At 61.4% G+C, this 57,671-nt stretch carries 55 protein-coding genes (1 of these 55 running past the window's edge); 39 read left to right on the top strand and 16 right to left on the bottom strand.

Annotation, left to right across the window (positions count from 1 at the left end; genetic code table 11):
* Positions 1-208, bottom strand: partial view of a malic enzyme-like NAD(P)-binding protein gene (locus tag BUE38_RS20555; RefSeq protein WP_073437113.1) — the 5' portion only. Its footprint begins 1,067 nt before the window's first position; only the first 208 of its 1,275 coding nucleotides appear in the window; it begins with the start codon at positions 206-208; its stop codon lies beyond the left edge, outside the window.
* 329 nt (positions 209-537) lie between these two features.
* On the bottom strand, positions 538-750 hold the full coding sequence (rpmE, locus tag BUE38_RS20550; RefSeq protein ID WP_073437112.1) for a 50S ribosomal protein L31: 213 nt from the start codon (positions 748-750) through the stop codon (positions 538-540).
* A gap of 20 nt (positions 751-770) precedes the next feature.
* Here rpmE and BUE38_RS20545 point away from each other — a divergent pair, with 20 nt between their 5' ends.
* The 5 genes from BUE38_RS20545 to BUE38_RS20525 all read left to right on the top strand — a co-directional run bounded on the left by BUE38_RS20545 (position 771) and on the right by BUE38_RS20525 (position 6,876).
* Entirely contained in the window at positions 771-3,149 is a 2,379-nt protein-coding gene (locus tag BUE38_RS20545) for a primosomal protein N' (RefSeq protein ID WP_073437111.1), read from the top strand.
* Between the two features lie 161 nt (positions 3,150-3,310).
* Positions 3,311-4,996 (top strand): arginine--tRNA ligase, encoded by a 1,686-nt coding sequence (gene argS / locus BUE38_RS20540; protein WP_073437110.1) that lies wholly within the window; start codon positions 3,311-3,313, stop codon positions 4,994-4,996.
* 3 nt (positions 4,997-4,999) lie between these two features.
* Positions 5,000-5,752 (top strand): SPOR domain-containing protein, encoded by a 753-nt coding sequence (locus BUE38_RS20535; protein WP_073437109.1) that lies wholly within the window; start codon positions 5,000-5,002, stop codon positions 5,750-5,752.
* A 324-nt stretch (positions 5,753-6,076) separates the two neighbouring features.
* Positions 6,077-6,454, top strand: a complete 378-nt coding sequence (locus BUE38_RS20530) for a hypothetical protein (protein WP_234987129.1) — start codon at positions 6,077-6,079, stop codon at positions 6,452-6,454.
* 26 nt (positions 6,455-6,480) lie between these two features.
* Complete coding sequence (locus BUE38_RS20525) at positions 6,481-6,876, top strand: c-type cytochrome (protein WP_073437108.1); 396 nt, start codon at positions 6,481-6,483, stop codon at positions 6,874-6,876.
* A gap of 47 nt (positions 6,877-6,923) precedes the next feature.
* Here BUE38_RS20525 and BUE38_RS20520 read toward each other — a convergent pair whose 3' ends face one another.
* The 8 genes from BUE38_RS20520 to BUE38_RS20485 form a co-directional block, all read right to left on the bottom strand.
* Positions 6,924-7,730, bottom strand: a complete 807-nt coding sequence (locus BUE38_RS20520) for an ABC transporter permease (RefSeq protein ID WP_073437107.1) — start codon at positions 7,728-7,730, stop codon at positions 6,924-6,926.
* On the bottom strand, positions 7,727-8,527 hold the full coding sequence (locus BUE38_RS20515) for an ATP-binding cassette domain-containing protein (RefSeq protein ID WP_234987128.1): 801 nt from the start codon (positions 8,525-8,527) through the stop codon (positions 7,727-7,729). Before BUE38_RS20515 ends, BUE38_RS20520 begins: the two co-directional genes overlap by 4 nt.
* On the bottom strand, positions 8,524-9,492 hold the full coding sequence (locus BUE38_RS20510) for a PQQ-dependent catabolism-associated beta-propeller protein (protein ID WP_143166416.1): 969 nt from the start codon (positions 9,490-9,492) through the stop codon (positions 8,524-8,526). Before BUE38_RS20510 ends, BUE38_RS20515 begins: the two co-directional genes overlap by 4 nt.
* Positions 9,493-9,539: 47 nt before the next feature.
* Complete coding sequence (locus tag BUE38_RS20505) at positions 9,540-10,760, bottom strand: ABC transporter substrate-binding protein (protein ID WP_073437133.1); 1,221 nt, start codon at positions 10,758-10,760, stop codon at positions 9,540-9,542.
* Positions 10,761-10,879: 119 nt separating this feature from the next.
* The gene (locus BUE38_RS20500; protein ID WP_143166415.1) at positions 10,880-11,527 is read right to left on the bottom strand and encodes a hypothetical protein; all 648 of its coding nucleotides are present in this window, start codon (positions 11,525-11,527) and stop codon (positions 10,880-10,882) included.
* Positions 11,517-12,380 (bottom strand): quinoprotein dehydrogenase-associated putative ABC transporter substrate-binding protein, encoded by an 864-nt coding sequence (locus BUE38_RS20495; protein ID WP_073437104.1) that lies wholly within the window; start codon positions 12,378-12,380, stop codon positions 11,517-11,519. The genes BUE38_RS20500 and BUE38_RS20495 overlap by 11 nt, the downstream gene beginning before the upstream one ends.
* 51 nt (positions 12,381-12,431) lie before the next feature.
* Positions 12,432-12,998: a c-type cytochrome gene (locus BUE38_RS20490; protein ID WP_084542071.1), complete on the bottom strand. Its 567-nt coding sequence runs from the start codon at positions 12,996-12,998 to the stop codon at positions 12,432-12,434.
* A gap of 172 nt (positions 12,999-13,170) precedes the next feature.
* A complete protein-coding gene (locus BUE38_RS20485; RefSeq protein WP_304363407.1) occupies positions 13,171-14,949 on the bottom strand; it encodes a methanol/ethanol family PQQ-dependent dehydrogenase in 1,779 nt (592 codons plus the stop codon).
* Positions 14,950-15,400: 451 nt separating this feature from the next.
* Between BUE38_RS20485 and pqqA the strand changes: the two genes are divergently transcribed.
* The 17 genes from pqqA (at position 15,401) to tatC (ending at position 31,275) form a co-directional block, all read left to right on the top strand.
* Positions 15,401-15,472, top strand: coding sequence for a pyrroloquinoline quinone precursor peptide PqqA (gene pqqA / locus BUE38_RS20480; RefSeq protein ID WP_143166418.1), 72 nt, complete (start codon positions 15,401-15,403; stop codon positions 15,470-15,472).
* A 119-nt stretch (positions 15,473-15,591) separates the two neighbouring features.
* The gene (pqqB, locus tag BUE38_RS20475; protein WP_073437102.1) at positions 15,592-16,521 is read left to right on the top strand and encodes a pyrroloquinoline quinone biosynthesis protein PqqB; all 930 of its coding nucleotides are present in this window, start codon (positions 15,592-15,594) and stop codon (positions 16,519-16,521) included.
* A 276-nt stretch (positions 16,522-16,797) separates the two neighbouring features.
* Positions 16,798-17,598 (top strand): pyrroloquinoline-quinone synthase PqqC, encoded by an 801-nt coding sequence (gene pqqC, locus BUE38_RS20470; protein WP_073437101.1) that lies wholly within the window; start codon positions 16,798-16,800, stop codon positions 17,596-17,598.
* Positions 17,595-17,882 (top strand): pyrroloquinoline quinone biosynthesis peptide chaperone PqqD, encoded by a 288-nt coding sequence (gene pqqD, locus BUE38_RS20465; protein WP_073437100.1) that lies wholly within the window; start codon positions 17,595-17,597, stop codon positions 17,880-17,882. Before pqqC ends, pqqD begins: the two co-directional genes overlap by 4 nt.
* On the top strand, positions 17,875-19,023 hold the full coding sequence (pqqE, locus tag BUE38_RS20460) for a pyrroloquinoline quinone biosynthesis protein PqqE (protein WP_073437099.1): 1,149 nt from the start codon (positions 17,875-17,877) through the stop codon (positions 19,021-19,023). Before pqqD ends, pqqE begins: the two co-directional genes overlap by 8 nt.
* The gene (locus tag BUE38_RS20455; RefSeq protein ID WP_073437098.1) at positions 19,020-20,837 is read left to right on the top strand and encodes a prolyl oligopeptidase family serine peptidase; all 1,818 of its coding nucleotides are present in this window, start codon (positions 19,020-19,022) and stop codon (positions 20,835-20,837) included. Before pqqE ends, BUE38_RS20455 begins: the two co-directional genes overlap by 4 nt.
* Positions 20,834-23,359, top strand: coding sequence for an insulinase family protein (locus BUE38_RS20450; protein ID WP_073437097.1), 2,526 nt, complete (start codon positions 20,834-20,836; stop codon positions 23,357-23,359). Before BUE38_RS20455 ends, BUE38_RS20450 begins: the two co-directional genes overlap by 4 nt.
* Positions 23,360-23,601: 242 nt before the next feature.
* Entirely contained in the window at positions 23,602-24,120 is a 519-nt protein-coding gene (gene hslV / locus BUE38_RS20445; RefSeq protein ID WP_073437096.1) for an ATP-dependent protease subunit HslV, read from the top strand.
* Between the two features lie 2 nt (positions 24,121-24,122).
* Complete coding sequence (gene hslU, locus BUE38_RS20440; protein ID WP_073437095.1) at positions 24,123-25,445, top strand: ATP-dependent protease ATPase subunit HslU; 1,323 nt, start codon at positions 24,123-24,125, stop codon at positions 25,443-25,445.
* Positions 25,446-25,603: 158 nt separating this feature from the next.
* Entirely contained in the window at positions 25,604-25,987 is a 384-nt protein-coding gene (locus BUE38_RS20435) for a gamma-butyrobetaine hydroxylase family protein (protein WP_073437094.1), read from the top strand.
* Between the two features lie 274 nt (positions 25,988-26,261).
* Positions 26,262-27,008 (top strand): bifunctional demethylmenaquinone methyltransferase/2-methoxy-6-polyprenyl-1,4-benzoquinol methylase UbiE, encoded by a 747-nt coding sequence (gene ubiE, locus BUE38_RS20430; RefSeq protein WP_073437093.1) that lies wholly within the window; start codon positions 26,262-26,264, stop codon positions 27,006-27,008.
* Between the two features lie 7 nt (positions 27,009-27,015).
* Entirely contained in the window at positions 27,016-27,657 is a 642-nt protein-coding gene (locus tag BUE38_RS20425; protein ID WP_073437092.1) for a ubiquinone biosynthesis accessory factor UbiJ, read from the top strand.
* Entirely contained in the window at positions 27,657-29,279 is a 1,623-nt protein-coding gene (gene ubiB, locus BUE38_RS20420) for a ubiquinone biosynthesis regulatory protein kinase UbiB (RefSeq protein WP_073437091.1), read from the top strand. The genes BUE38_RS20425 and ubiB overlap by 1 nt, the downstream gene beginning before the upstream one ends.
* A 24-nt stretch (positions 29,280-29,303) precedes the next feature.
* Positions 29,304-29,648, top strand: coding sequence for a phosphoribosyl-ATP diphosphatase (locus tag BUE38_RS20415; protein WP_073437090.1), 345 nt, complete (start codon positions 29,304-29,306; stop codon positions 29,646-29,648).
* 110 nt (positions 29,649-29,758) lie between these two features.
* Positions 29,759-30,043, top strand: coding sequence for a Sec-independent protein translocase subunit TatA (tatA, locus tag BUE38_RS20410; protein ID WP_073437089.1), 285 nt, complete (start codon positions 29,759-29,761; stop codon positions 30,041-30,043).
* Positions 30,044-30,049: 6 nt separating this feature from the next.
* Complete coding sequence (gene tatB, locus BUE38_RS20405; protein WP_073437088.1) at positions 30,050-30,493, top strand: Sec-independent protein translocase protein TatB; 444 nt, start codon at positions 30,050-30,052, stop codon at positions 30,491-30,493.
* Positions 30,490-31,275, top strand: a complete 786-nt coding sequence (tatC, locus tag BUE38_RS20400; protein WP_073437087.1) for a twin-arginine translocase subunit TatC — start codon at positions 30,490-30,492, stop codon at positions 31,273-31,275. Before tatB ends, tatC begins: the two co-directional genes overlap by 4 nt.
* Before the next feature lie 90 nt (positions 31,276-31,365).
* On the opposite strand, the gene elbB is transcribed toward tatC, so the two are convergent.
* A complete protein-coding gene (gene elbB / locus BUE38_RS20395) occupies positions 31,366-32,031 on the bottom strand; it encodes an isoprenoid biosynthesis glyoxalase ElbB (RefSeq protein WP_073437086.1) in 666 nt (221 codons plus the stop codon).
* Between the two features lie 211 nt (positions 32,032-32,242).
* On the opposite strand from elbB, the gene hemB reads away from it, so the two are divergent.
* From hemB to BUE38_RS20380, 3 genes are all read left to right on the top strand, one after another.
* Complete coding sequence (gene hemB, locus BUE38_RS20390) at positions 32,243-33,244, top strand: porphobilinogen synthase (protein WP_371860440.1); 1,002 nt, start codon at positions 32,243-32,245, stop codon at positions 33,242-33,244.
* Positions 33,245-33,288: 44 nt separating this feature from the next.
* Positions 33,289-35,514, top strand: coding sequence for a polyphosphate kinase 1 (gene ppk1 / locus BUE38_RS20385; RefSeq protein WP_084542070.1), 2,226 nt, complete (start codon positions 33,289-33,291; stop codon positions 35,512-35,514).
* A 195-nt stretch (positions 35,515-35,709) separates the two neighbouring features.
* Positions 35,710-37,338 (top strand): BCCT family transporter, encoded by a 1,629-nt coding sequence (locus BUE38_RS20380; protein WP_073437085.1) that lies wholly within the window; start codon positions 35,710-35,712, stop codon positions 37,336-37,338.
* A gap of 97 nt (positions 37,339-37,435) precedes the next feature.
* Here the strand turns inward: BUE38_RS20380 and BUE38_RS20375 are convergent, their stop codons facing one another.
* Together BUE38_RS20375 and BUE38_RS20370 are read right to left on the bottom strand one after the other, a co-directional pair.
* Positions 37,436-39,559: a PhoX family protein gene (locus tag BUE38_RS20375; protein WP_073437084.1), complete on the bottom strand. Its 2,124-nt coding sequence runs from the start codon at positions 39,557-39,559 to the stop codon at positions 37,436-37,438.
* 231 nt (positions 39,560-39,790) lie between these two features.
* On the bottom strand, positions 39,791-41,929 hold the full coding sequence (locus tag BUE38_RS20370; protein ID WP_073437083.1) for a PhoX family protein: 2,139 nt from the start codon (positions 41,927-41,929) through the stop codon (positions 39,791-39,793).
* 354 nt (positions 41,930-42,283) lie between these two features.
* On the opposite strand from BUE38_RS20370, the gene BUE38_RS20365 reads away from it, so the two are divergent.
* From BUE38_RS20365 to BUE38_RS20300, 14 genes are all read left to right on the top strand, one after another.
* Positions 42,284-44,029: a bifunctional UDP-sugar hydrolase/5'-nucleotidase gene (locus BUE38_RS20365; protein WP_084542069.1), complete on the top strand. Its 1,746-nt coding sequence runs from the start codon at positions 42,284-42,286 to the stop codon at positions 44,027-44,029.
* Entirely contained in the window at positions 44,029-44,604 is a 576-nt protein-coding gene (locus BUE38_RS20360; protein ID WP_073437082.1) for a hypothetical protein, read from the top strand. Before BUE38_RS20365 ends, BUE38_RS20360 begins: the two co-directional genes overlap by 1 nt.
* Positions 44,601-46,694, top strand: coding sequence for a type II secretion system secretin GspD (gspD, locus tag BUE38_RS20355; RefSeq protein ID WP_073437081.1), 2,094 nt, complete (start codon positions 44,601-44,603; stop codon positions 46,692-46,694). The genes BUE38_RS20360 and gspD overlap by 4 nt, the downstream gene beginning before the upstream one ends.
* Positions 46,691-48,262, top strand: coding sequence for a GspE/PulE family protein (locus BUE38_RS20350; protein ID WP_084542068.1), 1,572 nt, complete (start codon positions 46,691-46,693; stop codon positions 48,260-48,262). Before gspD ends, BUE38_RS20350 begins: the two co-directional genes overlap by 4 nt.
* 9 nt (positions 48,263-48,271) lie before the next feature.
* Positions 48,272-49,474, top strand: coding sequence for a type II secretion system inner membrane protein GspF (gene gspF / locus BUE38_RS20345; protein ID WP_073437080.1), 1,203 nt, complete (start codon positions 48,272-48,274; stop codon positions 49,472-49,474).
* A gap of 34 nt (positions 49,475-49,508) precedes the next feature.
* On the top strand, positions 49,509-49,997 hold the full coding sequence (gspG, locus tag BUE38_RS20340; protein ID WP_073437079.1) for a type II secretion system major pseudopilin GspG: 489 nt from the start codon (positions 49,509-49,511) through the stop codon (positions 49,995-49,997).
* Positions 49,994-50,497, top strand: coding sequence for a prepilin-type N-terminal cleavage/methylation domain-containing protein (locus tag BUE38_RS20335; protein WP_073437078.1), 504 nt, complete (start codon positions 49,994-49,996; stop codon positions 50,495-50,497). Before gspG ends, BUE38_RS20335 begins: the two co-directional genes overlap by 4 nt.
* Positions 50,494-50,862: a type II secretion system protein gene (locus BUE38_RS20330; protein ID WP_073437077.1), complete on the top strand. Its 369-nt coding sequence runs from the start codon at positions 50,494-50,496 to the stop codon at positions 50,860-50,862. The genes BUE38_RS20335 and BUE38_RS20330 overlap by 4 nt, the downstream gene beginning before the upstream one ends.
* Positions 50,859-51,464 carry a prepilin-type N-terminal cleavage/methylation domain-containing protein gene (locus tag BUE38_RS20325; RefSeq protein WP_073437076.1) on the top strand — a complete coding sequence of 202 codons (606 nt, stop codon included), beginning with the start codon at positions 50,859-50,861 and terminating at the stop codon, positions 51,462-51,464. Before BUE38_RS20330 ends, BUE38_RS20325 begins: the two co-directional genes overlap by 4 nt.
* Complete coding sequence (gspK, locus tag BUE38_RS20320) at positions 51,461-52,489, top strand: type II secretion system minor pseudopilin GspK (RefSeq protein ID WP_073437075.1); 1,029 nt, start codon at positions 51,461-51,463, stop codon at positions 52,487-52,489. Before BUE38_RS20325 ends, gspK begins: the two co-directional genes overlap by 4 nt.
* On the top strand, positions 52,486-53,799 hold the full coding sequence (locus BUE38_RS20315) for a type II secretion system protein L (RefSeq protein ID WP_073437074.1): 1,314 nt from the start codon (positions 52,486-52,488) through the stop codon (positions 53,797-53,799). The genes gspK and BUE38_RS20315 overlap by 4 nt, the downstream gene beginning before the upstream one ends.
* Positions 53,796-54,242 (top strand): hypothetical protein, encoded by a 447-nt coding sequence (locus tag BUE38_RS20310; RefSeq protein WP_073437073.1) that lies wholly within the window; start codon positions 53,796-53,798, stop codon positions 54,240-54,242. The genes BUE38_RS20315 and BUE38_RS20310 overlap by 4 nt, the downstream gene beginning before the upstream one ends.
* Positions 54,239-54,979: a hypothetical protein gene (locus tag BUE38_RS20305; RefSeq protein ID WP_073437072.1), complete on the top strand. Its 741-nt coding sequence runs from the start codon at positions 54,239-54,241 to the stop codon at positions 54,977-54,979. The genes BUE38_RS20310 and BUE38_RS20305 overlap by 4 nt, the downstream gene beginning before the upstream one ends.
* 110 nt (positions 54,980-55,089) lie before the next feature.
* On the top strand, positions 55,090-55,752 hold the full coding sequence (locus tag BUE38_RS20300; protein WP_073437071.1) for a transglycosylase SLT domain-containing protein: 663 nt from the start codon (positions 55,090-55,092) through the stop codon (positions 55,750-55,752).
* Between the two features lie 127 nt (positions 55,753-55,879).
* Here the strand turns inward: BUE38_RS20300 and BUE38_RS20295 are convergent, their stop codons facing one another.
* The 3 genes from BUE38_RS20295 to BUE38_RS23385 all read right to left on the bottom strand — a co-directional run bounded on the left by BUE38_RS20295 (position 55,880) and on the right by BUE38_RS23385 (position 57,410).
* Entirely contained in the window at positions 55,880-56,947 is a 1,068-nt protein-coding gene (locus BUE38_RS20295) for a 3-deoxy-7-phosphoheptulonate synthase (protein ID WP_073437070.1), read from the bottom strand.
* A gap of 5 nt (positions 56,948-56,952) precedes the next feature.
* The gene (locus BUE38_RS23175) at positions 56,953-57,126 is read right to left on the bottom strand and encodes a hypothetical protein (protein WP_170234299.1); all 174 of its coding nucleotides are present in this window, start codon (positions 57,124-57,126) and stop codon (positions 56,953-56,955) included.
* A gap of 149 nt (positions 57,127-57,275) precedes the next feature.
* Positions 57,276-57,410 carry a hypothetical protein gene (locus BUE38_RS23385; protein WP_255320821.1) on the bottom strand — a complete coding sequence of 45 codons (135 nt, stop codon included), beginning with the start codon at positions 57,408-57,410 and terminating at the stop codon, positions 57,276-57,278.
* Positions 57,411-57,671 lie beyond the last annotated feature (261 nt).

The following is a 57,671-nucleotide window of genomic DNA, read 5'->3' as shown; positions in this document are numbered from 1 at the left end:
TCACCGCCACCAGGTTGCCCTTGCCGGTGTAGCGGTAGGCATTTTCCGGGTCCGCCGCGATCTCACGTACGGGCTCAGCCACTCCGGGGCTGTAGGCCAGGGACAGGTCCCTGGCTGTGGCAGTGGGCTTGGTCAGCTCGACCGAGAGCTTACCGGGAATCGGAAAGGCGTGATAATCCAGCGCGGCCTGCTTCTTGGCATCTGTCATGCTCAGTGTCCGGGTATCCTGTAGAAAGGCAGTAGATATGGTGAAGTCGAGATTATAGAAAAATTTTCCATTTCTCAACTTTATACCACTTGCCGCAGATTCATCGCCCTTTCTGCATGTTTTCTTCGACGATGCCGACAAGATTTGCTGCGACGCAGCATTCACTGCGACCGCAATACAACTTTACGTTGCTTGACGTTTCTGTACCAACGAATGGTCTCTGGAGCATAGCGCTCGGCAGTACTCCCTGCACTGGTGCAGTGCAGCACAGACCATAAACAACAAACCCGCCTCCAGGGGCGGGTTTGTTGAGCGAGAACGCAGTGCGATCAACGCTTGATGGCAGCGCCAAAACGCTTGTTGAAGCGCTCGACACGGCCACCGGTGGTCGCCTGCTTCTGCTTGCCGGTGTAGAACGGGTGGCACTGAGAGCAAACGTCCAGGCTCAGATCCTGACCAGAAGTCGAGCCGACTTCGAAAGTCGCGCCACAGGAACAACTCGCGCTGACCTTCTTGTAATCCGGATGGATACCTTGTTTCATCGTGAACCTCACTTGGCTGTATGCCGCCACCTGATCCGATGCCAGGCACCGCATACGGGGTAAAGACTGGAGCGTTCTCGCTCACAGCCGACCGGTATATCCGCCTCCGCAAGGAAGCGGGCCGGTATTCTAGCAGAACTCGCTGTGGAGGCCAATTGCAGAAATCCCTTTCCCCGCGCGCGCCACGCGTGCTGGGTATTGCCATTCCATCGCCATTGCGTCGCCTGTTCGACTATCGCCCGGCCGGCACACCGCCCTCCTGTGGCTGGGTTCCAGGCCTGCGCGTGCGAGTCAGTTTCGGTCGCCGCCAACTGGTTGGTGTCATTGTCGAGTGCCGCGATCACAGCGAGCTGGAGTTTTCCCGACTCAAGCCCATCGATGCCTGCCTCGACAGCGCTCCGTTGCCGGAGGACTGGCTATGGCTGTGTCGCTTCACTGCGCGCTATTACCAACACGCCCTGGGCGACACCCTGAGCCATGCCATGCCAGTGCTGCTGCGTCAGGGACGCCCCTTCGAGGCCCGCACTCGCGAACGTTGGCATGCCACTGACACTTGTAGCGAAGACAGCCCGGGCAAGCTGGCCCGAGCACCTCGCCAGGCCGCTCTGCTGGAGATGCTTCAACAGCACCCCCGCGGACTGACCAGCCAGGCGATTCTCGCCCAGTCCTTTACCCGTGAACAGTTGCGCGCCCTCGAGGCCAAGGGTCTGGTCCAGTGCCGCGAGGAAACCCTCACCCAGGCCGTTACCACGGAGGGCAAGGGCCTGCTGGCCAGTCCGTCGCTGACCCTGAATGCCGAGCAGAGTGCCGTATTGGCAGCACTGCACGAAGGGCTGGATCAGTTCCACCCAAGCCTATTGCAGGGAGTCACCGGTAGCGGCAAGACCGAGGTCTACCTGCAGTTGATCGAAGCCGTGGTGGGCCGGGGACGTCAGGCCCTGGTTCTGGTGCCCGAGATCGGCCTTACTCCCCAGACGCTGGGCCGCTTCGTGCAACGCTTTCGGGTGCCGGTGGTCGCACTGCATTCAGGCCTGACCGACCACGAGCGACTGGATGCCTGGCAAGCCGCGTCCAGTGGCCGCGCCTCGATCATCATCGGCACACGCTCGGCAATCTTCACGCCCCTGGCCAGTCCCGGGGTGATCATCATCGACGAGGAGCATGACAGCTCCTTCAAGCAACAGGATGGACTGCGCTACCACGCCCGTGACCTCGCCGTGATGCGCGCGCGCCATCATCAGATACCGGTGGTACTGGGCAGTGCCACCCCCTCGCTGGAAAGTCTGCTGCATGCCCAGCGGGGCAACTATCGCCACCTGCACATGCGCCAACGCGCCACTCGCCACCCTCCGGCAAGGCTCGAGCTGACAGACATCAAGGCACGCGTCCGCCGCGGCGGCCTGGTACCGCCGGTGATCGACACCATCGGTGCTACGTTGAAGGCCGGGCATCAGGTACTGGTGTTCATCAACCGACGCGGCTTCGCCCCGACGCTGGCCTGCCACAACTGTGGCTGGATGGCCGAGTGTGATCACTGCGATGCACGCATGACATTGCATCGACACCCCCCGATTCTGGCCTGCCACCACTGTGATCGACGGCGCCCGCTTCCGGATGCCTGCCCGGATTGTGGCAGTGGCGACCTGCGCCCGCTGGGCAGTGGCACCGAGCGCAGTGAAGAAACACTGGGCGAACTCTTCCCCGATATCCCGGTGTACCGCATCGATCGTGACAGTACTCGGGCGAAGGATGCCATGGACCGGATACTCGGCGAGATCCGCAAGGGCGAGCCGGCATTGCTCGTTGGCACCCAGATGCTGGCCAAGGGCCATCACCTGCCCCATGTCACCCTGGTGGTGGTGGTCAATGCCGACTCAGGTCTCTATGCCAGCGATTTCCGCGCCCTCGAACACAGTGCCCAGCTGCTCGAACAGGTTGCCGGTCGGGCCGGGCGCGCCGCACATCCCGGAAGAGTATTGGTACAGACCATGCACCCGGACGACCCCAACCTCAGGCTGCTGGCCGAACGTGGCTACGACGCGCTTGCCCGGACATTGCTCGAGGAACGCCGGGTTGCCGCGCTTCCCCCCTGGCGCTATATGGCGCTATTACGACTCGAGAGCCCCAACGAGTCCCAACTGAGCGCAGTGGCCAATCAGGCAGGCACGGCCATGCGCGGCTTCCTTCAGCACAGCAAGCGGGAAGTCGACTGCCTGGGCCCGGTTCCCGCGCCCATGGAACGCCGACAGAATCGTTACCATCTGCAATTGATGCTGACTGCAGAGAAGCGCAGCCTGCTGCATGAGGCCTCTGCCTGGTGGGTCGCATGGCTGGAAAACTCTGCCGAGGCCCGCCGCGTTCGCTGGTCACTGGACATTGACCCGCAGACGCTGAGCTGAGTTCAGGGCGTTCGGCCTTTAAAGGCTGGCCGCAATCACTGATAATGTTCAGCCAGATCTGCCCGCCGACGGGCACTGTTTTTCCCGGAACAGTTTTTTCCCGGAACAGTTTTCTCAGGACATCGGTTGCCCGTCACCGAGCTACAGGACACTCAAGCCCCATGAAAGACACCATTGTTTCGCTGCTCGAAGCCGCCCTCGACGAGCTCAAGCAGCAGCATATCGTGCCAGCCGACATCACTCCGGCCATCAAGGTCGACCCGACCCGCGACAAGGCCCATGGCGACTACGCCACCAACCTTGCGTTGATGCTGGCCAAACCGGCCGGGCAACCACCGCGCCAACTGGCTGACAAGTTGGTCGCCGCGCTGCCGGAAAGTGCCGCGGTCTCACGCGTGGACATCGCTGGCCCCGGTTTCATCAACTTCTTCGCCGCCACCGACGCTGCCGCCCAGGTCGTACGTCAGGTACTCGAGGCGGGAGATAGCTTCGGCCGTAGCCTGACCGGCCAGGGCAGAAAGGTGCAGGTCGAATTCGTCTCGGCCAACCCGACCGGCCCCCTGCATGTCGGCCATGGCCGTGGTGCGGCGGTGGGCGACTGCCTGAGCCGCCTGCTCGAGGCCACCGGCCATGATGTGACCCGCGAGTTCTACTACAACGATGCCGGCGCCCAGATCAACAACCTCGCGCTTTCGGTACAGGCCCGTGCCCGTGACCTTGGCCCGGAAGATGCCGACTGGCCCGAGGATGGTTACCGCGGCGACTACATCATTGATGTGGCGAAGGCATACCTGGCCGGTGAGTCAGTTCATGCCGATGACCGCCACGTCACCGCCGCCGGCGACGCCAACGACCTCGATGCGATTCGTGAATTCGCGGTTGCCTGGCTGCGTCGCGAGCAGGATCTCGACCTGCGCGCCTTCGGCGTCTCCTTCGACGTCTACTTCCTCGAATCCTCGCTGTACAAGGATGGCAAGGTCGAGGAGACCGCCCAGCGTCTGGTCGACAACGGCCACACCTATGAGCAGGATGGTGCTTTGTGGCTGCGTACCACCGACTTCGGTGATGACAAGGACCGGGTGATGCGCAAGAGCGATGGCAGCTACACCTACTTCCTGCCGGATGTCGCCTACCACCTCGACAAGTGGCAGCGCGGTTTCTCCACCGTGGTCAACGAGCAGGGTGCCGACCACCATTCCACCGTGACCCGGGTACGCGCAGGTCTCCAGGCGCTGGATACCGGTATTCCGCAGGGCTGGCCCGACTACGTGCTGCACCAGATGGTGTTGGTCACCCGCTCAGGTGTCGAGGTCAAGCTGTCCAAGCGCGCCGGCAGTTACGTCACGTTGCGTGATCTGATCGACGAGGTTGGCCGCGATGCGACCCGTTACTTCCTTGCCGCACGCCGCGCCGACTCACAGCTGACCTTCGATATTGACCTGGCCCGCTCACAGTCCAACGACAATCCGGTCTACTACGTGCAGTACGCCCACGCTCGCGTGTGCAGTGTGGTACGCAAGGCCGAGTCGGAAGGGCTCGCCTTTGACAATACGCTGGCCATGGCCAATCTCGGTCTGCTCGACGCCGATCAGGAAAAACTGCTGCTCAACCGCCTGGCTCGCTACCCGGAAGTGGTTTCCCATGCCGCCGAGTCCCGTGAACCTCAGCAGATCGCCCAGTACCTCCAGGACCTGGCTGCCGACTTCCATAGCTGCTACAACGCCTGCAAGGTGATGGTGGAAGACGAAGCGCTACGCAACGCCCGCCTGGCGCTGGGCATGGCGGCTCGTCAGGTATTGCGCAACGGCCTTGACCTGCTGGGCGTGAGTGCACCGGAGGAAATGTAACCCATGGCCACTCGCAAGACTCCGCCTCGCAAGCGCGGCGCGACGACCAGCCGCAAACGCAGCCAATCCTCTGCGCCACAGCGGCGGCTGCCTGGATGGTTGTGGGCCGCCGCCGGCCTGGCTGCCGGCTTTCTGTTGGCCCACCACCAGAACGGCACCGCGCCCTGGCAGGATGAGCGCTCGCCCATCGCTGCCGTGCTGCCCAAACCCAGTTCCAGTGGGCAGGGCAGTGGCGCGGAAGGCTCGGGCAAGGCTGACAGCGGCAGCGAAGAGGCCCCCATGCCGACCTTCGAGTTCTACACGCTGCTGCCGGATACCGAAGTCATCGCCTCGGACACCGAGATCCCTGCTTCCACCGCACAGCGCCCCGAGGCAGCCAAACCACCCGAGGACGACGAGGGCATCTCGGAGAATGATCCGATCGCTGCACTGATCTCGGCCAACGCCAGCCCCAGCTCCAGTAACAGCAACTCCGGCAACACCACCACGACTCCTGCGCAGGCCAGCAACGATAGCGGCAAGCGTTACATGCTACAGGCCGCGTCATTCCGCGAGATGGAAGACGCCAACAGCCTCGCCAGCCGCCTCCAGGGATTTGGACTACAGGCCAAGATCAGCGATGTGTCTGTCACCGGAGGAGCCACCTGGCACCGTGTCCAGGTTGGCCCCTATAACGATCGCCGGGAACTGGCACGGGCTCAGGACCTGATGAGCACCCAGGGCATCGAACCATTGTTGATACAGCTGCAGAACTAGCACCAACGGCAAGCGAGCCGCCCAGCACAGGATCTGCACCCAGGTCGATTCTGAAGCTGTCGCGAACAGGCTTGAGCATATGAGCGCTGCTCAGCTCAGTGCTTCCGGCGGTCCATCCGCGTCGCGCTGTCCACGATAGGCGTCAGTACCTTGTTCGAAAGTCGACAAGGTACTGACGCCTCCTTCCGAGCCAGGTCGTTTTCTCCGAGGCCGGCTCCTCTGGATACCAGCCCCAGGTGGAAAAAAACCGGCAAGTACCATAACTTGAAACCAGCAAAAGGCCTCCGTCTACCGGATTCCACATAAAGCGGCACCGAGGTACGCATGGACAACCACAAGACGTACTGCCCCGCCATCAACCTTCGTGGGCTGACAGCGATCATACTGAGCATGGCATGCCTGTTGCCGTCCATGACGCTGGCAGCAGACAACGACTATCCCACCGCAGCACGGGTGGACTATGTGATCGGTTGCATGGCGGCCAACGGCCAGGACTATCTCACCATGCAGCAATGTTCCTGCAGCATCGACGTGATTGCCGAACAGCTCTCCTATGACGACTATGAAGCAGTGGCAACGGTAATGGGAATGCAGGAACAGCGCGGCGAGATGGGGGTCCTGTTTCGTACCGAGCGCAGCATGCAGGACGATGTAGAACACTTTCGCAGCGTTCAGGCGGACGCCGACCTACGCTGCTTCTAAGGGCATCCTTCCCGGTGACTCACACCATGATCGCCAGAATACTGGGGGGCCTTCTGCTCACCCTTGCGGCAGACATCAGTGCCTCGTCCGGGACAGCGTCTGGTGCACTGACCCAAGCCATGGCCCAGGGCGAACGAGTGTTCCGCAACCAGTGCCAGGGCTGTCACTCGCTGGAGCCGGGCGTCCACATCGCCGGCCCCAGTCTGCATGGCGTGGTGGGACGCAATGCAGGGGCCGTTGCTGATTTCGAATACTCAGCCCCCCTGCAACAGGCCCAACTGGTCTGGACACCCGAGTCACTCGACCGCTTTCTCACCGCCCCGGATGACTTTCTTCCCGGCACCCGCATGGTGTTCTGGGGCCTGGACGAGGATTCCCGGCACCAGTTGATCGATTACCTGGAACAGGTCGGCGAACGCTAATGTGGCGGGCACATGCGCACAGCAACGTGACTCACTCTCCCCACTGCTCACTCGCCCCCACCCTTGCGTGCGGCCATCCCGCGCGCTGGATTATAGGCCAGGATCGCCAGCCCAAGCAGTACTGCAGTGGTCGCCAGGGCTACCAACGTAGCGCTGACATTGAGCTGCTCATACATTGTGAAGCGAATCATTTCCACTGCATGGGTAAAAGGGTTCAAGGCAGCCACCTGGTAGACCAGGTAACTCCCCTCACGAATCCGCCACAGGGGATAAAGCGCCGAGGAGAGGAAGAACATCGGAAAGATCACGAAATTCATGATGCCGGCGAAGTTCTCCAACTGGCGCACGAATGACGACAGCAACATGCCCAGCGCCCCCACCATGAAACCCGTCACGATCAACGCTGGCAGGATCAGTACATAGCCCATCAATGGGGCCTGCACCCCGTAGAGGTAGGCAATTGCAAGGAACACATAGACCTGAACGATGGCCACCATAGTCCCGGCCAGCAGTTTGCAGATCAACAGGTACCAGCGCGGAAAGGGGCTGACCAGCAGCACACGCATGCTGCCCATCTCTCGGTCGTAGACCATCGACAGCGAGCTCTGCATGCCGTTGAAGAGCTGGATCATACCCACCAGCCCCGGCACGATATAGACCTCGTAGAGGATATAGGTCTGATAGGGTTCGGTCATGGCCACGCCCAATGCCATGCGAAAACCCGCAGCGAAGACGAACAGCCAGACCAATGGCCTGACCAGCGCAGCCACGAAGCGCGAGCGCTGATGCACGAAGCGCAGCAATTCACGACCAACCACGCCGCGAAGGCAGTGAGCATAAGCCACCAGGCTCATGACACCTCTCCATCCGTCAGCCGGTTGAAGGCGTCACCGATCGACTCGGACCGAGTCTGGACCATGACATCAGCGACACTGCCATCAGCGCAAATCTGCCCATGATCCAGCACTATCACACGATCTTCGGGATAGACTTCATCGATCAGATGGGTAGCCCAGAGTACTGCCACGCCCTGCTCGCGGCTCAACCGGTGAACATGTTCCACCAGGGTACGGCGAGAAGTGATGTCGAGGCCCACTGTTGGCTCGTCCAGCAGGAGGAGACGCGGCTCGTGCAGCAGGCCCCGTGCAATCTCCACGCGCCGCCGTTGCCCGCCGGACAGATGCCGCACTCGCAGCCGCAAGCTGTCCTGCATGTCGAGGCGGGTGAGCTGCTGCGCGGCTCGCCGACGAGCCTCTCCCGGCGTCATACCGTGCAGGGCGCCATGATAGGCGAGGTTCTGAGCAACCGTGAGGTCCTGATCCAGAGTGGGCTGCTGGAACACCACGCCCATCTGTGCATGGGCCTGGACCGATTCACGACGCAGGTCATGACCACCGACGTGAATCGTTCCCTGGCGATGGTCGTAGAGCCGCGTAATCAAGGAAAACAACGTGCTCTTGCCCGCACCATTGGGGCCAAGCAGCACCGCACACTCCCCCGCCTTCAGCTCGAAGGACACCGACTCGAGTATCGGCCGACCACTGTAGCTGAAGCTCAGGTCCTGCACATCGAGAACGGCAGACTCTTGTCGCTCGCCGGCAGTCGGCACATCACTGGCAGTAGACGGCGTTTCGCTGTTCTCATGAATCACGGTTCGACAATCACTCCCCAGGGGAAGCGTCCAACGGGAATCGAACGGATTGCTTCGAAGCCGTCAACGTCGATCACGGTAACGTCGCCACTGACCCCATTGGTGGTGTACAAGCGACTTTCATCAGCATTGAGTGCCAGATGCCAGACCCGCTGGCCCACCAGAATGTAGTCGAGGACTTCATAGGTTTGCTGGTCGATCATCGCGACTCGATTCGAAGGCCCCAACGCCACGAAGCCATAGCGGCCGTCCGAGGTCAGCGCCACCCCCACCGCCTGCACCGTTTCGCGTGGCACGCCCGGCACATCGAAGCGAATGGTGTGCTTGACGTCGAAGGTATCCTGCATATCGATGATCGACACAGTGGCACCGATCTCCGCCGATACCCAGGCCTCATTGCCCTCCTGGTTGAACTCGACATGCCGCGGGCGAGCGCCCATCAGGCGGTGGTAGACCGCCTCCATTTCGTTGAGGTCAATGATATGCGCCATGTTGGAGGTTTCACTGGTCGCGATCAGCCACTTTCCATCGGGACTGATACCCAGCCCCTCGGGCTCGATACCGACGGGAATCTCCGTGACCCGGGTACGCTCCTCGTAATCCAGTACCGAAACGATATTGTCATCCTCGTTCGAGACATAGACATAAGGTCGATGAGGGTCGACACGGATCACCTCGGGATCCTCGCCCGATGATTGGCTGCGTACCACCTTCAATGTCTCGAGATCGATCATGTCGATCGCCTCGTCGTCGCCCACTGCCACGAACAGCTCACTGCCATCGCTACTGAACGCCATGGCTCGTGGACGACGACCGACCTTGATGGTTTCCACCACCTCCAGCGTCGCGCCATCGATCACCGATACCGTATTGTCCTTTTCATTGGAGACGAATACCCGTTCGGCCTGAGCCGCCAGTGGTGACAGCCACAATGCGACAAGGACGCAACCCTGCACGACGCTCATCGGCATTCTCCGTGGGTGTGTCACAGAAGACTGCCTTGGTGACCATGCTAGAAACGACATTGAGATTCCCCTTCATCGGCGCCCAGAGAGTCCAGTGGAGTTCGCGGATGCAGATAGCCCTCCTGAGGCGATACCGAAGCCACCATGCGCGGTCCGGTGATCAGAATGGGCTGACGTAACTGGTGGTTCCAGGTACGGAAACTCACCGGCAGGCCCAGATAGCCCGCCAGTTCGAACTCGTCACTGAGCATGTAGTTGAGCACCTCATCGCGGGCCACAGAATCGGTTCTGGCGGATGACTCGCCCAGCGAACGCACCGCCAGCCAGGCGGCAAAGTCCCGAGGCGTCATCCAGCGATCGGCCTGTTCCTCGAAGCGACGCTGTAACTGTACGCCTCCCCAGGATTCATGGGCACGATGCCAGGCCGTCGCCTTCAGGCCCTGAGTGCCGGCCACCGGGCGAGGCAGCCATGTCTGGTAGGGAAAGTACTCGCCGAAGTAGTCGTTCTCATCAGCGATGACCAGCACATCGTGATCAGCGAAATCCTGCACGAACACGGGGATCTCGCGCTGGATAGCATGGAAACCACCCTCGGCCCGCCGCGACATGGGGTCGTGGGGCCACATCTTCTCGCCAACGACCTCCTGGCCAAAACGCTGGGCGGCTTCGCCAAGGGCCTCTGCCAGTAGGCGATCCTCATCGGTATTGCCGAAAACCAGCGCCCAGCGATCCCACTGCTTGTACCCCAGAAACTGCGCCAGCGCATCGGCCAGCATGCGCCGACTGGGCGTGGTGTGGAAAAGATTCGGATGACACGCCTCTCCGCGCAGCACATTGTCTGGCGCAGCGGCATTGAACACGACCCGGTCTTCCAGCGCCGGGATTTCCATCAGCGCCTCGAGGCCCTCGCGGGGCAAACCGCTGACGATCCATTCGGCGCCCTGGTCGAGCAGTTCCTGCAGTCCCTCTTCTACATCGCCCTCCCGCGGCATGATGACCTCGACGAACACGAACTCCTGGCCCAGAAACTGGCCAGCAGCATTGTTATCGTCGATGGCCAGCCGTGCACCCTGAACCCCCTCATCGTCAATCACGGGATCAAGCACCGACAGGGGCTCCCACTCTTCATCTCTCTCCAGCCCCAGATAGCCCACGGTGATGGTGTCGCGCGGCTGATCGGATTGCTGCGCCCCGGCATCGCTCGCCAGACCGAGTGTTGCCAGTGCCCCCAGCAACAGCACCCCCGCTGTCTGTTTTACTGTGCTCATGCCCTGGAAATTCGAGCCCAGAGAGTTCGGGCCCGTATTGTTCTGGGCTCTGCCGTCCTGACGTTCATGATCGACCATCTGCACACTGCCCCCACGTCCATGAGTGATCCTGTCGTGGATCACATTTCTGCCCTGATCGCGCCCACCATCCGACTCAACTCTTCCTCGAGTAGATACGGCTTCTCACATAACGCGGGCAGGGTGTTCTGGCGCATCTCGAAGGTCCGCTGTTCCCAGTGCAACTCCTGCTGCAGACGCTCGATATCACTAGCGCTGGCCTCTTCCGATGCCCGCATAACCTCCAGGTCATCCACCATCTCGGAGACGCGCTCCAGGCGACTGAGCTGACCTCTAGAGGCACTACGGATACGCTCGATAATGCGGCTACGCTCACCATTGACTCGGTCGAACAGGCCGGCAAACAGCAGGGTCAGTCGCCGCTCGCGCGCGGCTTGCGGACCGTTCGCTATCTGTTCGACGAACTCGTGGACGCGCTTGATGGCGTCGTCTCGAGACGTTTCACGAGAGGTTGCGAAGCGCACCACACGCCCCACTTCCTCGTCTTCCCACCACTGCTGGTCAAGTTCCTCCGGGGATGGCCCGGCCCACATGGTGCCCCAGGCCAGCTCAGGAATCAGGCGCTGCACACAGGGCCAATCGGGCGGCCCGGTCGCAGCACGCTGTGCCCGGGCGTCCGACAGACCCACGCCAAGCAGCATCAGTGTCACGACAAATCCCGGCCCCCAGGCGCGCAGGTCAATCATCATCGCTTCCCCCAGGAGATGTAGCAGGAAGGATCAGTTGGCCATGCCGATCGAGCAGCGGCACGCTGTAATCGGCCAGGATGGCATTGATGTCATCCTGGCGACGATCGATGAAATCATTGATGGTGTCTTTCCAGTGCGGTTCGCCTTGCCTCACTCCCATGGTAATGCGATAGGTGAGACGAGCATCGGTGCTGTCATCGACCAGAGGAATCACCTTGAGTGGAGGGTCCTGACGCGCGGCGAAATACCCGGCAATCGGCCCCCATAGCACCGCACCTTCGGTCACGCCCGAAGCGACATCCTCCACGGCATTCCTCGCGGGCGTTCTGACCCGCGTGTCTGTCTGCAAGACGTACCCTTCAATGCGGGCTCCGGCACGCCGCAGTGCCACAAGGGGGGGAGTCTCGGACACCACACCGATATGTCGACCCTGCAGGGCCGCGTCGTCCAGAGAGGTCACCTCGAAAGGTGAGTCCTGAGGAACTACCAGCGAGTAGACCGAGCGGTAATAATCACTGGTGTTCTGCACGAAACCGTATCCGGCCACCACACCGATGATCACATCACAGACGCGTAGTTGCAGGGTGTTGCGCACGAAGCCCATGACCTGAGGCGCCCACACGTACCTCAGTTCCAGGTCCAGATCCTCGGCCATCAACTCGGCGATACGATTCTCGAAACCCTCACCCTGCTCGTTGGTAAACGGCAGGTTGTTGCCGTCGGCGCAGACACGCAATTGATTGCGCTCCGTCAGTTCCGGCACATCGGCACTGACCTTGCCGGAAAGGCCAACCAACCAGACGGCAAGGAAGCCCAACAGCAGGAAACCGCAACGCTGTGCATTACCCCACATGAACTTACTCCACCAAGGACACCAGGTGTTGTCACCCCTGTGGCGACACCATCACTCGTCATCGCTTCTGGATTCTCCCTCGGACGTCTCCTCCATGACCTCGGGGCGCCCTCGCTCGAGGTCCTCGGCGGCTCGCGCCTTTAGATAACTATAGATATTCTCGAGGTTATTCATCACATTTGGATCATCAGCGAATGCCGGCATGACCAGGCCGGGCTGTATCTCCATTCCTCCAGCAACCGTCCCTGCAAAGTCGGCGAACGTTCGACTCTTCACCCTTTCCTTCAGACTCGGAGCGAACGATGAACCCATTCCATCGGGGCCATGACAAGCCTGACAGACTCGGGAATAGGTAAGGTATCCATCGTAGGTGCCTTGATCGACCTTGCCGTCGACGATGGTATAGCCCCCTGCCTCGGAGCCCTCATTGGCAGCCTCCTTGTCACCTTCAGCCTCCTGTCCCTGTTCGTGCTTGCCACTGGAAGCGTCCTCAGCCTGCGCCATCGTTATCCCGCCTGCCGCAAACAGCATTCCCATGCCAGCTGCTCCCATAACACCTGCTCCAATAACACCAAGGGTCACGATAACCAGCCAACGCGAAATCACGGTCACAATCATTCCAGGCACCTTACTCGCTATGTCGAGCTCCCCGCCCTGGCACTTGCGCCGGGCTACGCTCGATGTTCGATATCAGGGTGATGGCCCAGGGCTGGGCCCGAGTCATGGCACAGGGCTATCTCCTGTGCCATGAGTGATGGTGCGGTAACGATGGATGTTGCCTGACGGGACATCAGGCGTCCGGCAATGCAAACACCGTCAGGATACCGCCCAGTTCGGTGTAGTCCTTGAGAGCGGCGAACGCACTGACTGCGCCCAGCCCCTCTTCAGGATCCTGTAGTCCGGCCGCCAGACCGATACCCGCCCAGCCGCCAACGCCGGACAGTACCGCAATGTACTGCTTGCCTTGATGCTGGAATGTATTGATGTTGCCGATGACTCCGGAGGGTGTCTTGAAGCGCCACAACTCCTCGCCAGTCTCGATATTCACCGCTTTCACATAACCTTCCAGTGTGCCGTAGAAAGCCAGGTCACCAGCCGTGGCCAGAGCACCACTCCACACCGCGAAGCGTTCATCGGTCTTCCAGACGACCTCACCGGCAGCCGGATCCCAGGCGATGAAGCTGCCCATACGGCCTTCCATGTCTCCTTCCTGGAGAGGAGCCGGCATCATGGTCAGAGTGGCGCCGACATAGGGCTGACCAGCAACGTATTCGGTCTCGAAGGGTTCATAGTTCATGCAGATGCGATTGATACCGGCATAGATCAGACCGGTTTCGGGGGAATAGGCGCTTGGCTGCATGTTCTTGGCGCCCATGGCGGTGGGGCAGATGTCGGTGGTATTGACATCGACCCCTTGTCGGAAGGTGCTGAACTCCTCGTTGACCACCGGGCGCCCGGTCTCCATATCGTAGCTGTCCGCCCAGTTGGTCTCCGGGGCGAACTTCTCGGCCACCAGCAACTCACCGCTCTCACGATCAAGCAGGAAGCCAAAGCCGGTGCGGTCGATGATCGCCAGGCCCTTGCGCTGCTCGCCCTCGAATTCGACATCAATCAACTGGTTCTCGTTGACGCCATCATAGTCCCATTCGTCGAAGGGCACTTTCTGATAGACCCATTTCACCTCGCCGGTATTGGGGTCTCGGGCGAATACCGTAATCGCCCACTTGTTGTCAGCAGGTTCACCGTCGATGGTGCGCTGCTCCGGATTCCAGGTGCCGGGGTTACCAGTACCGTAGTAGATCAGGTCCAGCTCCGGGTCGTAGGTAACCCAGCCCCAGGGGGCACCGCCACCGCGCTCCCACTCACCCTCTGGCCAGGTCGACACACCCAGGTCCGCTTCACCGATCGGCTCGCCCAGCATGGTGGTGGTCTCGGGGTCGATCAATACCTCTTCATCAGGACCATTGGAATAGCCACGCCACTCCATTTCACCGGTCTCGACGTTATAGGCTGTCATATGGCCGCGGACACCGAACTCGCCACCACTGATCCCCATGATCACCTTGTCATGAACCACCAGCGGCGACATGGTGTTGGACTCGCCCTTGGTGTGATCGCCGTTACTGACTTCCCACAGCTTTTCACCCGTTTCAGCGTCCAGCGCGACCAGGGTGTTGTCGGCCTGCCCCAGGAAGAGACGCCCATCCGCATAGGCGAGGCCACGATTGACGGTGTCGCAACACATCACCGGAATGACACGTGAGTCCTGGTCAGGCTCATAGCTCCAGACAACGCGACCATCGTCCTCCAGATCCAGGGCAAAGACCTTGTTGGGAAATGGAGTGTGGATATACAAACGACCGTCGCCAACATAAAGCGGACCACCTTCATGACCACGCAGCACGCCCGTGGAGAACTGCCACTGCGCGCGCAGGTCGGCCACGTTATCGCGATTGATCTGGTCCAGAAGGCTGTAGCGATTTCCTTGATAGTTGCCGAGCTGTGTAGCCCAGAGTTCTGGGTTTTCCTGCAACTCAAGCTGATTCTGATTGGCGTGGACTGCCGTCACGGTTAGAAGCCCTATCGCCGCTATTGTGCAACTTATCTCCCGTAGCATGGCATTGTCTCCAGTGTTCTGAATCACTTTTCAGTGCTCTGAATTACAGTGCCCCGTGCCCGGTTCACTGCTTGTAGTTATTTGACTTACTGCCAGTGCACTAGAAGGTCTAGCACAAGATGGGACCTTGCGTAGGAGTGGTTGGAGCGATTCAGACATATCCGGCAGACAAAAGACTATTGCTCCTGAGCAACAATGATCAGGGACTCATCCAGGCAATATGACAAGAATCTGTCAATGAATTCATTTCCAAGGTTTTTATCGAAAATTTCCGATGGATAACCTGTTGCCTTGACCTCCCCTGGACAAGGCACTAAGACTTAGGTTGAAAGGCAAGTCTGTTTCAGAGTGCTGTACTACTCAGAAGGATTGCCGAACCCGGCATGCCATGAGGAGAATGTCTATGTGGATCAAACCGGCTTATACCGACCTGCGTCTTGGCTTTGAGGTCACTCTCTACATTGCCAATCGCTGATTGTCAGTCGCCCGCAAGACGCTCCGAAACTCGGGGCGTCTTGCGTTGGTGATGAAGGAAAGGTGATGAAGGAAAGAGCAAGATGGATGGCAATGGATTTCCAACAAGGATGACAAGGCATGCATGTCCTGGTACTGGGGTCGGCAGCGGGAGGAGGTTTTCCACAATGGAACTGCAACTGCCATAACTGTCATGGTCTGCGCCATGGCGAGATAAAGGCGCGGGCACGCAGCCAGTCCTCGATCGCCATCAGCAGTGACGGCGAACGCTGGCTACTGTGTAATGCCTCACCGGATATCCGAGCCCAGATTGCGGCCAATCACGAGCTGCACCCCAGACACGGACCTCGCGACACGGGAATCGCAGGCGTCCTGCTGGTCGACGGCCAGATCGATCACGTTACAGGGCTGCTGTCTCTGCGCGAGGGTTGTCCGCTGGATGTCTGGTGTACCCCCAATGTGCATCAGGATCTGAGCACCGGCTTTCCACTCTTCCCCATGCTGGAGCACTGGCAAGGAGGGTTGCGCTGGCAGCCGATCGGCGTCGACGCTGACCACTCCACAGCGCGTTTTACAGTCCCCCCCTGTCCTGGTCTGGTGTTCACCGCCGTTGCCTTGACCAGCAATGCACCTCCCTATTCGCCACGCCGTGGTGCTCCCACCGCAGGCGACAATATCGGCCTGTATATCGAGGATACCGTGAAAGGTACCTCGCTCTTCTATGCACCGGGACTGGGAGAATTCGATGATCCGCTACGCGCCAGGTTGGCTGACGCCGACAGCGTGTTGGTTGACGGTACCCTGTGGCATGACGACGAACTTCCCCGCGCGGGGGTCGGACAAGCCACCGGCCGAGATATGGGGCACCTGGCGCTGTCAGCCCCCCAGGGACTGTTGAGTGAACTGGATGCCTTGCCTCGCTCGACGCGACGTATCCTAATTCATATCAACAACACCAATCCGATTCTCGACGAAGCGTCAGCCCAACGGGCCGAGCTGGAAGCCAAAGGAATCGACGTGGCCTATGACGGCATGCGTCTTGAGGTGTAATCACTGTCACAGGCCAGTCATCACTTCCCAGGGCTCACGCTGGTCCAATCACCCTGTTCCAGTTATTAATCCGGCATTCTTCCATGTTGGGTTAATGGCGGCACAGGGACGTGCCGCCATCGGCCATTAGGCCGATGCGAGACCGCACCACACCAGCAGATCCGCCCATCTGCGCCAGTGTGGTGCGGACGAAAATCAAATCGGTCAGGATGAGCTATTTGATTCCCATGTTAATAGTGACGGCAATCGCAGCGCTCAACTCGGGAGACCTTCACCATGCCCTCGCTTACACCTCCATTCACGACACCCTCCCCCTTCGATACCGGGAAAGAAGGTCAGACACTCGACCAGGCGGCATTCCGCGCCGCCTTGCTGGCCAAGGGCGACTATTACCATATCCACCATCCCTATCAGATCGACATGGCGGAAGGCCGCGCGACTCCCGAGCAGATCCGCGGCTGGGTGGCCAACCGCTTCTACTACCAGGTAATGATTCCGCAGAAGGACGCCGCGCTGCTGGCCAACTGCCCAGATACCGCCACCCGCCGTCGCTGGGTCCAGCGCCTACTCGACCATGACGGCCACGGTGACGACACGGGCGGTATCGAGGCCTGGCTTACACTGGGAGAAGCCGTGGGCCTGACGCGCGACGAACTGTGGTCTCAGGAGTACGTACTGCCGGGAGTCCGTTTCGCAGTGGATGCCTATATCAACTTCGTGCGACGGGCCGATTGGCGTGAGGCGGCGATATCCTCGCTCACCGAGCTGTTCGCTCCCCAGGCACATCAGAGTCGCCTGGCCACCTGGCCCGAACACTACCCATGGATCAATGAGGCAGGCTATACGTACTTCCGTAAACGGCTGGGCGAGGCACGTCGCGACGTCGAGCATGGCCTTGAACTGGCGCTGGCAATCTGCACTACCTGGTCCGCACAACAGCGAGCACTGGAGATTCTGCAGTTCAAGCTCGATGTACTGTGGAGCATGCTTGATGCCATGACCCTGGCCTATCAGCTCGATCGTCCGCCCTATCACACCGTTACCCAACAGCGCGTCTATCACCGGGGGTTGGCATGAGCGAGGCAATCGATAGATCGACCGTCTACCGACTACGTCCGGGTTGGCGCCTGCAATGGGAAGAAGCTCAACAATGTCACGTACTGCTCTATCCTGAAGGTATGGTGCAACTCAATGAAAGTGCTGGCGCCATTCTGACGTTGCTCGACGGCAAACGTGACGTCGCCGCACTGCTTGCCGAGCTTGAGCGCCGTTACCCTCAGGCACCCGTTCAGGAACTTGCCCAGGACGTGGAGGAGTTTCTGCACGATGCCTCCAACCAGGGGTGGATCCACCATGGCTGAACGTCCTGTCGCACAAGGTCCCGCCTCGCCAGGCCGCCCCCTATGGCTACTGGCCGAGCTGACCTATCGCTGTCCACTGCAGTGTTCGTATTGCTCCAACCCACTGGATTTCGCCGCTCAGCACAACGAGCTCAGCACCGACGAATGGATCGATGCGATGCGCCAGGCTCGTGCCATGGGGGCAGTGCAACTGGGCTTCTCCGGCGGAGAGCCATTGGTCCGCCAGGACCTCGAGACACTGGTCACAGAAGCCCGCAAACTGGGTTTCTACACCAACCTGATCACTTCGGCACTGGGTCTCAACGAGACACGTATCGGGGCCCTGCGCGAGGCTGGCCTCGACCATATCCAGATCAGCCTGCAGGCTGGTGACGCCGACGTCGCCGCGGCGGTGGCCGGCTCGCCCAAGGCCCATGCGAAGAAGCTGGCCATGGCCCGTGCGGTCAAGGCAGCCGGCTACCCGATGGTGCTCAACGTCGTTCTGCACCGCCACAACATCGACGACATCGATGCCATTATTGCGCTCTGCGATGACCTCGGTGCCGATGCCGTCGAACTCGCCAATTGTCAGCTCTATGGCTGGGCGCATCTCAACCGCACCGGCCTGCTGCCGAGTCGCGAACAGCTCGAGGCCGCCGAGGCCACCACTCAGCGCTGGCGTGAGGCACTAGCTGTCCGAGGTCGCGATATGCGCCTGCTGTTCGTGGTACCGGATTATTACGCTGAGCGACCCAAGGCCTGCATGGGGGGTTGGGGAGCCATCTTCATGACCGTCGCCCCGGATGGCACGGTTCTGCCGTGCCACAGCGCGCGGATCCTGCCGATGACATTTCCGTCAGTGCGGGAGCAGTCACTGGAGACGATCTGGTACGAAAGCTTCGCCTTCAACCGCTTCCGCGGCGACGCCTGGATGCCGTCGCCATGCCGCGATTGCGATGAGCGCCATCAGGACTTCGGCGGGTGCCGCTGCCAGGCATACCTGCTGACCGGGGACCCTACGGCCACTGACCCGGTCTGCGCGCTATCGCCCGATCACTCGCTGATCGAGGCTACCCGTGAAGAGGCCGCTGCTGACCGACGTTCGGCCCACGAGCTGACACCACGTAATACCCACGAATCGAAGGTGTTCTGCCGTGCATGAATGACTGCGAACTTCAGGATCTCGACGATGATCTGTGTCAGGCGGCTCTGCCTGCCGATGGGCTCAGTGATCTGCGAGCCAATGAGGCTGGAGCCTTCTGGCTGGCGGCCGACCCGACAACCGGACGGCGACGACTCTGGCACTGGGTGAACGATCGAGCTCGCCCTCTGACACCGCCCGAACTGGACGTGACCAGCCGCGTCAATGGCTATGGTGGGGGTGCCCATGCATACCTCGACGGCACCGTGATCTTCGTTGCCGATGACACACAGAGGCTCTACCGTCAGTCGCTGACAGAGGAAGAACCCCGCCTCTGGTGGTCACTACCCGATACCCGTTATGGAGGACTGACCGCCGACCCCCGGCGCCAGCGTCTACTGGCTGTCGAGGAGCAGGGGAGCGCGCGAAAGGCAACACAACGCCTAGTCGCGCTGAGCGACAACGAGCGTACCGTACTGTCCGAAGGGGCCGATTTCCATGGTGCCCCTGCACTCTCAGCGAATGGGAAGCGGCTGGCGTGGGTAGAATGGGCATTCCCCCATATGCCATGGCAACGCGCGCACCTTGTCATCGCCGATCTCGATCCCGACGGTCATATCCTGCACCAGCATGTCTGGGATGGCGGCGGTGCGGTGACCCAGCCCTGTTTCTCCGGCGATGGAAACCTGGTGGTCATCAGCGATCACTGCGGCTGGTGGCAGCCCTACCTCATCGAAGGTGACAACGCCTATCCACTCGGTGAGCACCCAGCCGACCATGTCCCCACCCCCTGGCAACTCGGCGAATGTCATCACCTGTGGCCTGATCGTCACACAGGTCTGCTGCTGCGTTTCCATGAAGGCGCCGCGCAGACGGTGCAGGTCGATGGTCTCGGGCACGAACATCATCGGCTATTGTCCGATGCCACGCGAGTGATAGGTCTGGCGACGGCTGAGGGATGGCTGTATGCCATAACCCAGGGGCCGAGTCATGCCGCACGCCTCGCCCGCGTGAGTCTGAGCACTGGCCATCAGCAGACACTCCATGCACTACCGACTCCAGACGATGCCCCGCCACCGACCTACATCAGCGCCCCACTGCCCGGTGACGAACATGTCACGGCATTTGTCTATCTTCCCGGCGCCACCGATGACGTGCTTCCGCCACTGATCATGCGTGTGCATGGTGGCCCTACCGCCGCATGCTATCCGGTGTTCGACCCATTGATTCGTTGGTGGGTACGCCAGGGGTACGCCGTAGTAGACCTCAACCCACGCGGGAGCGGTAACTTCGGGCGGGCCTTTCGCGAACGCCTCGCCGGTCAGTGGGGCCGGCTGGACGTCGAAGATGCAATTGCCATGGCCGACGAACTGGTGGCCCGCCGCCTCGTCGACCCAGGGCGCCTGTTTCTGCGCGGCCAGAGCGCCGGCGGCTTCACGGTGCTCAATACCCTGGCGAGCACGCGACGCTTCTGTGCTGGCGCCAGTCTCTACGGCGTCACCGATGCGCAGCGTCTGGCGTCCATGACCCACCGTTTTGAATCGAAGTACCTTGATTGGTTACTGGGCGATGATCGAGTCAGGCAAGAGGCCAGCCCGATCAATCGGCTCAACGACTTCTCCGCCCCGATCATCTTCTTCCAGGGGGGCCTGGATGCGGTGGTACTCCCCGACCAGACGTTGTCCATGGCCAGAGCCTTGCGTCAGCGGCAAATCAAGGCCGAGGTCGTACTGTTTCCCGATGAAGGCCATGGCATCCGTCACCCGAGCAACCGACAGCGCCTGATCGCACGTGAACTGGCCTTTTTCGCCGCTCAGGGTGGGAAGGTCTCATGAACACTCCTCCCGAGCTCGCTCTCCTCCCGTTCACGGACCTGCCAACGGGTAGTCGCCTCGCCGAGCGCCACCTCGACAATGGGGCTCGCCTGGTGGCCATCGAGGTTCCCACTGCGCGTCAGGTACGCCTGGTCGCGGCGATCGGAGCCGGTGCTCTCGATGAGCCCACAACCCATCTCGGGCTGGCCCACCTGCTCGAACACTCACTTTTTCTGGGGTCGGACTGCCACCCCCAACCCGGCGACTTCGCCGCGTGGGTCGGCGCTCAGGGCGGGCGCTACAACGCCCACACCGACGAAGCCGTCACCGATATCCACCTGACTCTGCCCCCCGACACAGCAGAAGCCGGGCTCGATCGCCTGCTGGATATCGTGTTCCGTCCCCAACTGGCCCGGAACAATATCACTCACGAAATCAACGTTATCGAGGCCGAATTCCAGGCACGTCTGGCCGATCCGGCATTACATCGCCAGGCTGCGCTATCCCGCCTCTACCTTCCTTCACATCCCGCCCACCACAATCACCATGGTTGCCGTCGGAGTCTCGGCGCCGACCTGGACCAGCTCCACAAGGCTCTCGTTCACTTCCACGCCAGCCATTATCGCGCCGAGCGCCTGAGCCTGGTGATGCTCGGCCCCCAGCCACTGGAACGCCAACTGGAGCAGATGACCACCGCTGCGTGTTCCATTGCAGGTGGCGCCGAGCGCCTGGCCGAGCGCAGCTGGCGCTGGTCACCGCCGGCCCGGGTACAGTGGTGTCTACCTCTCGGTTGCGCGCCTGGCAAGCCAACCCTCGAGCTCTTGTGGCCACTACCTGTCACGCTGACAGCAATGCAGCGGCTGGCCTATGAACACCTGGCCCGCGCCCTGGGCAACGGCGAACTGGCCACCACTCTGCAGCAGCACACGGCAATTACCGAGCTCACGGCCCGCCTGGTACCGGAGGCCAACCCCTCCACCCTGTCGCTATCGCTGACACTGACGCCAACCGGTCATCGACAAGTCGAGACCGTCCTGGCCACCTGCCAGACACACATACGACATCTGGCCAAACGCCTCGCCACCGCTCCATCGCCCCTCCAGTCGCCCGACGTCACCCAGCACGACCTCGACACCTGGCCAAGAACTCTGGCCTGTCGCCTTGCCGTCAGCCAGTCTACGCACCAGCCCCCGGCAACAGATGAGTCGAATATCGAAGCGATGGAACAACTGGTCGCCTGGCTGGATAGCGAACCCTGCCGAGTGCTCGAGCAGTCATCCCAGTCGACGATGATGAACGACCTCGTGCCGGAAACTCGGACGCCCTTTCGCCACTGCCCTCCGAGTGAGCACACCAGCATGCCCTGGCCGCCTCGAACACCGCCGTACGTTGCAGAGCGCAAGTTGCTGGACGACGCCAGTTCACCGGCACCGGGCCTGATCGAAGACAACGATGCATTCACCCTATGGTGGGGTGGTGGGCCTCCAGTCGCCGATGCCTTCTACGGCCTGGCCTGGCGGGCACCGGTGACCGGGCAGCCCGAACGACTGGCCCGGTGGCAGCAATCCACACTGTCTCTGCGCCAGACGAGCGCCCCACGCCTGGTCATGACGCTGGGCTGCGATGCCCACAGTGACTGGCTGTGGGTTCGAGGCGAGGCTTCACGGCTCGAATCCTGTCTTACCCAGGCACTGGCTGCCTGGCTCTCTTGCACCAGCACCGAACCCGAAACACCAACGGCGTCAGGCGGGCTGATTGCCCAGCGCCTGTTGGCTTGTCTGGAAACCCAGCCACCTCCTGTTCAAGCCGCTGACTCACGCCCTCTGGCATGGGTCGGCGGCACTCCAGGTGCTACCGAAGCCCTTGCCAGTTGTCAGCGCCTGATGGCTCAACTCCCGAAGACCAGCCCTGTGCCCTCGACCGAGGTCTATCCTCCTTGCCCACTGCCGACATGCGGCAATATCGCAACAAGCCCCACCCACTGGCTCGCGTCCCAGGGAGATGACCAGGCACTGATGCTACAGATCGACGCCCCCGACGACAGTCCGACGAGCCAGGCACTCTTTCAGTTGCTGGCCCAGTGCCACGACGCAGCCTTCCAACAGGAACTGCGTCAACGTCGAGGCCTGGGCTATGTGGCAGCAGTGCGCTATCGCGAGGCCCATGGCTGGCCCCGTCTGGGCTATGTGGTGCAGTCACCTCATGCCGACATCACGACGCTGCGCGATGCTGTGTGTGACTTTCTGAATGCCCATTGCCTGGCCCTGGCACAGTTGGATGTCAGCCGCTTCGCCTCGCGGAGAGCCAGCCTGTCAGCTCAATGGGGTCCTCCGGAAGTCCACACCGAAGCACTATCGCGAACCTGGCAGGCCCTACGTCGAAGGAAGGGTCTCCTGGCACCCTGGGAAACCCAGCGCCAGGCACTGACAGACCTGACGCCCGGCAAGCTGGCCGCCATCGCCAACGCCCTGGTGACAGGTGCGCTACCGGTACTATGGTGGGCCCACTCGCCATCATCCCCAGGTGTCACAGACAGCGCCTGATGGCTCCAGAGAGCGGCGTACAACACGCGTGGTGTTCCAGAGCCCTGATCCCATACGCCCGAGCCGCGCCCCACAGACCGTGTGTATGACACCGGAAAGCAGGTTGGTTTGCCACTCCTGGCTCAGCGCTTCGCTTGAATTCTCTCTCCCCCGCCCGCATCTCCTTGCCAACTGCATTCTGACGAGGGAGTTCATCCCCTCGAAAGTCACCGGGAAGTCATTTCCCTCAAGGAGAATTCTCCATGACCACAATCGTATCCGTGCGCCGTGGCGACCAGGTCGCGCTGGCCGGTGATGGCCAGGTGTCGCTGGGCAATACCGTGATGAAGGGCAACGCCAGCAAGGTGCGCCGCCTGTATCACGGGCAGGTATTGGCCGGATTTGCCGGCGGCACGGCAGACGCCTTCACGCTGTTCGAGCGCTTCGAGGCACAGCTCGAGAAGTATCAAGGCAATCTGGTGAAGGCTGCAGTGGAGCTGGCCAAGGACTGGCGTACTGACCGTGCCCTGCGTCGCCTGGAAGCCCTGCTTGCCGTCGCCGACAGCAAGGCATCGCTGATCATCACCGGCAATGGCGACGTGGTGGAACCGGAGCGCGGCATCATCGCCATCGGCTCGGGCGGCAACTTCGCCCTGGCGTCCGCACGCGCCCTGCTCGAGAACACCGACCTCAGCGCCCGCGAGATTACCGAGAAGTCGTTGGAAATTGCCGGCGACATCTGCGTGTTCACCAACCACAACGTGACGCTGGAAGAGCTCTGATCATGACCCAGATGACGCCCCGTGAAATCGTCCATGCGCTGGACCAGTACATCGTCGGCCAGCAGGACGCCAAGCGTGCTGTGGCCATCGCCCTGCGTAACCGCTGGCGCCGCATGCAGCTCGATGGAGAGCTGCGTCAGGAAGTCACCCCCAAGAACATTCTGATGATCGGCCCAACCGGCGTCGGCAAGACCGAGATCGCTCGTCGTCTGGCCAAGCTGGCCAGGGCCCCATTCATCAAGGTCGAAGCCACCAAGTTCACCGAGGTGGGCTATGTGGGACGCGATGTCGAATCAATCATCCGCGACCTGACCGAAGCTGCCATCAAACTGGTACGCGAACAGGCCAAGACCGAGGTCGGTCACCGCGCCGAGGACGCCGCCGAGGATCGCGTTCTCGATGCGCTGCTGCCGCCACCGCGTGGCCAGGAGAACGAACCTCGCGAGGACTCATCCACCCGCCAGATGTTCCGCAAGAAACTGCGTGAAGGTCAGTTGGACGACAAGGAGATCGAGATCGAGGTCTCGGCCCAGGGACCCAACATCGATATCCAGACGCCTCCCGGCATGGAGGAGATGACTCAGCAACTGTCCAGCCTGTTCTCCGGTATGGGCCGTGGCAAGACCGAAACCCGCAAGGTCTCGGTACGCGAGGCCCTGACACTGCTGCGCGACGAGGAAGCCGGCAAGCTGGTCAACGAGGATGACATCAAGTCTCGCGCCGTCGAGGCCGTCGAGCAGAACGGCATCGTGTTCCTCGACGAGATCGACAAGGTCGCCAAGGGCAGCGGACAGTCCAGCGGCGGAGAGGTATCCCGCGAAGGCGTTCAGCGCGACCTGCTGCCACTGATCGAAGGCTCCACCGTGTCGACCAAGTACGGCATGGTCAAGACCGACCATATTCTGTTCATCGCCTCCGGCGCCTTCCACCTGTCACGCCCCTCGGACCTGATCCCCGAACTTCAGGGACGTCTGCCGATTCGTGTCGAGCTGTCAGCACTGACGCCGGATGACTTCAAGCGCATCCTGACCGAGCCGTCCTCGGCGCTGACTCGTCAGTACCAGGCATTGCTGGCGACTGATGGCCTGGAAGTCGAGTTCACTGACGATGGCATCGAGCGCATTGCCGAGATTGCCTACAACGTCAACGAAGGCACCGAGAATATCGGCGCACGCCGTCTGCATACGGTAATGGAACGCCTGCTCGAGGAAGCCTCGTTCAAGGGCTCCGATGTCGGCAGCCCGCTGCTGATCGACCGTGCCTACGTCGATTCACAGCTCGGCGAACTGGCCATGGACGAGGATCTCTCGAGGTATATCCTCTAGGGGTAACCCGCAAAAGAGCTGCGAGCACCGAGTCGCGAGCGACGAGCTGTCCAATGCCGCTCGCTGGGTCACAGACAAGAGCCTTCAAAGGGCGAGGCTCGGGGCCGCTCGTAGCTCGTAGCTCGTAGCTCGTAGCTCGTAGCTCAAAGGAGTTTTCCATGAGTGCCCCCGTTCCGACCCGAGTTCACTACCACCGCAAGGCCAGAGAGCTTGAGATAGGCTATGCCGATGGCAACAGCCACCGCCTGCCGGTGGAATACCTGCGCGTATACTCACCTTCGGCAGAAGTCCGTGGCCATGGTGGAGAAAGTGCCACGCTGCAGGTCGGCAAGAAACATGTCGGTCTACTCGATATCAGCCAGGCCGGTCGCTATGCCCTCAAGCTGCATTTCGACGATGGCCACGACAGTGGGCTCTATAGCTGGGAATACCTGTACGCATTGATTCGTGACTACGATGCCAACTGGGCAGACTATCTCCAGCGCCTTGAAGACGCAGGCGCTTCGCGGGAAGCATTGGGGATCGAGATCAAACAGTTGTAGAGCGGTAAGCGGTGAGTCTCGAGCGGCGAGCAGTTCAGTGCCATCCCAGCTCCGAGACACGAGCTTCGAGCTGCGAGCAGATCAGTGCCGAACCGGAAACTCTGTGCATTTCTTCAGGTTCGGGGTTCAGCTCGAGCGTAGCGTGCTCGTAGCTCGTGGCTGTGGCGCTCGTCACTCCGACCACCGCCGGATCAAAGACAATTCCTCCCCTGCAAGGCTACAATAGCTCCCATTGCGGCCAGGCCGCCTCTTCCAGCGACAGCTCAGGAGTTCCATGGACAAGCGCACCACTCATTTCGGATTTCAGGACGTGCCGGTTGAGGAAAAGGCCTCCCGCGTAGCGGATGTCTTCCACTCCGTGGCCGCCCGCTATGACGTCATGAATGACCTGATGTCCTTCGGTATCCACCGCCTGTGGAAACGTCTGACCATCGAACGCGCCGGTGTGCGCCCGGGCCACACGGTACTGGATATCGCTGGCGGCACTGGAGACCTGGCCCTCAAGTTCTCACGCATCGTCGGCCCATCCGGCAAGGTCGTTCTCGCTGACATCAATGCCTCGATGCTCAATGTCGGTCGCGACAAGCTGATCGACAACGGCGCCGGTGGCAATGTCGAGTATGTGCAGGCCAATGCCGAGTGCCTGCCGTTTCCCGACAATACCTTCGACTGCATCACCATCGCCTTCGGTCTACGTAACGTGACCGACAAGGACAAGGCGCTGGCCTCGATGGCACGTATTCTCAAACCGGGCGGACGCCTGTTGGTGCTCGAGTTCTCCAAGCCGAACAACCCGCTGTTGAGCAAGGCCTATGACGAGTATTCGTTCCGCCTGCTGCCACGTATGGGGGAGATGGTCGCAGGTGATGCCGACAGCTACCGCTATCTCGCCGAGTCCATCCGCATGCACCCGGACCAGCAGACACTCAAGGCAATGATGGAGACGGCTGGCCTCGAACGCGTCGAGTTCACCAACCTTACTGGTGGTATCGTCGCCCTGCATCGCGGCATCAAGCTGTGAGGGCGTCATGGCATTGATTCCGACCCTGGTGCTGGCCGGCATCGAAAAGACCCTCAACTCTCTGCTGTCCCGCGATCCTGCTGCACCATCCCGGCTGCGCAGGCTGGCTGGCCAGCGTATTCTGCTGCACTTGGAGTCCCCGTCCGTGGCGCTGGTCATCGCCTACCATCACCAGGGCATCGATCTGATGCTGGCGGAGAGCCTGGCGGATCAGGACTACGACGCGGTCGTCGAGATCGACGCCGAGGCTCTCGGTGCTCTGGCCAGCGGCACCGATATGGAACGTCTGATGTTCGAGGGCCGCCTGGCGGTGCGCGGACGGATCCAGTTGCTCGAGGCCACGCGAGACCTGCTGCTGGACCTTGATCTCGACTGGGAAGCAGAGATGGCACACTGGCTCGGGGACACCCCCGCCCACCAACTGGCCGAAGGCCTGCGTGGCCTCTCGCGCTGGGGAATCCGCACCCAACGCGAACTGCGCGCCGATGTCTCGGAATATGTCTTCGAGGAAGCACGTTGGCTGCCGGGCCGTCAGCAGTTCGAGTCGCTGCGTGACCTGCTGATTGACCTTGAGCAGGCCACGGACCGAGTCGAAGCTCGACTGACGCGCCTGAATCGTCTGCTTGAGCCGGAGGAGAGCGAGTCCTGATGATACTTCGCCCTCTGCGCATCCTGTGGGTCATCACCCGCTATCGTCTCGATACCCTGCTACCGCTGGACAGGCTGCCCTGGCCGGTTCGCCAGTTCTTCCGCTGGTCACCACTACGTTTGATTCCCACCGGTGACCGCTCGCGAGGAGAACGGCTGCGCCTGTCACTGGAAGCCCTCGGCCCGATCTTCGTCAAGTTCGGCCAGATGCTCTCCACTCGACGCGACCTGTTCCCCGGCGATATCGCCGACGAGCTCAAGCGACTGCAGGATCAGGTGCCTCCCTTCCCCGGTGAGCAGGCCGAGCAGTTGGTCGAAGAATCGCTGGGAATGCCTCTGACCGAGGCATTCGCAGAATTCTCTCGTGAGCCATTGGCCTCGGCCTCGATTGCTCAGGTACACGCAGCCACCCTGCCGGATGGCCGCGATGTGGTGGTCAAGGTCATTCGCCCCGGCATCCATCGCGTCATGCGTCAGGACATGTCGCTGATGTACCTGCTGGCACGGGCACTGCAGTGCATTCCCGAAGCTCGGCGCCTGCACCCGGTGGAAGTGGTTCGTGACTATGAGGTCACCCTGTTCGACGAGCTCGACCTCACCAAGGAGGCCGCCAACACCTCGCAACTGAAGCGCAACTTCGATCGCTCACCGCTGCTGTATGTGCCTGCCATTCACTGGGAACTGACTCGCCAGCGTGTCATGGTGCAGGAGCGCATTCACGGCGTGCCGGTGGCCGATATCGATGCCCTGAAGGCCCAGAACACCGATCTCAAGCGCCTCGCCGAACGCGGTGTGGAAATCTTCTTCACCCAGGTGTTCCGCGACAATTTCTTCCACGCCGATATGCATCCGGGCAATATCTTTGTCGCCCGGGAGAATCCCCAGGATCCGCAGTACATCGCCATCGACTGTGGCATCGTCGGCAGTCTGACCCGCGAGGATCAGGATTATCTGGCGCGTAACCTGCTGGCCTTCTTCCATCAGGACTACTATGAGGTAGCGGCTCTGCATATCGAGTCCGGCTGGGTCGCCGAGGATACTCGTGCCAACGAGTTTGCCGCGGCGGTACGTACGGTCTGTGAACCTATCCTCGAGAAGCCACTCAAGGACATCTCTTTCGGCCAGGTGCTGCTGGGGCTGTTCCAGACCGCGCGCCGCTTCAATATGGAAGTGCAGCCGCAGCTGGTGTTGCTGCAGAAGACACTGCTCAACATCGAAGGACTGGGACGGCAGCTGTACCCGGATCTCGACCTGTGGTCGACGGCCAAGCCGTATCTCGAGCGCTGGATGAAGGAGCGGGCTGGTGCCCACGGTCTGTGGGAATCCTTCAAGCGCCAGGCTCCGGAACTGACTCGCCAGTTACCGGAGTTACCGGTGCTGGCACATCGCGCCCTGTCCCAGACCGAGAAACGCGGCCAGCAGCTCGACGATCAGACCAGAGCTCTGAGCGGTGTCCAGACGCATCTGCGCCGACAGGCACGCCGCTCCCGGCGCACGCGTATCGGCCTGGCACTGGTCGCCGTGGCACTGGCCTGGCAGCCACTGGCCAACTGGTTCGATGGCCAACCCTGGCAGATTCTGCTGGCAGCCGCGGTAGGCGCCCTGCTGCTGATCTGGAACTGACCGACTGCAATGGAATCTTAACCAATGAGCGATATTCTCGACCGACTCGACGCTGCTCTGGCCGACCGACGTCATGCAGATTCCGAGTCATCCTATGTAGCATCCTTGCATCACAAGGGGCTGAACAAGATACTCGAGAAGGTCGGTGAGGAAGCCGTCGAGACTGTACTGGCAGCGAAGGACGTCGACAGCGGAGATTCAGCCACGCAACAGGCGTTGATCGCCGAGACGGCCGACCTGTGGTTTCATAGTCTTGTCATGTTGTCCCACCTTGGCCTTGACCATCGCCAGGTCCTCGATGAACTGGCGCGGCGCTTTGGCGTCTCGGGTCACGATGAGAAGGCGGCTCGGCAGCACGGGCAAGACTGAGCAGGTGACCCACGAGGAAATCAGGATGATCACCTCGCTCGCCTGACGAATCGTGCAATGACGATAAAAGCAACTGATGGCGCCATGCGCCAAACCTTGAGGAAGCTCTTATGTTAGGTGGTATCAGTATCTGGCAACTGCTGATCGTACTCGGCATCATCATTCTGATCTTCGGCACCAAGAAGCTGCGCAACGTCGGTAGCGACCTGGGCGGAGCGGTCAAGGGCTTCAAGAAAGCCGTCTCCGAAGAAGAGGAAAAGAAGAACGAGTCCAGCGCCGACCCTCAGGCCCAGGTGCGTCATGAAGACGACACCACCGGCACCAACAGCACTGGCACCAACACCTATGACGTCGAGGCCGAGCGCAAGCCGGAATCCTCCGACGAGCGCAAGTAAGCCTCCATGCTGGATATCGGCTTCCTGGAACTGCTGCTGGTGGGTGTGGTTGGTCTGCTGGTGCTTGGCCCCGAGCGACTACCCCGGGCGGCCCGCACGGCCGGACTGTGGATAGGGCGGATCAAACGCTCGGTGTCAGGCATACAGCGCGAGATCACGTCGCAACTCGAAGCAGAGGAGTTGCGCCAGAAGCTCAAGGAGCAGCAGAGTAAGCTCGACGATAGCGTCAAGCGGGCGCGGCAGGGTGTCGAGTCACTGGGTGACAGCGGCAAACCAACCGGCGCCGGGACCCGCAGCGACAATGACGCCAGCACATCCGGTGAGGCCGATGCGGACAGTTCTCCCGTGTCCTCCTCGTCCCCGGCGTCATCTGCTTCCGACTCGGCTTTCCGTGCACAACCGAACTCGCCTGATACTTCCTCGCCTGACAGGGACTCCGCCACGCGATGAGCCAGACCGACAAGACGCCCTCCTCCACTGAGGAGGGCCATGCGCCCCTGATAGAACATCTGGTTGAGCTACGCTCGCGGCTGTTGCGAGCTGTGGTGGTCGTTCTGGCCATCTTCCTCGGGCTGTATGCCTTCTCCAACGACATCTACCAGTTTGTGGCCGATCCACTGCTGAAGCTGCTGCCGGCAGGGTCACAGATGATCGCCACTGAAGTGGCATCGCCCTTTCTGGCACCCTTCAAGCTGACCCTGGTGGTCGCGGTGTTCATTGCCGTTCCGTTCGTGCTGCATCAGGCCTGGGCTTTTGTCGCCCCCGGCCTCTACGAACAGGAGAAGGCACTGGCATTACCGCTGCTCGCTTCCAGCGTGCTGCTGTTCTACCTTGGCGCCGCCTTTGCCTACTATGTGGTGTTCCCGCTGTTGTTTGCGTTCTTCACCCAGACAGGGCCAGAAAACGTCACGGTGATGACCGATATCAATGCCTATCTCAACTTCGTGTTGAAGATGTTCCTTGCCTTCGGTATCGCCTTCGAGATTCCCATCGCTACCTTCCTGTTGATTCTGTCTGGGGCGACAACTGCCCAGAGTCTGGCGACCAAGCGGCCCTATATCATCCTTGGCTGCTTCGTGATCGGCATGCTGCTGACCCCTCCGGACATCATCTCTCAGACTCTGCTGGCCGTCCCCATGTACATGCTCTATGAGGTGGGACTGCTGATGGGACGATTGGTGAAGCGCAAGCGAGAGGAGCGCGAGGAGCGCGAGGACGCCACCGAGGAATAGCTCCCTGCTGGTGGCCCAACATGAACAAGGCGCGGCCCTTGGGCCGCGCCTTGTGTCTACATACCGAACAGGCCATCACGACCTGCCGAGTCAGGAAGTGATATCAATGATCTCGTCGATACGCTCCACCAGCTTGAAGATACCGCTGGCGGCCTCGCCGATACTGTTGGCGAGCATATAAGCAGGAGTGGTCACCACACGATGCTCGAAGTCGACCACGATGTCGTCCACCGGGCAGGTGCGGTGCAAGCCCCCCATGGCACTGATGGCGCCAGCAACAGTGGGATCACTGCCGATGGTCACCGCGATACCATGCCCGAACAATCCCGGCACCAGTACTGGCGCAATGCACATCAGGCCGATCGGCTTGCGTGCGTCATGAAACTCGATCAATACTTCGCGTAGCACATCATGAATGACCATATCAGACCCCGCCTCAGCGAAGTTCGACAGGTTCTTTGCCGCTCCAAAGCCTCCGGGCAGGATCACTGCATCAAAGTCCGATGCCGACAGTTCATCCAGCGGTGAAATCTCACCACGTGCCAGACGAGCCGACTCTACCAGCACATTGCGGGACTCTTCCACCGCTTCACCGTGCTGATGGTCAATGACCTCATGCTGGGCGATATCCGGGGCAAAACAGCGATAGGCGATGCCCAACTGATCCAGACGCAACAGTGTCAGGGTGGCCTCGTAGATTTCCGAGCCGTCCTGTACACCGCACCCAGACAGGACTATCGCAACCTGTTTACTCATGTGTCTCTCCTTGAAGGGCAAAGTGCCGACATCCCACGGTCGGCTGATCAGCCACTACTCTAGAGAGTCACCGCGGGTGCGACAAGACGCGACTTTCGGCGCAGTCTGACGGGCCCTTATACTGGGTAATTGTCATACGTTTGTCATCCAACGCCACCATGATGTCGGGGTGGCGGAGCAGAACATTCCGTGGAGTACCGTCTTGAGTGTCATGAATTCCCGCCGTTTTCCAGCAACACGTCTACGCCGCATGCGTCGTGATGACTTCTCCCGTCGGCTGATGCGCGAGAACCAGTTGACCTCAGCCGATCTGATCTGGCCCGTATTTGTCCTCGAAGGTGAAGGGCAACGTGAAGTTGTCGCCTCCATGCCCGGTGTCGAACGACTGTCACTGGATCTGCTGATCGAGGAAGCCCGTGAGGCCTGGCAACTCGGCATTCCCGCCATCGCCCTGTTCCCTGTTGTGGATAGTGACAGGAAGAGTGAGTTGGCGGAGGAGTCCTTCAATGCCTCGGGACTGATTCAGCGCTCGGTACGCGCCCTCAAGGAAGCGCTACCGGAACTGGGCATCATCACCGACGTGGCACTCGATCCGTATACCAGTCACGGCCAGGATGGCATTCTGGATGAGAACGGCTACGTGACCAATGACCGTACCGTAGAGACTCTGATCAAGCAGGCACTCTCCCACGCCGAAGCCGGTGCCGACGTGGTCGCTCCTTCGGACATGATGGATGGCCGTATTGGCGCCATTCGCCAGGTCCTCGAGCAGGAAGGCCTGCAGAATACCCGCATCATGGCCTACAGCGCCAAGTATGCCTCGCGCTACTACGGCCCGTTCCGTGATGCCGTGGGCTCGGCCACGAACCTCGGCAAGGCCGACAAGTCCACCTATCAGATGGACCCGGCCAACGGTGAAGAGGCCCTGCATGAAGTCGCCATGGACCTCGCCGAAGGCGCCGATATGGTCATGGTCAAGCCCGGCATGCCCTATCTGGATGTCGTCAGACGCGTCAAGGACGAACTGCGGGTTCCGACCTACGCCTATCAGGTCAGCGGCGAATATGCCATGCACATGGCAGCGTTCGACAACGGCTGGCTGGATGCCGACTCGACGATTCTCGAGTCACTGATGTGCTTCAAGCGCGCCGGTGCCGACGGAGTGCTGACCTACTTTGCCAAGCGAGCAGCTCGACTGCTGGCAACCCCCTGATGGCTGGAAGGGCCCCTTCCAGTTCGCCCTTGTGAGGATTGACCATGGAAGACGCCCAGCGAGACGACACCACTGCAACCGAGGCTGACGACCTCGGCAAGTCTGACGTTTCCCTGTCGGACGATTCGCAGGCCGACTCTCCCGTTCCACGCCTGAATCAGACCGGAACCGGCATCAAGCCCAAGGCGTTACCGGATCCGCAGGCCGACCTGAACGATCCGAGCCTGTACTTCAACCGTGAGCTATCGCACCTGCAGTTCAATATCCGCGTGCTCGAACAGGCTCTGGATGAGGCTCATCCACTGCTCAATCGGCTGATGTTCCTGTTGATCTTCTCGTCCAACATGGACGAGTTCTTCGAGATTCGCGTGGCCGGACTCAAGAACCAGATCATGATGGCCGACGATGGCACTGGCGCAGACGGGCGTGGCGCCCGCTCGGTGCTCGACGAGATATCCAGCGTCGCGCATGACCATGTTGATCGTCAGTACCGAATTCTCAATGAGCAGTTGATTCCGGCCATGGAGACCAGGGGGATTCGCTTCCGTCGCCGCACGACCTGGACGAAGGCGCAGCGAGAATGGGTCTACGAGTACTTCCGTACCGAGATCGAGCCGGTCATCAGTCCCATCGGCCTGGACCCGTCACATCCCTTCCCGCGTCTGGTCAACAAGAGCCTCAATTTCATCGTCGAACTGGAAGGCAAGGACGCCTTCGGTCGTGAGGGAGGTCTGGCGATCCTGCCGGCGCCGCGCTCACTGCCACGAGTCATCGCGCTGCCGAAAACGCTGTGTGAGGATGGCTTCGATGAGTATGTTTTCCTGTCATCAATGATGCATGCGCATGCCGAGGAAGTCTTCCCGGGCATGAAGGTCAAGGGCTGCTACCAGTTCCGACTGACGCGCAACGCCGACATGACCGTCGACCCAGAAGAAGTCTCCGACCTGGCCTCGGCGCTGCGTGGTGAACTGCTGGCACGCCGCTACGGCAGCGGCGTACGCCTCGAGGTCGCCGACAACTGCCCCGAGGAGCTATCGGATTTCCTCGTCAAACAGTTCCAGCTCGAGAGCGGAGACCTGTATCGCGTCAACGGCCCGGTCAACCTGACACGTATGATGTCGGTACTCGGCACTCTCGATCGCCCTGACCTGATGTACCGCCCCTTCACTCCGGGCCTTCCCAAGTCAGTACGCAAATCCGAGAGCCTGCTGCAGGCCATGCAGGAAGGCGACATTCTGCTTCACCACCCTTTCCAGTCCTTCGTACCAGTGGAAGATCTGTTGCGCGAGGCGGCTCTCGATCCCGATGTACTGGCCATCAAGCAGACGCTCTATCGCACCGGCGCCGACTCCCCCATCGTCAATGCCCTGGTCGAGGCTGCCAGCAACGGCAAGGAAGTCACCGTCGTCATCGAGCTGCGCGCGCGCTTCGATGAGGCCGACAACCTCGCCCTTGCCTCACGCCTCCAGGAGGCCGGGGCCATCGTCATCTACGGGGTCATGGCCTACAAGACCCACGCCAAGATGATGCACATCGTGCGCCGAGAGAAGGGCGAGTTGCGTTACTATGCGCACCTCGGCACCGGCAACTACCACTCGAAGACTGCCAAGCTGTATACCGACTACAGCCTGATGACGGCCAACCCAGTGCTCTGCGAAGACGTTCACAAGGTCTTTCAGCAGCTGTCCGGCATGGGTCGCGCACGTCATATCGAGAAACTGCTGCATGCTCCCTTCACCCTGCATGAACGGGTGGTGGAGATGATCGAGCGCGAGGCCGCCTATGCAAAGAAAGGCAACCGCGCGCACATCATCGTCAAGTGCAACTCGCTGACTGAACCCAAGCTGATCCAGGCGTTGTACCGTGCCTCTCAGGCCGGGGTCGAATGCGACCTGATCATCCGCGGCATGTGCTGCCTGCGCCCCGGCCTGCCGGGCATCTCGGAGAACATTCGGGTGCGCTCCATCATCGGTCGCTTTCTCGAGCACACTCGGGTCTACCACTTCCACAACGATGGCAAGCCCGAGACCTGGTGTTCCAGTGCCGACTTCATGGCACGCAACATGTTCCATCGCGTGGAAACCTGTTTCCCGCTGCTCGACAAGAAGCTTGCCGCCCGCGTACGCAAGGATCTCGAGACCTACCTGGTCGACAATTGCCAGAGCTGGCTACTGCAGAGCGATGGCACCTACACCAAGCAGGAACCGGGCGACGCCGCCCCGATCAGCGCCCAGGAAACCCTGCTCTACGCCTACGCTGCACGCGCCTGATCATCAGCAACGCAGCATCAGAAGTGCCGAGCCCTTCATGGTTGCCTACCGTGAAGGGCCTTCACCATGCGCATGATGATAACTATCCACAGTGGGAACGAGCTCTGCCCAATCAATATGTTACCGGCATTCAGGTTGTGACTTACCAGCGACCCGTTACACTACGTGAATATTTTTGCGTGGAGAGAGCCCCCAATGAGCACCCCGGGTGATTCGCTGGATCCATTACCGGATGGCGCCATGGATACCGACTACACGGTCGGTCAGGACAATATCGAAGGCCAGGTCGGTCCCTTTGACTACGACATACACGACCCGGTGTTTCTTGTCTCGTCGCTGACCGCTGTTGCCTTCATCCTGCTGACACTGATATTTCCCACCACCGCAGGAGAGGTCTTCAAGGCTATCGTCGGCTTCGCCACCAGCACCCTCGATTGGTACTTCATGATCGTGGTCGACTTCTTCATCCTGTTCAGTGTCGCCCTGATCTTCTCCCCCTATGGCAGGATTCGTCTCGGTGGCAAGGCCGCTCGACCCGAGTACAACTACCTGTCCTGGTTCTCGATGTTGTTTGCCGCCGGAATCGGCATCGGACTACTGTTCTTCGGAGTCCTGGAGCCTGTCTATCACATGGCGGTATCTTCCCCGCTGGATACTCTCTCGCCCTTCGCTGCCGACGGCACCATCAATGAGGATGCCATCGAGCGAGCCCGAGCCATGGGCCTGGCAGGGACCTATCTGCACTGGGGGATACACGGCTGGGCGGTGTACGTGGTGATGGCCCTGGCCCTCGGCATCTTCACCTACAACAAGGGCCTGCCCTTCTCGATTCGCTCGGCCTTCTTCCCGATTCTCGGTGATCGGGTCTGGGGCTGGTGGGGTCATGTCATCGACATCCTCGCCGTGTTCTCGACGCTGTTCGGCCTGGCGACCTCACTCGGGCTGGGTGCACAGCAGGCCAATGCCGGCCTGAACTTCATCTTCGGTCTCGAGATCAGTACCACCACCCAGGTGATCGTCATCATACTGGTCACCGCCGCGGCGCTGATCTCGGTGTGGCGTGGCCTCGACGGCGGGGTCAAGGTGCTCTCCGAGATCAATATGGTCATGGCCCTGCTGTTCTTCCTGTTCGTGCTGCTGGTCGGGCCGACTCTGGCGGCTCTCGATGGCTTCTGGACCGGACTGGTCACCTACGTCAGGGAGTTCATCCCGCTGTCGACACCCTTCGGGCGCACGGATGACAGCTATCGCCAGGGTTGGACCGCCTTCTACTGGGCATGGTGGGTGAGCTGGGCTCCGTTCGTGGGCATGTTCATCGCCAGGGTATCCCGTGGCCGCACCGTTCGCGAGTTCGTAACCTGCGTGCTGCTGATTCCAAGCATGACGATATTCATCTGGATGGGCGTCTTCGGCGGTACTGCCATCGATCAACTCTTCGCCAATCCCGACGCCAGTCTGGTCAAGGAGTATGTGATCGACAACTACAGTCCAGAGCTGTCGCTGTTCGGGATGCTCAATGAGTTGCCGTTTACCGCCGTCACCTCGACCATCGCCATTATTCTGGCGCTGATCTTCTTCGTTACCTCATCCGATTCCGGCTCGCTGGTGGTCGATACGATCACCGCGGGCGGCAAGACGGATGCTCCGCGACCCCAGCGGCTGTTCTGGGTCATGATCGAAGGCCTGATCGCCATCGTGCTGCTGATCGGTGGTGGTCTGTCGGCTCTGCAGGCGGGAGTGACGGCCACCGGCATCCCGTTCTCCATTGTGATGCTGGTGATGTGCTACACCATCGTGCGGGCATTGCACAGCGAGCCACGCTGACTCATTCGGTATCATGCAGACAAGGAGGCCCCGCTCATTCGAGCGGGGCCTCTGGCGTTGGCGCTGGTATTGGCGCTGGTGTTGAAAGCCTCAGGAATCACACGCCGATTATGCCCCCGTCGTCCTTCTGGATCACCACCGTGGAGGCTCGCGGGCGCACTGTGCCGGAAGCCGCCTGAGTGGCGTCATCACCAGCTGGCCAGTTCCCCGGGTGCTGAATATTGATGAACAGCGCGGTTCGATCAGCCGTGGCAAAGATACCGGTGACCTCACAACCATTGGGGCCCACACAGAAGCGCTTGAGAGCCTGCTGGTTATCACCGGAGACCACCGCAGCGGCCCCGTCGGCCCTCTGCAATGCGGCCGGTACTACCGCCAGCACCTGGTCATTGGTGGCATCGGCGACACCGGCATAGCCGTTGTCGGTCTCGATCCACAGAATTCCCTGACCTTCATCACGCTCGTCGAAGTAGAGACCGTCCGGACTGGCGAACTGGTTGCTGTCGGTCAGACCGGACAGATTGTCGGCGTCATTGGCCGCGGCACCGAAAACAAACACCTCCCATTCGAAGACACCCTGATCTTCGCCCTCGCGCCAGCGAATGATCTGGCCACCCTCGTTGGCCGCACGCGGGTTGGCCGCATTCGTCGGGGCAGTGGCGTAGCCGTTGCCTGGTGCCGCAATATCATCCTCATTGCCGGTAAAGGTCGGCTCGGAGCCTTCCTCGGTACGCTTGCTGTTGTTGGTCAAGGTCATATAGACCTCACCGGACGTCGGGTCCACTGCTCCCCACTCCGGCCGATCCATGGGCGTAGCACCCAGCAGGTCGGCCGCATCGCAAGTGTGGATGATGATCCCGGCATGATCGTCTGCCGCCAAACCCAGAGCCTCCGCCAGGGTTCGCCCATCCGCTGTGGTGGCATCCGGCGTCACCGCCAGCCACTCCCCACTGCCATCTGCATTGAAGCGCGCTACATGGAGAGTACCCTTGTCCATGTACTTCGCGCCGATCGCCAGACGATTAGCCTCGGCACCCACTACCGGTGCATCGGCTGGGTCCCAGACGGCTTCGGAAACAAACTTGTAGATGTACTCGTTGCGTGAGTCGTGGCCGGAATAGAACACCACCGGCTGCCCCTCGACCAGCTTGCCCGGCCAGCAACCTTCATGGCGGAAGCGGCCCAGTGCTGTGCGTTTGACAGCCTGTGCGCCGGTATAGGGGTCAATCTCGACGATATAGCCGAAGGTCCGCGGCTCGTTGCGATAGTCCTCGCTGGCCGAGGCGCCCCCTGGCGTTGCATTGAAGCGACTGAATTCGCCTTCCTCTTCCGAGGCATCACCAGCCGCGGTTTCCCAGCCATAGCGACCCCGGCCGGTGGGGATCCCCAACCGGTCATCATCGGTCTCGCGACCCTCATCCTTGATGAAGATGTCCGGCCAGTTCTCCTCACAGGTCAGATAGGTGCCCCAGGGGGTATAGCCGTTGGCGCAGTTGTTGTTGGTACCGCGAGTCAGAGTGCCCTCGGGAGAGTACTTCGTCCGCACATAGTCACTCCCGGCCACCGGCCCGGACAGTGCCATCGGTGTGGCACTGGTATACCGCCGGTTGAAGGCTGAGCCACGCACATGCTGCCAGACACCGTTGTCAGTCTTCTCGACTTCCACCAGCGTGATACCGTGGGCGTTGATCTCGGTACGCACCTCATCGGCAGGTCGCTGCCCCTCGGCCATATTGGTCGGGCCGCCCTGAGGCGCCCACAGGGCATTCTCATCGATGTACTCGTTGTTCATCGCCAGAATGAAGCGGCGTGAAGCGCTGTCGGCATCCAACGGAAAAGCATGCATACCATCATGATGCATGCCGACGCTGTTGGCCTGCATCTCTGGCGTGAGTGCCAGGTCCTCACTCCAGTCCGGTGCCGTGTCATTGAGCGGAGCGCCCCAGGGCACCAGCACCTGAGCACTGTAACCCGGCGGAACCACGATGGCGTCGGTGCGTGATCCGGCCAGCGACTCGAAGGCCAGCGTCAACGGGGTCTTTGCCAGGCCAGAACTATTGGCCAGCGCCGAGACACCAAAGCCGCCCAACGCTCCCATGGCGGCCAGGCCCAGTCCCCCTTTCATGACCGCACGCCGCGATACATGGCGCTCGAGTACCGCCGAGAACGGTTCATTGCTGCTGGAGTTCAACAGGCGATGATCTTCAATTTCCTTGCTCATGGGGGACGGCCCTCCTCAGTTTTTTCTTGAGCGACGTCTACGGCCGCTTCGCGACAGGCGAGACGCTACCCCCTATGCATGACATCTCCATGACAGCACGGTGTTTTCTGCTGGGCCCCGCGTGACTTTCCCCACTCCCACAGCCTTCAGGTACAAATTTCAGGTACGAACCAGAAGGCCCGCCTGCGGAAGCAGACGGGCCATGGGATCCATCCTGTCAGACGCTACCGGTTAGACACCGATCTCGCCCCCATCCTCGCGCTGGATGACCACCGTGGAGGCACGCGGACGCACCGTACCGCTGGTCTCGACAGTGGCATCATCACTGGATGGCCAGTTGCCGGGATGCTGGATATTGATGAACAGCGCTGTCTTGTCTGGAGTGGCACAGATGCCCGTCACCTCACAGCCGTTGGGGCCAACAGCAAAGCGGCGAAGTTGCACCTGGTTGGCCGAGCCAATCACCGCGGCATCACCATCGCTCTTCTCGACGTTACCGGGCACCACGGCCAGCAACTGATCGTTGGTATAGTCGGTCACCGGGCCATAACCGTTATCGGTCTGGATCCACAGAATGCCATTGCCGTCACCACGGTCGTCGTACCACAGACCATCGGGACTGGCGAACTGGTTGAGCTCCGTCAGACCGGACAGGTTATCCGGGTCAGCCGCTGCCGCACCGAACACGAACACTTCCCAGTTGAATACGGTGGCATCACTACCTTCGCGCCAGCGAATGACCTGGCCGGCACCGTTGTCGGGTCGCGGGTTGGCGGCATTGACCGGCGCGCTGGCATAGCCCGCCCCCAGGTCCTCGATGGCATTGCCATTGTTGATCTCGGCTGCGGTACCTTCCTCGGTACGGTCACTATTGTTGGTACAAGTCATGTACACGTCGCCGGTCTCGGGGTCTACCGTGCCCCACTCCGGGCGATCCATCGGCGTAGCCCCCATCAGGTCGGCGGCATCGGCGGTATGGATGATGACCCCGGCCAGGTCGTCGGCAGCCAGGCCCAGCGCGGCGGCCAGGGTGCGCCCATCCGGCGCGACAGCATCCGGTGTCAACGGCAGCCATTCACCACTGCCGTCTGCATCAAAACGCGCCGCATACAGGGTTCCCTCATCCATGAAGCGATCACCAATGGCCAGGCGATCGAGACTCTTGCCGGGCTGGTTCAGGTAGGCAGGATCCCAGACTTCCTTCGAGACGAATTTGTAGATGTACTCGTTGCGACTGTCGTGTCCGGAGTAGAACACCACCGGCTGCCCGGCAACCAGTTTGCCCGGCCAGCAGCCCTCATGGCGAAAACGACCCAGCGCAGTACGCTTCACCGCACGTTCATTGGTATAGGGATCGATCTCGACGATATAACCGAAGGTCCGTGGTTCGTTGCGGTAGTCCTCCGTGCCCGAGGCCCCAGTCGGGTTGGCATTGAAGCGCGCGAATTCATCATCGACTTCACTGGCATCACCGGCAGCGGTTTCCCAGCCATAACGGCCACGTCCTGCGGATATCCCTAGACGATCGTCATCGATGGTGCGTCCTTCGTCCTTGACGAACACCGCTGGCCAGTTCTCCTCGCAGGTCAGATAGGTTCCCCATGGAGTGTAACCATTGGCGCAGTTATTGTTGGTGCCACGCGTCAAAGTGCCATCAGGAGAATATTTCGTCCTGACGTACTCACTCCCCGCCACCGGGCCACTCAATTTCATTGGCGTAGCGCTGGTATAACGCTTGTTGTATGGCGACCCCTCGACATGACTCCACTTTCCGTCCTGTGCTTTTTCCAGCTCGACAATGGTCACACCATGAGCATTGATCTCCGTGCGAACCTCATCCGCTGGACGGGCACCATCTGACGAGTTTGTGGCTCCCCCCTGAGGGAACCAGAGGGCACCCTGGTCGATATATTCATTATTCATGGCCAGCAGCAGATGGCGCGAGGCGCTGTTATCACTCAGTGCGAAATTATGCATGCCATCGTGCTGCATACCGACACTGGCCGCCTGAAAGTCGGGAGTGATATCCAAGTCGTCACTGAAGCTTCCCGCACCCGCCAGAATGGCGGTCCCCCAGGGTACAACCACTTGAGCGGTATAGCCCGGCGGAACCACAACCGCATCTGTGAGCGATCCAGCGATGGACTCGAAAGCCAGAGTCAGCGGGCGTTTCTCGGGTCTATCATTATCGTCGTCGTCATCATCGAGACGACAGCCGGCCAGGCCGAAGCCGCCCAGCATGGTCATGGCCGCCAACCCCAACCCACCCTGAACAACACCACGACGTGATACATGCTTGTCGAGAACAGAGGAGAATGGCTCATTTTCACTAGGGTTCAATACGCGATGATCTTCGATTTCCTTGCTCATCTTTTACCTCAAGCCCGGTCGTTTATTGATAGATATTTTTCAGCCCTGCGACATCGCTTATCAGCGAATCAACCCTCAGTAATTGAGCCAATCGCTGATCCAGTCTCGACACAGCATCACTGAAAGCCAGCACCGGCTGCGAGGATAGAAATATCGGGTGACACTTGAGTTAACAAAAAAAGACAACTCCATAAATTCCAGGATCGGCATCAGCATCGTCACGAAACAGTAACGAAACCGCCACTAGAATATCGACCCTTTACCGGCACCAGAATTGACCAACAACATCAAGGCAGCCCGGGAAGAATGCACCACAGGCTCCACCACCTCTCCCAGAGTGAGCTACAGAAAATCATGACCGAGGCCAGCAAGCCGCTGTCCCCTGACCAGGCGGCACATCCTGACATTTCTCTCTCCTCGGGTCGGTCCCTGTCGGCCACGCGCCGTCAGTTCCTCTCGGCCATGATAATGGGAGGAAGTGCACTGGGCCTGGGGGGGTGCGCCGCAGGACTGAGCCGATCCAGACCACGAGCCCTGGCCGGTCAGGCTGTAGAACTGCTCTACTATGCGGACCTGCTGGACAGTCATTTTCCTGAAGTCGCGGCCGTGGCAGCAACTCGAATCGGCCCGGCTGACCAGCTGGGTCAGGCACCCTGGGCGACCGTTCAGGGTGTGCCACGCCTGTCTCGATCCTTCGATCCGGCATGGCAGGCACTGACCGACCCGCATGCTGCCACGTCAACACGACTGGGTGGCAGTGCCTTGCTCGCAGCCAGTCTCGACGAACGGCGCGCCGAATTGAGTGGTGCCGACCCGCTGACGCTGGAAAATGGACAGTGCTGGAACGGAGGTGGGCTGGGCTACCTGAGCTCCGGTGAATCCGGCCCCGCGATCAGCCGCATGCTCAAGGCTGACGTCAGGGTCTCCAGTGACGAGCGCGAACTCTGGCCGGATACCGCGGCGGCAGGCTACCGGCGCTCCAGCACGCGGGTCCTCGGTACTCTCGGAGAGAAACGCAACACCGCTCTGGGCATTTCTGCCTGGCAGCGCTTCACCCGTGCTGGCGTACAGGTCGCCGTGGTCGGAGTGACCAACCCCCACGCAGGTGATGAGCAACGCGCCCTGGATGCCTGGTTCGAGGACGTGTCGCGCCAGGTCGACGAGGCGGCAGCCAGCGCCGAACTGACCATAGTGCTGGCCGATGTCGGTAGTGGCCCCGCACTGTGGCTGGCCCAGCGCCTGGCACAAGCTGATCTGGTGCTGGCCGCCAGGGGACAGGACCTGTGGCCAGAGATGGTTCGAGTGCCCCGCGACGACGGCGGAGAGGCCACTGTGTGCTTCCCCGGCAGCCGCGGTCTCGGTGCCTTCCATATCAGCTGTATCAGCCACGGCGATCACTGGCGCTTCGATGGCCATCTGATGGTTGCCGATCATCAGCAGTTGTCGCCCCGGGGCCAGAGCCTTGCGGAGGACTTTCAGGGGCAGTTGGCTCGGCTACGAGCGCCCTATGCAGAATGGCTCGACCTGCCACTGGCCACTGCCCCGCAATGGCTATGGAGGCGCGACACCTGTGCGGGATCCTGGGATGCTCTGATCGATGCCGCCCTGGCCGAGCAGTCCTCCGCCAATCAACTGCGCCTGTCCCCCGGCCTGCGCCATGACTTTCGCGTGGCTCCCGGCGAGCCGATCACCCGCGACCATCTGCTCAGTCTCACCGGCGGCCACCGTGCCGACATCTTCCAGCACCCGATGAGTGGCAACGGCTTGCACCAACTGCTCGAACGCGCGGCCGATCAGTTATTCGGTGAGCCCATGCTGCTTGATCGTTCCGAGGACCTGCCCCGGCTGGGTGGGCAGGAGTGGCAATGCCGCTACAGCCGCGATACCGGGCGAAGAGTCAATCTGAAGGGACAAGCACCGAGCTCGTTGCTCACCTGGAGCCTGCATCCCGGCACCCCGAAGGGAGAACCTCTGTGGCAATGTCTCGAGCGCTATCTGCGCTCACGCTCCGATGGCTGGAGCCTTGCCGAACCTGAGCGGGTACAGCTGGACTATGTCGATGGCCATCCGGGCTGGCATCCCGAAGCGAGGCTGAGCTGATGACCTTCGCCGCCCCGTTGCGCAACCGGCTCCCCAGCAAGCTGGCAGCACTGCTCCCCTGGGGCCTGGCAGCCCTGCTCGGCTGGCTGGCGGCACTGGTCTGCGCCGACATCGCCTGGCGTGTCTGGCCCGCCCCTGCGCCGGCTCCGAATATTCAGGCACAACACAATGGTGAGGCTCTGGTGCCCGACCTCCCCGCCACTCTGTGGCCGCAGCCTACCGAGCAAGCGGCACCTGCTGTCGCTCCCGCCACCACCCTGCCACTGTCATTGGTCGGCGGCATCCTCAGCAGCACTGACTCTCGAGTGGTGGTCATCACGACTCCTCAGGGACCTCGCGTAGCCAGTGTCGGTGACGAAATCATGCCGGGTACGCATATTCGTTCAATCACTGAGCAAGGCGTCCGGCTGGAACACGCTTCCGGCGAGGAACAACTGAGCTGGCCGACTCGACCAGAGCGACAGCAGTCCGCGATTCGCCTCGTCATCGATGGCCAGGCTCATGCCGGCACGGGGGAGTCCTCCTGTGAGGAAGGTTCCTCACCGATCACCAATATCTCGGAGGTCTGCCGATGACCGCACTACCGCTGGCCATCGCACTTGCGCTGGGCATGCTGCTGGCAGCACCGGCCAGCGCCCAGAACGCTAACCTCGACAACACGGCTCTCGGCAGCATTGAAGCACCACAGAGTACCGAACGCTATGCGGTGAACTTCGTCGATGTCGAAATGCAGGAGTTCATCCGCAGCATCGCGCAGACCCTGCAGTTGAATGTGACCATCGATCCACGCGTCCGCGGCACGGTGAATGTCACCAGCCGTGCGCCAGTCAGTCGTGATGAGCTCTATCAGTTGATGGCCGACGAGCTTCGTCTCAGTGGCTTCACTGCCCTGCGCCAGGGGGACGGGCGCCTGCGGGTGATTCCCGAGCAGATCGCCCGCACTCAGCCGGTTCCGGTGGGCATCGAATCCACCGAGGGCAACGAGATTGCCACTGAGATCATCGAGACCCGCCATCTCGATGCCCAGGCATTGGCCACTGTACTCGAGCCGCTGATTGATCCCCAGGTCGGAGCTCTGACCCCCTATCCGGGAGGCCGTGCCCTGGTAGTGACGGACTACCGTGACAACCTCGTGCGCTTGCGCCGTGTCGCCGAGGATCTCGATCACCAGCAGGCTGCCGAGACCGATGTTGTCACGCTCCAGCACGCCGATGCCGAGTCCCTCGCCAGTACACTTCAGTCCGTGGTCGAGAGCGAGGGAGACCCACGCCTGCAGGTTGCTGCCGCGCCTCGCGGCAATGCGCTGGTGGTCATGGGAGATCGTCAGCAACGTCAGCGCCTGAGCCAGTTGATCACTGGACTCGATACCCCACATCAGGGCAACAACGGCACAGAGGTCATCTACCTCAACCATGCCGACGCGGCCTCCGTCGCCGAAGTACTTGGCGGTATCGGCGGTATAGACCGCGCGTCAGCCACCAGCACGCCAGGCCTGGAGCCTGTTTCCGCCGAGGCCGAAGGTAGCAATCCACCATCCCGTGCGGTCAGTACCCAGCGAGGCCAGGATGGCAGCACCGTGGCGGTCCATCCAGCCACCAACGCCATCGTGCTCAGAGGCTCTGCCGGTACCCTCGAGGCCTACCGGCACATCATTCAGCGCCTCGACATCCCGCGCGCCCAGGTCGCTGTCGAAGCGATCATCGCCGAAATCACCGAGTCACGCAGCCAGGAACTGGGGGTTCAGTGGCTGTTCCAAGGCAGTAACGGTGCCCTGGCCTCCTCGAGCTTCGGCAGCCCCGGCATCAACTCTGTCGCAGAGGCACAAGCCGCAGGAGACGATACGCTGCTGGGCGCGCTGCTCAGTCAGTTCAGCGGCATCACTGCCGGGGTTGCACGACTCAACGGTAGCGGTACGGACTTCGCAGTGCTGCTCAATGCGCTGCAGAACGACGCAGAGACCAACCTGCTGTCCACTCCGTCGCTGACCACTCTGGACAATACCGAGGCGTCGATTCTGGTCGGTCAGGAAGTGCCCTTCATCACCGGCTCGACCACTGTCGACAACACCAATCCTTTCCAGACCATCCAACGCGAGGATGTCGGCATCAAGCTCAATATCCTGCCGACCATCAGCGCCGATGATTCCATTCGTCTGCGCATCGTTCAGGAAGTGTCGTCCATCGATGAGAGCATCGAGGCCAGCGATGTGGTCACCAACAAGCGCGAGATCGAGACCACGGTACTGACCCAGGATGGCGGCATCATCGTCCTCGGCGGCCTGATCAGCGACCAGGGCGCCAATGGCGAGCAGAAGGTGCCGGTGCTGGGCAACATCCCGGTGGTCGGCAACCTCTTCCGTTACAGCCGTGACAGCAACGAGAAACGCAACCTGATGGTCTTCATTCGCGCCCGAGTGCTGCGTGACAGCGGCCCTCTGCACAGTGTCACCGCCGACCGCTACGCTCAGATGCGCTCGTTGCAGCAGGATGCCCAGTTGCCCTCCGGCCAGGTGCTGCCAGCGCTGCCCCAACCGGCATCTCAAACTCCATCACCACAATCCGGTACTGGCCAATCCACAACACCGGCCGTCCACAACGCAGAATCTGCCGCGATTCAGGCCCTGTACCCCTCCGGGCGAGAGCGACTGGGGAGCCTGGCGCAATGATCACGCAGCACAGCACTTCTCGGAGCAGCACTTCTCGGAACGGTGCTCAGGCCAGCGCCGAGGCAACGTCACTGCTGCCCTACCGCCTGGCGCAGCGGGCCGGTGTGGCTCTGGATTGGCGGGATAGCCGTTACCACCTCATGTGCCGGCGTCACAACGACAACCAGCGCCTGCAGATCGAGCTGTTGCAGGAATTGCAGCGTCGCCACGGTGCGCCGGCCGCCGTCGACTGGCTGGACGACAACCGCTGGACCAGTCGCCTGGGCGAACTCTACGATGCCCAGCGCGAAAACACCGACGCGCTGGTCGAGGGGCTTGCCGAGCACATCGATCTGGACAGCCTGATCAAGGAGTTGCCACGCACCGAAGACCTGCTCGACAGTGAACAGGAAGCGCCGGTCATTCGACTGATCAATGCCATCTTTTCCGAGGCACTGCGTCTCGGCGCTTCCGATGTCCATATCGAACCCTTCGAGCAGGAACTGGTGGTACGTCTGCGTGTGGATGGCGCCCTGCGAGTAGCACTGCGTCCGCCACGCGTATTGGCTCCCATGCTGATCTCGCGGATCAAGGTCATGGCACGACTGGACATCGCCGAGAAGCGCAAGCCGCAGGATGGCCGTATCACGGTACGCGCCGCCGGTCGCCCGGTGGATATCCGCGTCTCCACCCTGCCCGGCATTCACGGCGAGCGCCTGGTCATGCGCCTACTCGACAAGCAGGCGTCGCTGCTGGAGCTCGATGCCATCGGCATGCCCCCGGCAGTACTCAAGGGCTGGCGGCAGGCGCTGGCCCAGCCCAACGGCATCGTCCTCAATACCGGGCCAACCGGATCCGGCAAGACCACCACCCTGTATGCCAGCCTGACGCAACTGAATGATCAGCAACGCAGCATCCTCACCGTCGAGGATCCCGTGGAATACGCTCTGCCCGGTATCGGCCAGACACCGGTCAACCCCCAGGCCGGGCTGACCTTCGCCCGAGGCCTGCGCGCCATCCTGCGTCAGGACCCGGATGTCATCATGATCGGTGAGATCCGCGATCTGGAAACCGCCACCACCGCGGTGCAGTCGAGCCTCACCGGTCACCTGGTACTCTCGACGCTACATACCAACAGTGCACTGGGGGCCATCGCCCGTCTGCGTGACATGGGAGTGGAAGCCTATCTGCTGGCGACCAGTCTCAAGGGCGTCATGGCTCAGCGTCTGGTGCGCCGACTGTGCCCCCACTGTCGCCAGTGGCATCCATCAAGCGACGCCCAGCGTGCCCTGCTGCCGGGGCTTTCTCCGGAGCAACCGGTGGCAGAGGCCGGCGGCTGCGAGGAGTGCGCCGACACCGGCTATCGCGGCCGTCTGGGACTCTACGAATTCGTTGCCATTGATGCCCGACTGGCGGAACTGATCCATGCCGGTGCTTCCGAGGCCGAGTTGGCCAGCTGTGCCCGCCGGCATGGCACGACACTTGCTGACGCCGCTGTGGACGCTGTCGCACAGGGCCACACCAGCATCGAGGAAGTGCTGCGTGCCATTCATCTCCAGACCATGCCCAGTGGTGAACCGACGGAGTGAGGACAGCCCATGCCGACCTACCGCTATCTGGCATTGAGTGGCGACGGACGCCGACACCAGGACGTGATACAGGCCGAAAGTGAAGGACATGCGCGTCAGTTGCTCAGCGACCAGGGGCTGTTCGCTCGCCGCCTCGAGGCCGTCAACAGCGGCCATTCGCGATCCCGACGCGGGCGCCTGGACAACGAACGCCTGACGTTGCTGTCCCGCCAGCTGGCCACTCTGGTCGATGCCGGTATTCCGCTGGGAGATGCCCTCGACGCCCTGACCCAGCAGGCGGATCGCGCCAATGCCCGGGCATTACTGCTGGATATCGGTGATCGGGTACGCGAGGGTTACAGCCTCGCGGAAAGCCTGGCCGCCCATCCCAGGATATTCGACGACCTCTATGTGGCACTGGTGGCGGCTGGTGAGCGTGCTGGACAACTCGGCCGGGTACTGGAACGTCTGGCCGATCACCTGGAGCGCTCCCAGCGCCAGCGCCACAAGGCACGCACCGCCCTCATCTACCCTCTCGTGCTGGTGCTGGTGTCCAGCGCGGTGGTCATCGGCCTGATGACCTATGTGGTCCCACGTCTGGCGGAGCAATTCCAACGCTCGGACCTCACCCTTCCCTGGTTGACACGGACGTTGATCCAGCTCACCGACCTGCTGACCCAGGGCGGTCACTGGCTGGTGCTGGGTGGCACCCTAGTGGTGCTGACGGTGGTACGGGCACTACGTCAGCCCCGCTGGCGACGCCACGCCGACCGTTTGATCCTGCGCCTGCCGCGCATCGGCGAACTGGTGCAACTGCTCGATACTGCGCGCCTGACCCGCACCCTGGCCATCCTCACCCATTCCGGCATTGCCCTGCTGGAATCGCTGAAGGTAAGTCGGGATACCCTGGGCAATCAGCTGATGCGCGAGGCCGTCGAGCAGATCAGCGAAAGCGTCACCGCCGGGGTCAGCCTACGCATGGCGATGATGGAGACCCAGCGTTTCTCGCCGAGCCTGTTGCACATGATCGGCAGCGGTGAATCCAGCGGTCGCCTGGCCGATATGCTCGAGCGTGTCGCCGAGACCCAGGAAAGTACCTTCAACCGCCGCGTCGACACCGCTCTGGCGCTATTCGAACCCCTGATCATCCTGACCATGGGCGCGGTGGTTCTGACCATCGTGCTCGCCATCCTGCTGCCGATCATGCGTCTCAACGGCGCCATGGCGCTTTGATCTTCCCCCCACCAACTGCCTAGTGGAGTCCGTCATGTCGACATCAACCGTTCCTGATCACACCACCGCAAGGGCCAGTCATGCTTCTCTCCCTGGCTCGTGCTCGGCTCAAGCCGGATTCACGCTGCTGGAGATCATGGTGGTGATCTTCATTCTCGGCCTGCTGGTCGCCATCGTGGCTCCCAATGTGCTGAGCAATCAGGACGAGGCCATGCAACAGAAGGCGCGTGCCGATATCGCCACCCTTGAGCAGGCACTGGACATGTATCGTCTCGACAACTTCCGCTATCCGACTACCCGCCAGGGACTCGAGGCGCTGGAATCGCCACCCCGCCAGGCTCCCGAAGCACAGAATTACCGTGACGGCGGTTATGTCCGCCGTCTGCCGGAAGATCCCTGGGGCAACCCCTATCAGTACGCCAGCCCTGGTGAGCATGGCGATGTGGACATCTTCTCGCTGGGTGCTGATGCCGCCAGCGGTGGTGAAGGCAACGACGCTGATATCGGCAACTGGATGCTATGAGCGTCGTTGGCACGCCACGAGAGTCCGGCTTTACTCTGCTCGAGCTGCTGGTGGTCCTGGTGATCATCGCGCTGGGCGCAAGCCTCGGTATGAGCTGGCTCCAGGGTGGCTCTGAGCAGCGTCTGCAGACCTTTGCCCAGCAGTGGGCCGACGAGTTGCGCATGGCTGCCAGTCATGCGCTGGGGCAACGCCAGGTGGTGGCCGTGATCGGCGATGACCAGGGCTACCGATTCGTCACCTGGCAACACCCCAGGGGCGATGCCGAAGGCCGCTGGTCGCCACTGAGCACTCCGCTATTGACGAAAGATACCTGGCCCACCGGGCTGGCGGTGTCCCCACAGACCCCGAACGAGGACGGCGGCCCCTGGCTGGCCTGGTGGCCCGATGGCGAAGTGCTGGCCACTCGCCTCGATATGCACTTGAGCGACAGCCGGATAGTACTGGCCGTCGACGGTCACGGCATCAGCCTGGAGCCTGCTGGGGAGGCCGTGGACGAATGACCGCGCCCATTGCTCAACGGGGATTTACGCTACTCGAGGTGCTGATCGCCATGGTGGTGATCGCGGTGATCACCACCGTGGTCAGCCAGGCCCTGCACCAGACAACCCAGGTAGCGGAAAGCGAACGTCATCGTCTGCCCTTGATCCTCTGTGCCCGCAGCCTGGCAAACCATTTCGAACTGGAGAATTACTGGCCGGACAGCGGACTTCATGACGGCCAGCACGATGCCACTGGCACCCTCTGTCACTGGCGCATGGAGGTCGAGAATACCCAGGTTCGGCAGATGCGCCGCGGTGCGCTGACGCTGTCCACTGATGAAGATTTTCAGCATTCACTGACCTTCACCCTGTTCCTGTCGCCATGAAGCTGCCTGCCAACCAACGCCGACAACAACGCGGGTTCACCCTCCTCGAGGTAGTGATCGCCATTGGCCTGAGCGCGATTCTGGCCATGCTGGTTGCTGCCCAGATCAACGCCCTGGTGGGCATCCGCGAACGGCTCGACATCCCATCGCCCGGAAATGACGAGTTGCACCTGGTACGGCTGCTGGAAAGGCGTCTCGATGCCCTGGTGATACGCCCTCTCCATGAACAGGGGCAGCCGTTGCTCAATCAACCACTCGAACTGGATGCGGATGGGCATCGGCTGCAGTGGGTGGCGATAAGCGACTGGCCCGTAGCGCTGGGTGATCACTACAGCCGGGTACGCCGTCAACGGCTTGTTCATGATCCGGAAGAGGAGCGCCTGACGCTGTACAGCGCAGGATTGCTTGACGCCCTGGAATCCCCGGATTGGCAACTCGTCACACAGCTCGAGGGGGTCAGCGAGGTCGAGATGACCTTTCATGACGGTACACAATGGCGCAGCGCGCCGTTCTATCCACAGACCCGGGCGCTACGCCTGTCCTGGCGGGAGAATGACCAGCAGCGCTCGGCGACCTTCATGCTCCCGGAGGCGAGCCCATGATTGCTGTTCGCCGTCAGCGAGGAGTCGCCCTGATCATGGCACTGCTGTGTCTGGCGGTGGTCAGTGTGTTATTGACCAACCTCACCACCCGCGGCCGTCAGGACATCGCCCGTCTGGATCTACTGCAGGCAGAAACCCAGGCACGTTTCGTCATGCGTGGTGCCGAGATTCTCGTCCAGCGTGCCCTCACCGAGCCTGAGGTCCGCCAGACCGGCCTGTGGTGGCAGACACTGCGGGGTCGCCCGTTCACCTGGGATCTCGAACAGGGCAGCCTGACGCTTTGGGTCGAGGATCTGCGTACCTGTTTCAATCTCAATGCGTTGGGAGGGCCCCAGGCCGAGCTCACCGCACGTCAACTGGAACACTGGATCAAGCAGGGCCACGGCGACTTTCTCCAGGCGCTTTCTCCCGAAGGCTTCAGCAATGCGCTTCAGGACTGGATCGACGCCGATGGCAGTGCCCGAAGTGGCAGTATGGACGGCATGGATTTCGCCACCCTGGATCCTCCCCGGATCAGCGCCGATGTCGTGCTGGCCGACCTCAGCGAGGTCAACTGGATCACTCCCCTCGATAGTCAGCGTTTCCGCCGTCTCCCCAATGAACTCTGTGTACTCCCGGAGACGTCTCCCTGGCGCCTCAATCTCAACACTCTGCCAGCCTCACGCCTTGACCTGCTGAGCGCCCTGTTCGAGGGCGAGGCTCCGCCACAGCAACTGCAACGTCTGATTCTGGAACGCCCTGCCAGTGGCTATCGCAGCGCCGAGCAGGTCCGCCAGACCCTGGGCGAGAATGCGGACTGGTTCGAGTCCATGGGGCGACGCCTGACACTGACGCCCGACCTGCTGCGTATCCACCAGATCATCGAGATCGGTCGCCATCGTTTCCGCAGCACCCGTCTGGTACGGGCCGAAGGTGTCAGCGGCTGGCATCCGATGGGCCCTGCCAGTCGTGTCCACCTGCTGTCCCGCAGCGCCGGTGATCCCGATGTCACCATGCCGGAACGCGAAGAGGAGAACCTACCTTGAAGATCCTTCGCCGTCTCTCAGCCAGACACTCTTCGAAGCGGCCCGCCCATCAGGCACCGGAACGCCTGTTGATCATGCCCGAGGTCTTCGAGATCCCGGCATCGTCTTCGCCGGTCTGGCATTGGATGGTGTCCTCCCTCGAGGGCATCACTGCCAGCGGTGACAACTCGGCAACCGGGCTGGCTGAACTGGGTCGCCTGCCGCCCACCGTCAGCCGTTGCCTGGTTCTGCCACCCAACGCCGTCAGCCGAGTACAGCTGCATCCCCCCAGAGGCATAAAGCGTCAGGAGTGGCCACTGCTGGTCGGCGATCATCTCAATCAATCCATGGATGGCCTGCTGATCGAACCCTTGCCGCAGACTGGGCGCGCCCCCTTAACGCGATCATCCGACACGCTATGCCTACTGGTGGTCGAGCACCAGGCCCTTCAGAACTGGCAGCAGCAACTGGCGGCTCTGGATATCACCCTGACCCATTGGATGCCGGCCTTCATGGCACTGCCCAGCGCACCGCCGGGCCAGGTCAGTACAATGGGCTGGGGCGATCAGATGATGCTGAAGTGGCAGACGCTCGACGACAGTGCCAACGCAGGGGAAGACAACCACACCGCGTCTGCAATGTCGCACAAGGTGCCGGACGAGCACTGGCTGTGCTGGCCAGCCAGGGTGCATGTCGCAGACTGTCCACTGCCACCGGACATCAACGAGTGGCCCCGGTATCCAGCATCCTCGGATGAACTAAACGAGCCACTGGAACGCCTGGCACTACTGGCCCGACATCTGCCGGTGGCGCTACCGCGCTGGCCAACCTCGACCTCTGATCGACACTTCTCCTTCGCCTGGGCAAGCGCGCTGTTTCCCAGCGATTCCATCTCCCGATGGAGCGCCTGCGCCTGCCTGGCACTTGGTATCGGGCATCTGCTGCTGAGCCTGCTGCCTGCCCCGGAGGCATCGACGGATACCACGCAGCACCAGAGTCGTGACCTCTTCCTTGGTGCCGAGCCGTCCGCTGACCAGGCAAATGCGCGACTTCGGCAACGACGTGAGGCCATGCTGCTGCTGGCCGAACGCCAGCAGAATATCGACAGCTGGCTGGCCTTTCTGGTCACCGATCTCGAGCTTCCGCCGCCGACCGGGATGTCCGTCGATGGCCAACAACTGCGCCTGACCTGGCGCCACGACGACCTGACAACCGACAATGCCCCCCCCCCATCAAGCACGCTGGCGAGCCTTGCCGACGTGACATCGCAGAATGAATACCTGGTGGCTCGCCTGGATCTGACCATCACTCCTCGGGAGGCCACACCATGAAGTCCGCCCTCGCTCAAGGCTTCCGCAGTCCTCGCCATGAGCGGCTGCGCCTGTTGCTGGGTATCGGGACTGTCGTGCTGCTGGTCGGCTATCTGGCCATCGACCGTGGCTGGCTGGCCATCGATGGCAGCGCACAGAAGGGACAGGGAGCAGCCGTGAACCTTCCTTCGCTACCGAGTATCAGCGAGCTTGATGACAGGCAATGGCGGCAGGCCGCCAGTGACGCCGGTATCCAGCCGGCAACGGTGGAATATCGGGATTCTACCTGGCATCTGCAGGGCAGCACTGCCTCCAGCGAGAGTCTCGCGACGTTATCCCGTTGGGCGGCGAGGCGCGGCTGGTGGGCCATCGACTGGGATATCCAGCATGACCGCCCCCAGACCCGACTGAGGGTACGTTACGCCGCCGAGCTGGAAACCCTCGACCTGGAGGCACCCCCATGAAGCGTCTCGCCATCTGGCTCGGCCTCGCGGGACTCGGCCTGACTACCTTCCTGATCGGGCTGGTCTGCTATTTTCCTGCTGCGGCGGTGATTCCCCGCCTGAGCCTGTTCATCCCGTCACATATCCAGCTCGACTGGCAGGGAATCGGTGGCACCCTGCTGGATGGCAGAGTCCAACGTCTGGAAATCGCCATCGGCAACGGCTGGCCCATCGGTGTTGGCCCCATCGGCTGGCACATCGAGTCACCGGGTCGACTTCAACTGGCCCTTGGCGCCCCCCAGACTGCCTGGCAATTGAGCGTCCAGCCCGAGCTGGGCCGTCTTGCCTGGCAGGTGAAAGGCGGCAGCCTTGCCGTGCTCGATGCCCGAGCCACTCCATTGGCCCTGCAGCATCCACTGACCGGCAGGTTCTCCGGACGCCTGCAATTCTGGACAGGGGGTGGTAAATGCCTTTCCAGCCAGGGGAGCTTGACCAGCCCTGCTCTGGGTATGCAATTGCCGGATCCGGTCCCCCTCGGTGAAGGCCTGTTGCAACTGAGCTGTGACGGAGCCGACGCCCCGAATTGGCAACTGGCATTGAAGGACGGCCAACAACTCGACCTGGCGCTCAGCAATGAGGGCACACAAGCGGTCCTGGTTCGGGGCTACCTCTCTCCAGAACACCCCCTGACGCCTTACTGGCAACTACTGGGACCTGACGCAGGTAGCGGCGACATAAAAGTGCGTATGCTACCCTGAGCGCCCGCCCTGGGCGCCGGGCGTGGAAAGTAGAAGTGGCGAGTGAAGATGATGAACCGTCATCGCTGCCGGATGGGAAAGGATAGAGGGATGCACAGGTGGAGAGATGGATGAGCAAGCACGATCGAAACACGTTCAGAGAGGCCGCCCGGAGTATGATCGCGCTGGGTATGTTGCTGGCCCTGAGTGGTTGTGCAGTGTTCGCCCCCGATCCGCCCCAGCGTCAGGACAACCTCTGCGAGATCTTCCGCGAACAACCTGACTGGTATGACGCTGCGCGCGCCTCGCAGGAGAAATGGGGCACACCGATCGCCACCCAGATGGCCTTCATCAAGCGCGAATCCTCCTACCGGGCTGCCATCCGCCCTCCACGCACAAAGCTGCTGGGCTTCATTCCCTGGAAACGCCCCTCCTCGGCCTACGGTTATGCTCAGGCCCAGGATCCGGTATGGGAAGAATATCAGGACGACGCCGGAAGTCTGTTTTCCGGGCGCACCGACATGGATGACGCCACCGATTTCATCGGCTGGTACAACGCCCGCACCCACCGCAGCACCGGTGTCTCCCTCAACAACCCCGAACACCTGTATCTGGCCTACCATGAGGGCCAGGGGGGATACAAGCGCGGCAGCTACCGAGGCAAACCCGGCGTACAGCGGGCGGCTCGCGACGTCGCCACCACCGCCTCGCGCTATCAGGCCCAGCTCAACTCCTGCGAAGCCGAATTCCAATGCGATGGCGCTTTCGAATTCTGGCCGTTCTGTCGAGAGTGAAGCCAACGAGCAGCGAGCTACGAGTGGCGAGCACTCCGGTGCGAACCCAATGCTACTGCGGCTGAACCCAGGGACATCAAGGAAGCGAGTGGGCTCCATGCCCCTATAGCCGCTCGTAGCTCACAGCCTACGCTTTTGCCAGCCTCTCCGCGGCGAGATTCAGCAGGTGCTCGGTGGTCTCCCAACCGATACAGGCGTCGGTAACGGATACGCCGTAACGGAGCTTGCCCGGCACCAGTGGCTGCTTACCCTCGTGGATATGGCTCTCCAGCATCACACCGATCAGTGCGCTGTCGCCATTTTCACGCTGGGCCAGCACTTCAAGCATGACTTCACTCTGGCGGCGGTGGTCCTTGCGCGCATTGGCGTGACTGCAGTCGACCATCAGGCGTGGCGCGAAGCCGCCACCAACGATGGCCTTGCGGGCTGCGGCTACGCTGTCAACATCATAATTGGGTCCACCGTGACCACCGCGCAGCACCACATGGGTCATATCGTTACCCTGTGTCTGCTTCATTACCGGGCGGCCATCACCACCGATGGCGAAGTGCTCATGAGGATGGGCTGCGGACTGCATGGCATCCAGCGCGACCTGGAGGTCGCCGTTGGTGGCATTCTTGAAACCCACTGCGGCCTTGAGCCCACTGGCCAGCTCACGGTGCAGTTGCGACTCCGTGGTCCTGGCGCCGATGGCCACCCAGGCCAATAGGTCATCCAGGTAGGGAGCGATCATCGGCTGCAGCAGCTCAGTGGCCACCGGCAGGCCCAGATCGACAATATCCCGCATCAAACCACGTGACAGTTCCAGACCGCGCCTGATATCGCTCTGGCCGTTCAGGTCCGGATCATAGGCCATCCCCTTCCACCCCACGGTGGTCCGCGGCTTCTCGACATAGACACGCATCACCAGCAACAGTCGATCACGCACCTGATCAGCAAGCTTCGCCAGACGGCGGGCATATTCCATCGCCGCGTCGGGGTCGTGAACCGAACAGGGTCCGACCACGACCAGCAGCCGATCATCACGGCCTTCGAGAATATCGCGAATCTGATGACGTTGCGCTTCAACACGGTCGTGGAGTGCGGCACTCAGTGGAAGCTGACGCTGGAGCTCCTTCGGACTGGGAAGCGGCATCGGGGTTGCCTCTTCAAGCAACGACGAATGATCAGTGGACAAGACGGCGTGGGCATTCATGGTATTCAACTCCGTGGGCATCGGTGATTTCGAACCTGCTTCTGGCCACCGAATTGCTCACGGTCGGAGGTGGCCAACTGGCCCGACCGCGCCTCGATAAATCGCCAGCTATAGCCCCAACCATAATCAGAGTACTGACCATGGGATGCAGCACTGGCGAATTCACGAAATGCGGTCATGTCTTACCTCCTGATTGATCGAGTCCTGGCGCAGGGACCTGACGCAGAAACCCCCGGGTGGGGCTGCCATCCGGGGGTTCCGAGAGGCGGCCCATCTGGGGAGCGCCTCGCTATCCTGTTACTTGATCCTGTTGTTCAAGCCAAGCGGATCAGGAAACGGCAGTCGGCGCCCCGGTATCAAACCAATACCAGGTAAAGCCGAACCAATAGCTGTCCACAGCACCAACGCCTTCGCCACCCCGGGAGGTGGTGATGACAGACATCTGGTGAGTGGTAGCAGTCATGGAGTGTCTCCGTTTCCGAACGAGCCGACGTGTGTGGGCCCGTCGAGTTGTTTTTTTATCCTGCCCGCACCCGCAGCAAATGGCAAGCCCCTCGAACGTATAGCTTCGAGGAACGAGCTTCGAGCCGCGAGCTGTTCCGTGCCGCGCCGTGGAACACGGACAAGGACCAGGTTCGAGCGAAGCGGGCTCGTAGCTCGCGACCCACAGGGATGTGGGAAGTGCGTGTTCGTGTCGGGAACACGAATAGCCGACCCACAGGGA

The organism is Halomonas cupida, assembly GCF_900142755.1.
Lineage (GTDB): Bacteria > Pseudomonadota > Gammaproteobacteria > Pseudomonadales > Halomonadaceae > Halomonas > Halomonas cupida.
This window is presented reverse-complemented; position numbering and strand designations above follow the sequence as displayed.

Coding starts and splice junctions, on each gene's coding strand:
- rpmE (WP_073437112.1), bottom strand. CDS start 750: ATGAAACAAGGTATCCATCCGGATTACAAGAAGGTCAGCGCGAGTTGT.
- BUE38_RS20545 (WP_073437111.1), top strand. CDS start 771: ATGCCGCCACCTGATCCGATGCCAGGCACCGCATACGGGGTAAAGACT.
- argS (WP_073437110.1), top strand. CDS start 3,311: ATGAAAGACACCATTGTTTCGCTGCTCGAAGCCGCCCTCGACGAGCTC.
- BUE38_RS20535 (WP_073437109.1), top strand. CDS start 5,000: ATGGCCACTCGCAAGACTCCGCCTCGCAAGCGCGGCGCGACGACCAGC.
- BUE38_RS20530 (WP_234987129.1), top strand. CDS start 6,077: ATGGACAACCACAAGACGTACTGCCCCGCCATCAACCTTCGTGGGCTG.
- BUE38_RS20525 (WP_073437108.1), top strand. CDS start 6,481: ATGATCGCCAGAATACTGGGGGGCCTTCTGCTCACCCTTGCGGCAGAC.
- BUE38_RS20520 (WP_073437107.1), bottom strand. CDS start 7,730: ATGAGCCTGGTGGCTTATGCTCACTGCCTTCGCGGCGTGGTTGGTCGT.
- BUE38_RS20510 (WP_143166416.1), bottom strand. CDS start 9,492: ATGAGCGTCGTGCAGGGTTGCGTCCTTGTCGCATTGTGGCTGTCACCA.
- BUE38_RS20505 (WP_073437133.1), bottom strand. CDS start 10,760: ATGAGCACAGTAAAACAGACAGCGGGGGTGCTGTTGCTGGGGGCACTG.
- BUE38_RS20500 (WP_143166415.1), bottom strand. CDS start 11,527: ATGATGATTGACCTGCGCGCCTGGGGGCCGGGATTTGTCGTGACACTG.
- BUE38_RS20495 (WP_073437104.1), bottom strand. CDS start 12,380: ATGTGGGGTAATGCACAGCGTTGCGGTTTCCTGCTGTTGGGCTTCCTT.
- BUE38_RS20490 (WP_084542071.1), bottom strand. CDS start 12,998: ATGATTGTGACCGTGATTTCGCGTTGGCTGGTTATCGTGACCCTTGGT.
- pqqB (WP_073437102.1), top strand. CDS start 15,592: ATGCATGTCCTGGTACTGGGGTCGGCAGCGGGAGGAGGTTTTCCACAA.
- pqqC (WP_073437101.1), top strand. CDS start 16,798: ATGCCCTCGCTTACACCTCCATTCACGACACCCTCCCCCTTCGATACC.
- pqqD (WP_073437100.1), top strand. CDS start 17,595: ATGAGCGAGGCAATCGATAGATCGACCGTCTACCGACTACGTCCGGGT.
- pqqE (WP_073437099.1), top strand. CDS start 17,875: ATGGCTGAACGTCCTGTCGCACAAGGTCCCGCCTCGCCAGGCCGCCCC.
- BUE38_RS20455 (WP_073437098.1), top strand. CDS start 19,020: ATGAATGACTGCGAACTTCAGGATCTCGACGATGATCTGTGTCAGGCG.
- BUE38_RS20450 (WP_073437097.1), top strand. CDS start 20,834: ATGAACACTCCTCCCGAGCTCGCTCTCCTCCCGTTCACGGACCTGCCA.
- hslV (WP_073437096.1), top strand. CDS start 23,602: ATGACCACAATCGTATCCGTGCGCCGTGGCGACCAGGTCGCGCTGGCC.
- hslU (WP_073437095.1), top strand. CDS start 24,123: ATGACCCAGATGACGCCCCGTGAAATCGTCCATGCGCTGGACCAGTAC.
- BUE38_RS20435 (WP_073437094.1), top strand. CDS start 25,604: ATGAGTGCCCCCGTTCCGACCCGAGTTCACTACCACCGCAAGGCCAGA.
- ubiE (WP_073437093.1), top strand. CDS start 26,262: ATGGACAAGCGCACCACTCATTTCGGATTTCAGGACGTGCCGGTTGAG.
- BUE38_RS20425 (WP_073437092.1), top strand. CDS start 27,016: ATGGCATTGATTCCGACCCTGGTGCTGGCCGGCATCGAAAAGACCCTC.
- ubiB (WP_073437091.1), top strand. CDS start 27,657: ATGATACTTCGCCCTCTGCGCATCCTGTGGGTCATCACCCGCTATCGT.
- BUE38_RS20415 (WP_073437090.1), top strand. CDS start 29,304: ATGAGCGATATTCTCGACCGACTCGACGCTGCTCTGGCCGACCGACGT.
- tatA (WP_073437089.1), top strand. CDS start 29,759: ATGTTAGGTGGTATCAGTATCTGGCAACTGCTGATCGTACTCGGCATC.
- tatB (WP_073437088.1), top strand. CDS start 30,050: ATGCTGGATATCGGCTTCCTGGAACTGCTGCTGGTGGGTGTGGTTGGT.
- tatC (WP_073437087.1), top strand. CDS start 30,490: ATGAGCCAGACCGACAAGACGCCCTCCTCCACTGAGGAGGGCCATGCG.
- elbB (WP_073437086.1), bottom strand. CDS start 32,031: ATGAGTAAACAGGTTGCGATAGTCCTGTCTGGGTGCGGTGTACAGGAC.
- hemB (WP_371860440.1), top strand. CDS start 32,243: ATGAATTCCCGCCGTTTTCCAGCAACACGTCTACGCCGCATGCGTCGT.
- ppk1 (WP_084542070.1), top strand. CDS start 33,289: ATGGAAGACGCCCAGCGAGACGACACCACTGCAACCGAGGCTGACGAC.
- BUE38_RS20380 (WP_073437085.1), top strand. CDS start 35,710: ATGAGCACCCCGGGTGATTCGCTGGATCCATTACCGGATGGCGCCATG.
- BUE38_RS20375 (WP_073437084.1), bottom strand. CDS start 39,559: ATGAGCAAGGAAATTGAAGATCATCGCCTGTTGAACTCCAGCAGCAAT.
- BUE38_RS20370 (WP_073437083.1), bottom strand. CDS start 41,929: ATGAGCAAGGAAATCGAAGATCATCGCGTATTGAACCCTAGTGAAAAT.
- BUE38_RS20365 (WP_084542069.1), top strand. CDS start 42,284: ATGACCGAGGCCAGCAAGCCGCTGTCCCCTGACCAGGCGGCACATCCT.
- BUE38_RS20360 (WP_073437082.1), top strand. CDS start 44,029: ATGACCTTCGCCGCCCCGTTGCGCAACCGGCTCCCCAGCAAGCTGGCA.
- gspD (WP_073437081.1), top strand. CDS start 44,601: ATGACCGCACTACCGCTGGCCATCGCACTTGCGCTGGGCATGCTGCTG.
- BUE38_RS20350 (WP_084542068.1), top strand. CDS start 46,691: ATGATCACGCAGCACAGCACTTCTCGGAGCAGCACTTCTCGGAACGGT.
- gspF (WP_073437080.1), top strand. CDS start 48,272: ATGCCGACCTACCGCTATCTGGCATTGAGTGGCGACGGACGCCGACAC.
- gspG (WP_073437079.1), top strand. CDS start 49,509: ATGTCGACATCAACCGTTCCTGATCACACCACCGCAAGGGCCAGTCAT.
- BUE38_RS20335 (WP_073437078.1), top strand. CDS start 49,994: ATGAGCGTCGTTGGCACGCCACGAGAGTCCGGCTTTACTCTGCTCGAG.
- BUE38_RS20330 (WP_073437077.1), top strand. CDS start 50,494: ATGACCGCGCCCATTGCTCAACGGGGATTTACGCTACTCGAGGTGCTG.
- BUE38_RS20325 (WP_073437076.1), top strand. CDS start 50,859: ATGAAGCTGCCTGCCAACCAACGCCGACAACAACGCGGGTTCACCCTC.
- gspK (WP_073437075.1), top strand. CDS start 51,461: ATGATTGCTGTTCGCCGTCAGCGAGGAGTCGCCCTGATCATGGCACTG.
- BUE38_RS20310 (WP_073437073.1), top strand. CDS start 53,796: ATGAAGTCCGCCCTCGCTCAAGGCTTCCGCAGTCCTCGCCATGAGCGG.
- BUE38_RS20305 (WP_073437072.1), top strand. CDS start 54,239: ATGAAGCGTCTCGCCATCTGGCTCGGCCTCGCGGGACTCGGCCTGACT.
- BUE38_RS20300 (WP_073437071.1), top strand. CDS start 55,090: ATGAGCAAGCACGATCGAAACACGTTCAGAGAGGCCGCCCGGAGTATG.
- BUE38_RS20295 (WP_073437070.1), bottom strand. CDS start 56,947: ATGAATGCCCACGCCGTCTTGTCCACTGATCATTCGTCGTTGCTTGAA.
- BUE38_RS23175 (WP_170234299.1), bottom strand. CDS start 57,126: ATGACCGCATTTCGTGAATTCGCCAGTGCTGCATCCCATGGTCAGTAC.
- BUE38_RS23385 (WP_255320821.1), bottom strand. CDS start 57,410: ATGACTGCTACCACTCACCAGATGTCTGTCATCACCACCTCCCGGGGT.